Origin of the sequence: Flavobacterium tiangeerense, assembly GCF_007830355.1 — a bacterium.
GTDB lineage: Bacteria > Bacteroidota > Bacteroidia > Flavobacteriales > Flavobacteriaceae > Flavobacterium > Flavobacterium tiangeerense.
Window position 1 is genome coordinate 1 of record NZ_VLKO01000010.1, and the last position, 57,671, is coordinate 57,671.

Here is a 57,671-nt window from a genome sequence, read left to right on the forward strand (position 1 = left end):
GTGAAAGCATACGTATTGGATGCACTATAACCTGTGATTTGGAAACTGCCTGTTGCTGTGGCACATGTTGGCTGTGTAACTGTTCCTGCTGTTGGCGCTGCTGGTGTAGCAGGTTGTGCATTAACAACAATGTTTGATGATGATGGCGAGGTACATCCACCACCTCCTGTAGTAGCAGTAACTGTATAGGACGTATTTGGAGTCAAATTGCTAATTACACCTCCGGCTCCCACAGTAGGGCCGGCAGGTGAAACTGTATATGCAAATGAACTATCGTAATTTGTAATTGTCGCAGTTCCTTGACTAGCACAAGTTGCTGCACCTATTGCAATGGTAGGTGCAGCAGGTGGTGTACATCTTATTGTTATAATTAGATTTGCCGTAGCTATATTACCCGAACCTGGAATATTATCACTAATTGAATACGGAATTGAATCTGTAAGAGTTTGACCAGACGTTAATGCTAAAACAGCTGGATTACTAGAGTTTAAAGTATAAGTATAACTACCGTTAGCATATATGATAAAAGTCCCATATGTTCCCGCAACAGGCACTCCTACATTAGTTGTCAAACCGTTAACTCGTAAGACCCCAGAAGCCTCATCGTCTTGCCAAACCAAATCAGTTAAACCTGCAATTTGACCTCCAGGATCCGGTGCAGTTACATTAGGGCCGTAATTATAATAAAATTCTAACTTGTTAATTGGACTATTAAATGAAATAGTTACATTTCCATGTGCATCATTAGGAGGAACATTTCCTGTCCCATAAAATGTATCTGAACCTGTTTGCACTATTGAACCAGCAACTTGCTTGTTGTAAGTAACAGTTGCCCCTGCCAATGTCCCGACTACGCGCATTTGATCTTGCCAAGTATTACTTTGTGAATAATCAATATCAGTTAAGGTAAAAGAAATATTAGTTACAGGTTTATTAAAATTAATAGTAAATTTATTATCTCCTGCTGGATTAACAGCAGGATCAGAAGCAAAATAAAAATAACCAGCATGACCACCATTTGTTCCAAAATTAACAGTCTGATTTGATGCTGCTCCTACCCCTGCAGGGGTATCTTGAACAAAGGAAAGATTTACACCTCCTAGAGTTCTTGTTGTACCATTCACGGTTGCACCATCTGTATATTGAGATTCCCAAACGAATAAAGATGTATTCCTATCCAACTTATCTGACCCTAAACCCGTATCATCTGATATAACATTACCAGTCGCTACAGTACTGGTCCCTACAGTAACATTATTAGTATTATCAGTTGCCACTGGTGGTTCTGTTACTCCATTTATCGTAACCGTCAAATAACCGAAATCAACATTCCCAGCAATATCTCTAATTTGATATGAAATAATATCAGTAATTGAAACACCTGTCTTTAAACCTTTTACGGTGGTATTATTAACATCAACATTATATGAATATGTACCATTACTTTGTACCGTAATAGTCCCATAAGTAGTAGTATATGCAGCTCCCACACTGGCTGCGTATCCATGTACCTCGGTAATAGTTCTTGTATCACCTGGAGTTGGATCTGTATCATTACTACTTAAATTACCTGCTATTGCTGCTACAGAATTTGCTGCTACAGAATTTACATCATCAACTGCTACAGGTGGACGGGTAAGTCTAATCTCGGTGTACGCAGTCAAAGTGTTATTGGGATCTGTAACTGAGACCACCATATATCTTGAACCCTCTGTAACGGTTACTCCTGAATGCGCATATAAGGTGTTTCTTAATAGCGCCTGCAAATTGGCCACATCAATCGGTAAACCTCCCTGATCAGTTATATCAAACACACCTGTAGAAACATTGTGTGTTATTCTGAAGTTATTTGAACCATAAACCGTATTCGAAACAGTTGCAGAGGTTCCATTGATAAAGTATGTATTTACTGTTGACCCATTACTAGCTAAAAATCGAACAAGATCGTTTGCATTTTGAACACCAGCAGGTACACCTGTTGAGCTAGTAGAAAAAGTTAGCTTTGCGCTTGTTACAGTTCCGGTGGAGCTCGTTATACTAATACCTGTACTTACCGTCGAATATAAAAAACCGACATTAGCTAATACAAGGTGATTCACCCCTGCTGCTGTACCATTTAAGTCTAAAGCAGATACAGTTAAAGCACCACTTGTTTTAAAAAAAGAACCACTAATGGATTTCTTACTGGACTTAGATACAGATTCGCTACTAGTATCAAGAGAACCATTGTCTCGAAACAAAGTAGAAGTATCAAAAATCTTTAAATCGCTTATAGGATCTTGTACTTGTCCATAACCAAAAGGAGCTACAAGAAAGGAAACTAGCAACAAAAAACACAATTTAAATCTTTTGCAATCAAGCAAAACCGAGATTTGGAGGTAATTTTGGAACATAAAATTGGTTTTATATTTTAATACTATATCAATGTAAATAGTTCATTAAATTGAGTTCTATATGAAAGGCTGAAACAAATTTTCATTTTTAAAAAATCTCATTTAAGTCAGAATAAATATACGTTAAAATTATCACAATGGTTTCATAATTAAATTGAAAAAGTAATTCTTTAACATTTACTCTGCATTACCACTTATAAAATAGCTAATCACCTTTATTTTAATAAAAAACAACTTAAGTTCTTTATCCATGATAGAATTAGATTATATTCCTTTATAAAGACGGTAAAAGCGAAATAAAAAAATGACATACAATTTAAAAATTCCGTAAATCGCACACTTTGATCTACTTAAATTTAAAAATTGGTTACGGATTTGCAGGAATAAAATAGACGAATGGAATTAAAGTATCGACGAGTGGGCCTATAAGTGATGTATAGACCTAATTATATACTTCAATAAAAGAGAGTATTTAAAAAGGTTACTACCACATAAAAAAATAAGAATCTACTATAAAAAAACTTGAATTAAGAAATAAAAAAGATTGCATAACATACAACATATAGTAAAATTTAAAAAAAAAGGGTCTAGATTTGACCTTGAGATAAGTATTCAGAAAAAGGTTAATGAAATACAACAAACTGCTTGTAAATCCTCAACCAATTCTTAACTAAGTATAAAAAAAAGGGTTCAACTTAAATTAGAAGTTAAACCCCTATATTATTAAACGTAAATACGTTTTAAGATTGTGACATAAAACGTATTTAATCACAACCTTCAACTCCACAACTGTTGCCTTCATTAGTATTCAGAACAGTAACTTTAGAATCAAATGTACCTTCATCCCAAACTTTTTGAAGTGTTTTTAAAAAGGTTTCCTCGTGCTGTGCTCCAGAAATAGCATACTTTGCATCAAAAACAAAAAAAGGAACTCCTTGAACACCTATGTTTTGGGCCTCCAACATGTCTTTTTGCACTTCATCAGCAAAAGCATTTGTCTGTAGAACGTCATCAATAGATTCTGAATTCAATCCTACTTCAAGCGCCATATTTTTTAAGGCATTAAGATCATTGATATCTTTACCATCTGTCAAATATCCTTTAAACAACAACTCTTTCAAAGCATCGGCACAATTCAACTTTTTGGCTAAATGCAATAACCGATGTGCATGCTGAGAATTAGCCATGATTGCTTTTTCAAAATGAAAATCTAAACCAGAATTTTTGGCATTTTGAGTCATACTATCGAGCATCTCTTGAGCCCAAACTTCATCTTTTCTATATTTCTCAGCTAAATGTTCTACTAAATTATCATTAGGAGAAGCTACAAAATTAGGGTCTAGCTGAAAACTTTTCCACTCAATTTCAACAGCATCTTTATGCTCGAAATTTTGCAAAGCACCTTCTATTCTTCTTTTTCCAATGTAACAATACGGACACATGATATCCGACCAGATTTGTATTTTTAAAGTATTTCCCATAATGTTATATTTAGAAAGCGATAATGTAATTTGTATATACAAATTTATAAAAATATATCCAGAGCCAGCATAGTTATAACGTTAAGGCATTCATAAAAAAAACCATCAAAATTACTCTTGATGGTTCTGTTTTAGAATATGTAAATTTGGCTTAAGCCAATATATCTAATACTAATGATGGAAATAAACCTAAAGCAATATTCAACACAATAGCAATAACTGCCACGGCATAAATAATTACTGGTGTCCCTTTGCGCTCTTCATTGGCATCTTTAGTATACATGGCTAAAATTAATTTGAAGTAATAGCCCACACTTATAATTGAGTTCACAACAGCTACAATGAATAAAGCCAAATATCCCGCTTGGATGGTTTCACTAAACAACACTAATTTTGCAAAAAAACCAGCAAAAATAGGGATTCCTGCCATAGATAATAATGAAGCAGTTAAGATCGCAGCAAGTATTGGATTTGTTTTTCCAAGTCCGTGAAAATTTACAATATCCTCGTTATCTCTATTTTTACAAACATACAGCAATACACTAAAAGCAGCCATTCCGGCAAGAGAATATGCTGAAGCATAATACAATAAGCTACCTGCAGAAGTAGAAAGACTTAACAAGGTCATCAACATAAAACCTGCATGAGATATCCCCGAAAAGGCAAGCATACGCTTTACATTAGTTTGTCTCAATGCCATGATATTACCCACAGTCATAGACGCCATAGATATAACAACTACTATTATTTTAAAAGCTTCGGTCATATCTGCATTCAACACCGAAAGTAATTTATACAACGTAGCCATAGCCACAACCTTTGCTAAGGTACTCATTAAGGCAGTAGTTAATGCTGGTGAACCCTCATACACATCAGGTGCCCAAAAATGAAATGGCACAGCTGCCACTTTAAATAGCATTCCGATAGTTAACAACACAATCCCTATTGGGAACCAAACTGGCAATTCAGCAGAACGGGAAAGCTCAGAAATTTCAATAACATCAAAACTTCCCATGGCACCATAAATTAAACAAATTCCAAAAAGAATAATTCCAGAAGCAAAAGATCCCATCAAGAAATACTTCATTCCAGCTTCATTACTTTTCAAATTCATACGATCACTAGCAGCAAGAATGTAAAGAGCAATTGATAAAACTTCGATCCCTAAAAAGAACATCGCAAGATTTCCAAAGGAAACCATAGCAACTGCTCCAGCTAATAAAAATATTTTTATGGCAATAAAATCGGAAATTTTAGATTGATGATTTTCATAAAAATTATGACCTAGGGCAATCAAAAAAATTGTCAAAACAATAAACAAACATGAAAACGCAGATGAGAATGTACTTACTGCAATCATATTGTTGTAATAACTTTCGGCCGTATTGAACTCAGAAACTGTTAAGCCCAAAACTGCTAACAAACCCAATATAGAAATTGGTACAATTGCTTTTCTAAGGTTAAAAATTTCGAACAAAAGGCATAAAACACCTAATCCTATTATAGCTATTAATGTATTCATTTGTTGATTGTTTGATTTAGGATTTACACAATAGAATGAAAAAACAACTAATGTTAAAATCTATAAACCTAATTAATTTGTATTTCTTTTATTTTGATCTAAAATGTTATGCTTCTTGCGTACTAATACCTTTGCGTTAACAAAAGAATTTGTTCTAATGCTGGTGTTATCAAATCATTAATTGGTTTTGGATACATCCCAAAAAAGAATAAAACGCCAACTATGATTAACAACGATATAGTCTCACTTGCTGTAACATCTGTAAAAACTTTAGAGTTTGTTTCACCCAACATAGCGTGCTGAAACATCTTTAACATGTAGTAAGCCCCTAAAATGATTGTAGTACCACCAACAACTGAAAACCAAATATTCACTGTTGATAAACCATACAACACGGTAAATTCACCTATAAAGTTAAACGTAATAGGCAAAGCAACTGATGCTAAAACTAAAATTAAAAACAAAGAAGTAAATTTTGGCGCTTGTGCACGAATACCACCCATTTCTGAAATTACTCTTGTTTCATATCTTCTAGAAATGATTTCAGCAACAAAAAACAAACCTACCACAACAAACCCGTGAGCAATCATTTGTAAAACTGCACCTCTAAAACCATCAAGGTTCAAAGCATAAGTACCAGAAGCAATCAAGCCAACGTGTGCCAAAGAGGAATACGCTAATAACTTTTTTAAGTCTCTTTGTTTTAATGCTACGATAGAACCGTACACAACTCCCACAAGCCCTATACCAATAAGTAAGTATTTGTAATCATGAGCGGTTACTGGCGCTAAAGGCAATTGCCAACGGATCACACTATACAAACCCATTTTCAACATAATACCTGACAAAAGCATAGTTCCTACGGTTGGCGCTTTTTGGTACACAGTAGCTTGCCAAGTATGGAAAGGTATTAAAGGAATTTTTATAGCATAAGCCATAAAGAACGCAAGAAAAATCCAAAATTGCTCTGAACTTGATAGCTTTAAAGCATAAAGATCTTGGATTAAAAAACTACCAGCTTTTTGGTACAAATACACAAAAGCAACTAACATAAACAAAGATCCTGCTAAGGTATAAATGAAAAACTTTACAACAGCTTTTTTACGATCGTCAGTATTACCGTTACCCCAAATCAGAGCTATAAAATAAATCGGAACTAAGGCCAACTCCCAAAAGATATAATAAAGCAATCCGTCTGAAGCTAAAAAAGTACCCACCATAGCAAAGGACATAAACAAGACCAATGCATAAAAAGATTTCGAGTTTTGATATTGATTTCCAAATGATGAAAAAATAATAATAGGTGTCAAAATAGTAGTTAATAAAAGCATTACTAAAGACAAACCATCTGCCGTTAATGCAAAAGAAACTGCTGGCTTACTAATCCATGGACTTATAAAATTAATATTTACACCAGCATTATATTGATTGAGCAACACAAAAGAAGCTACAGCTGAAACTAACCCAAAAAACAAAGCTACTTTTGAAGCTAACTTATTACCAACTAATAAGGTTGCAAAGGCACCAATCAAAAGTATAATTAAAATTAGAGATACGTTCATTTGAAAATTTTTAATGATTTCAAAAGCCACTCATCATGACTTTTAAAAGATATTTAATATTACTGAAATTTATAATCTAAAACTAAACCAGAAACAAGTAGGAAACAATGGCACACAATCCTAATACAAAAACGAAAAGATATAATCCAATACTTCCACTTTGAATTTTTTTGCCTTGGTAACTGATTTCATTTGTTAATTTTCCAAAACCGAAAACAATTGCTGATAATCCCGTTTCTACAGTATCTCTAAAAAAACGAGACAATACATTAATTGGCTTCACGAATAAGAAATCATATCCTTCATCAACATAATATTTATTGTAAAGTACTTTTGCAAATCCAGTGATACTTTCATCTGAATTAGGAACCGAATTTTGTTTGATATATTTACTGTAAGCGATTCCTATTCCTACCAATCCACCAACAACAGCAATTGCCATTAAAATGTATTCTGTAGTTCCAAGATGGTGTTCTGCAGTAGCTAATTTTGGTAAAATTGGAATCAAATAATGATTCAACCAACTGTTTCCAGGCAAACTAATCACACCTCCAATTGTAGCCAATATTGCTAAAATAACTAATGGTGCAGTAATTAACGCAGGACTTTCGTGAAGATGATGTTTTTGTTCAGCAGTACCTCTAAATTCTTTGTAGAATGTTAAAAACATCAAACGGAACATATAAAAAGCAGTCATTATAGAAGCGATAGAAGCAACAACCCATAACGGAATATTATGATGGAAAGCCACTAATAAAATTTCGTCTTTAGAGAAAAAACCAGAAAATAATGGAACTCCAGATATTGCTAAAGAAGCAATCAACATGGTTGCAAAAGTAATGGGCATTGCTTTTTTCAATCCACCCATGTTGCGCATATCTTGCTCTCCGTGCAATGCATGAATAACTGATCCTGAACCTAAGAACAAACAAGCCTTGAAAAAAGCGTGCGTGATTACGTGAAAAACAGCCACTTCATAAGCTCCTAAACCTAATGCTAAGAACATCAAACCTAACTGCGATACCGTTGAGTAGGCCAATACTTTTTTGATATCATTTTGAACTAAACCAATAGTGGCAGCAACAAGAGCTGTTGTAGCACCTACTATAGCGATAACATGTTGTACTTCTGGCAACAAATCAAATACAAAATTCAATCTCGTAATCATGAATATACCAGCAGTTACCATGGTAGCAGCATGTATTAATGCTGAAACTGGTGTTGGTCCTGCCATTGCATCTGGCAACCACGTATACAATGGAATTTGTGCCGATTTACCACAAGCACCTATAAACAATGCAAAACCTCCTACTGTTAACCAATACAAATCAACATTTGTTGCTCCAGCAATTGCCGTTTTTAAAGTGGTATAATCTAGTGTTGAAAATAAATTACCTACAATGAATATACCTATCAATAATCCCAAATCACCAATACGGTTCATGATGAATGCTTTCTTAGCTGCATCATTGTACTCCTGGTTTTTATACCAAAAACCAATTAATAAATACGAACAAAGCCCTACGCCTTCCCAACCGATGAACATGACTAATAAATTACTTCCTACAACCAGTGTGATCATAAAAAATACAAACAAATTCAAATACGCAAAAAACTTGTGCATATTCTCATCTTCATGCATGTAACTGATAGAATACAAATGAATCAATGATCCAATTCCAGTTACAAACAGTAACCATAAAATAGAAAGTTGATCTAATAAAAATCCAAAATCAACTTTAAAATTACTGATTTGAATCCAATCAAAAAGTGAAATTCGAAAACCACTTGGCTGCGCTGCATTAGCACCAAAGAAAAAACAAGCAGAAATAAAAGAAATGAAAACTGCAAGCGTACCTACAATTCCAGAAACTGTTTTACCTAGGCTTTTGCCAAAGAAAACATTAATTAAAAATCCTAAAAAAGGAGCGAGAACTAAAACTAAAGCTATATTGGTATTCATTTCCATTTATCCTTTTAAGTTTTTTAAATTATCAATTGTAATAGAACCTAAATTTCTAAAAATAGAAACTAGAATGGCCAATCCTACCGCAACTTCTGCAGCAGCAACTGCCATAGAGAAAAACACAAAAACCTGTCCTTGCGCATCTTGATGGTACGTTGAAAAAGCAACAAATAACAAGTTAACGGCATTCAACATAATTTCAATTGACATAAATACAATGATAGCATTTCGTCTGTACAACACTCCAAAAACACCAATACAAAAAAGTATTACGCTCAGGAAAATATAGTTTTCTATACCAATGTGGTTTAAAATATTATTCATTTTATTTTTGCAATTTTTCTTTTTTAGACAATAACACAGTTCCTATCATCGCAACCAATAGTAATATAGAAGCAAATTCAAACGGAACCATATATTCATTCAAGAGTATTTTACCCAATACTTTTATAGATTGATAATCTTCACCCGTAGTCACATACTCCCCTACAATAGGTTTTGAATTGATAAAAATCGCAATCAATACTAAACAAATCAAACAAAAAGAAACTATCGCTCCCAATCGTGTAATTCTCGGTCGGTGGACTTCTTTTTCCTCGTTCAGATTCATCAACATGATCGTAAACAAAAACAAAATCATGATAGCTCCTGAATATACAATGACGTGAACAATGGCCAAGAATTGCGAGTTTAATAACAAATAATGACCTGCAATAGAAAAGAAACAAATCACTAAATAAATAGCGCTATGTATTGGGTTTCTACTAAAGATGGTCAAAAAAGCAGTTGCTAAAGTGATAGCAGCCAATACACAAAAAATTATAAGTATTGTAGACATTAGTTAGCGTTTTTTAGTTGAGCATTTTGAATTGCCATTTCAAGCGGCATCACTAGTTTATCTTTACCAAAGATAAAATCTTCTCTCTCATAACTAGCCGGAACAAGAACTTTAGATGTGGTTAGGTAAATTGCGTCTTTCGGACAAGCCTCTTCGCACAACCCGCAAAAAATGCAACGCAACATATTGATTTCATATATCGAAGCATATTTTTCCTCACGGTATAAGTGTTTTTCATCCGCTTTTCTTTCCTCAGCTTTCATCGTGATGGCTTCAGCAGGACAAGAAAGAGCACACAAACCACATGCTGTACAATTTTCTCTACCTTGCTCATCTCGTTTCAACATGTGCTGTCCACGATACACCGGACTCATTTTTCGTACTTGCTCAGGGTACTGAATGGTAACTTTTCTAGTAAATAAATGCTGGATTGTAATTATCAATCCCTTGATAATCGCTACAAGATACATTCTTTCCCAAAAAGTCATCTCTTTGTTAGAGACTAACTTTTTTCTTCCCGATAAGGATATACTTTCTATTGACATTTTTTATTTTTATTTGAAGCTAATCCTGCTATTCGTTTCAATCTTTTTGTTTTTAAAGAAAAAACAAAAAGGATTTCCACTACTATCAGGGCTAGGGCTTTTCGGTACTAATTAAAATCCTAAATAAGCAGCAATATCTGCTCTCAAAATTACAATTCCGGTAATCATAATATTAATGATTGATAGTGGAATTAATATTCTCCATCCTAAATTCATTAATTGATCGTATCTAAATCTTGGAATAGTCCATCTTACCCACATGTAGAAAAAGATAAAACCACATAGTTTTACAAATAATGCAGCAAAACCTAGTATGTTTCCAATATTTACACCCCAATTCTCCACAACCCAACTCATTCCTGGATAGTTGTACCCTCCAAAAAAAAGGACCGCTAAAATAGTCGAAGAAATGAACATATTAGCATATTCTGCAAATAAATAAAAACCCATTTTCATCGAGGAATATTCCGTATGATACCCACCAATAAGTTCACTTTCGCATTCAGCTAAGTCAAAAGGAGTTCTGTTTGTTTCAGCAAAAGCACAAATCAAAAAAATAACAAATGATAAAGGCTGGTAAAATACATTCCAATTCATCCCTGCTTGTTGCGCAGATATTTCTCTTAAACTTAAAGTACCTGTCATCATTAATAAAGCAATCATCGAAAGTCCCATGGCAACTTCATAAGATACCATTTGTGATGCAGCACGCACAGCTCCCATCAAAGAGAACTTATTGTTAGAGGCCCATCCACCAATCATGATTCCGTAAACACCCACTGATACTACTCCAAAAAAGTACAACAAACCAATATTTAAATCAGTTGCTTGAAGTAAAATATCTCTACCAAATAAATGCAATCTATCTCCCCAAGGAATTACCGCACTAGTCATCAAAGCAGTACTCATAGCAATAGCTGGACCTACAAAAAACAAAAATCGGTTGGGAGTATTAGGTTCAAATTCTTCCTTTGAAAATAATTTTAAACCATCTGCAAGTGGCTGAAAAAGACCAAAAGGCCCTGCTCTATTCGGACCCACACGGTCTTGAAGCCAAGCAGCTACTTTACGCTCTGCCCATGTTGAGTACATGGCCATTAACATTGTTAAAGCAAAAACAACAAGTATAACAACACTTTTTTCTATGATAAATACGCTATCCATTATTACCCAAGCTTTTTTGATTCATAATATCTTCTTGTGTCAATGGAATTTGCGCCATACTAATTTTTTTACGATCCGTTTCTCTACCTTTTAAAATAGTTTCTTCAGTAGCAATTTCAACTTTCTGTAACTTTCTGTTGTATTTATTTTGATTGATTACCGAGTCTTTTTCAAAAGCTCTTGGTCCTTCAATAGTCCAATCTCTTAAGTCTTTATGATCAAAACGACATCCGTTACAAATAAATTCGTCAACTTCATGGTATTCATCTTTTCTTCCTGTAACACGTTGAATTTCGTCACCAAACATCCATACTGTAGTTTTTCCAGAACAGGTAGGACAATCTCTATGTGCATTGTATGGCTTACTAAACCAAACTCTAGATTTGAATCTAAACGTTTTGTCTGTTAAAGCCCCAACTGGACACACATCAATCATGTTACCTGAAAACTCATTATCAACTGCTTTTGAAATACACGTTGAAATATTAGAATGATCTCCTCTATCCATAACTCCATGTACACGGTCGTCTGTCAATTGATCAGCAACCATCACACAACGGTAGCAAAGAATACAACGGTTCATGTGTAATTGAATATTCGGACCAATGTCTTCTGGTTCAAATGTTCTTTTTTCTTCAATGAATCTCGATTCTGATTTTCCGTGTTCAAAACTTAAGTTTTGCAAATCACATTCTCCAGCTTGATCACAAACCGGACAATCTAATGGGTGATTAATCAACAAAAACTCTGTTACTGATTTTCTGGCTTCTTGTACACGTGGAGATGATTTACTATTCACTTCCATTCCGTCCATACAACCCGTTACACATGATGCCATTAATTTAGGCATTGGTCTAGGATCAGCTTCACTTCCTTTTGCAACTTCTACTAAACAACAACGGCATTTTCCACCGCTTCCTTTTAGTTTAGAATAATAACACATCGCTGGCGGAACTACTTCTCCACCTATCATACGTGCTGCCTGCAGGATTGTTGTTCCTGGTTCTACTTCTATGCTTTGACCGTCTATGGTTACTTTCATGTTTAAAGTCTTAACGTCTTAAAGTTTCATGTTTCAAGTTATTCAACCTGAGTCCTGAAACAAATTATACTGTTTGCTTCGCTACTAAATGTTTTACACTTGAAAAAGGCTCCGCTACAAAATGATCTCTATTTTTTATTTTTTCTGGGAAACGAATGTGGTATTCAAACTCATCTCTAAAGTGACGAATTGCCGCTGCTACTGGCCAAGCTGCCGCATCACCTAGTGGACAAATTGTATTTCCTTCTATTTTACTTTGAATACTCAATAGCAATTCGATATCTTCTTCACGACCGTGGCCATTCTCTATTCTATGCAATACCTTTTCCATCCATCCCGTTCCTTCACGACAAGGAGAACATTGCCCACAGCTTTCATGGTGGTAAAAACGAGAGAAATTCCAAGTGTTTCGTACAATACATGCTGTATCATTGTAAACTATAAATCCACCTGAACCTAACATGGAACCCGTTGCAAAACCTCCATCACTAAGTGATTCATAGGTCATTAAACGATCCTCGCCATTGGCAGTTTTATAAATCAAATCAGCAGGTAAAACCGGAACTGAACTTCCTCCTGGTACAAATGCTTTCAAAGGTCTGTCTGAACTCATTCCACCTAAATACTCATCAGAATTCATGAATTCGTAAACACTTAAGCCCAATTCAATCTCATAAACACCAGGATTTTTAATATGTCCCGAAGCAGAAATTAATTTGGTTCCTGTTGATCTTCCTATTCCAATCTTGGCATAGTCTGCACCTGAATTGTTTATTATCCAAGGCACAGCTGCAATAGTTTCTACATTATTTACAACCGTTGGGTTTGCCCAAAGTCCTGAAATTGCAGGAAATGGCGGCTTGATTCGAGGATTTCCTCTTTTACCTTCTAATGATTCAATAAGCGCTGTTTCTTCACCGCAGATGTATGCACCACCACCTATTTGAACATATAAATCTAGATCATACCCTGAACCCAAAATATTTTTTCCTAACCAACCTGCAGCTTTAGCTTCGGCAATGGCTCGCTCTAATATTTTATAAACCCACATGTATTCTCCACGAATGTAGATGTATGAAAGATTAGCTCCCAATGCATAGCTGGACGTAATCATCCCTTCGATCAATAAATGAGGAATGTATTCCATCAAATAACGATCTTTGAACGTTCCTGGTTCAGACTCATCAGCATTACAAACTAAATGTCTTGGCTTTCCTGATTTTTTGTCGATAAAACTCCATTTCATTCCTGCAGGAAACCCAGCTCCACCTCGACCTCGTAGTCCAGATGTTTTCACCTCTTCTACAACTTCATCTGGTGTTAAACTTTTCAAGGCTTTCTCTACTGACGCATATCCTCCATTGGCACGATATACTTCATAGGTCTTAATTCCTGGAATATTTACTTTATCTAATAATATTTTCTGTGACATATTATTTATCGTGTAGCATTATTGTATTGTTCTTGCAATCTTCAATTAACTGATTTACTTTGTCTTTTGTCAAATGTTCTTTGTAAAAATCACCCAATTGCATCATAGGAGCATATCCACAAGCACCTAAACATTCCACTCCTCTAACTTCAAAAAGACCATCTTGAGTAGGTTCCCCTACTTTTACACCAAGTTTGTTGCAAGTATAATCCATCAAGTCTTCTACTCCGTTCAAACAACATGGGGAAGTTTGACAAAACTCAAACATGTATTTCCCTACAGGTCTTCTGTTAAACATGGTATAAAACGACACAACCTCATAAACCTCTACTGGCTTAATCGCTAGTATCTCGGCAACCTTGTCCTGTAATTCAATACTCAACCAATCATTGTGAGCATCTTGTACTTCGTGCAAAACGGGTAACAAAGCTGATTTTTGTTTGCCTTCAGGATAATGACTGATTAATTCATTGATGCGATTCATCAATGCTTCGGTCATATTTATTTCTTGTTTGTACTGTGTTCTTTCCATTTTTATTTCTTTTAACCGCTACGTGCACAAATAAGGCACAAAGTTTACAAAGATTTATTTTTTTAGAAATCAAAAGATTTACTTTTTAATTCCTGATTTTAATTGAATTTATGCGTCTAACTCTCCAGCGATTACATTCAAACTCGACAAAATAACAATCGCATCAGAAAGTAACGAACCTTTAATCATTTCTGGATACGCTTGATAATAAATAAAGCAAGGTCTACGGAAATGCAATCTATAAGGCGTTCTACTTCCATCAGTTACTAAATAGAAACCTAATTCTCCGTTTCCACCTTCAACAGGATGATATATTTCGGCAACTGGAACAGGAACTTCTCCCATTACAATTTTGAAGTGATAAATTAAGGATTCCATATTAGTGTACACATCCTCTTTTGGCGGAAGGTAGTAATCAGGAACATCTGCATGGTATTCATTCCCAGCAGGCATTTTTTCTAAAGCTTGACGAATGATACTTAAACTCTCCCAAACCTCTGCATTACGCACACAAAAACGATCATATGTATCACCTGATTTTCCTACTGGTACAATAAAATCAAAATCTTCGTATGAAGAATAAGGTTGTGCTACACGCACATCATAATCAACTCCTGCAGCACGTAAATTAGGACCTGTAAAGCCATAAGCCATTGCTTGCTCTGCAGTTATAGCTCCTACATTAACCGTTCTATCAATAAAAATTCTATTTCTTTCAAATAAGTTTTCAAACTCTTTCCAAGCCACAGGAAATTCTTCTAAAAAAACATCTAGTTTTCTAAAAGCTTCTTCTGGCCAGTCTCTTTCAAAACCACCAATTCTACCCATGTTAGTTGTCAATCGAGCACCACAAATTTCTTCGTAGATTTCATATACTTTTTCTCTAAATTGAAAAACATATAAGAAACCTGTATAAGCTCCGGTATCAACTCCTAAGATCGAATTACAAATAATATGATCAGTAATCCTAGCCAATTCCATCACAATAACTCTTAAATATTGCGCTCTTTTTGGCACTTCAATATCGAGTAATTTTTCAAGAGTCATCCACCAACCCATGTTATTGATAGGCGAAGAACAGTAGTTCATTCTATCCGTTAATGGAGTAATTTGGTAAAAAGGTCGGTTTTCAGCAATTTTTTCAAATGCTCTGTGAATGTATCCAATTGTTGGCTCAGCTTCAAGAATGCGTTCTCCGTCCATCAACAAGATATTTTGAAAAATACCGTGTGTTGCAGGGTGCGTAGGACCTAAATTTAGAATCGAAAGTTCGCTACCATCTTCATTTAACTGCTCAGCAATTCTTTTGGCATAACGATGCTCTGGTGGTAATAATAGTTCTGACATTTATTTAATGTGAAAAATTATAAAAGTGTGCTTTTTTAATAATTATCGGTTGTTCTTCCAAAGAAACGATCGTCTTTATCTGTTCTTCCGCTATCTTCCATTGGAAATTCTTTTCGCATAGGGAATGAAATCATTTCATCCATATTCAAAATTCGTTTCAACTGTGGATGTCCTATGAAATTGATTCCGTAAAAATCATAAGTTTCTCTTTCCATCCAGTTAGAACTTAAAAAAATGTTTGAAATCGTTTTAATTTCTGGTTTCTCTCCGTTAAGATATGCTTTGATTCTGATTCTTTTATTTTCGTACCAATTGTGCAAATGGTACACAACAGCAAACTGATGATCTTCATCGTTATCAGGATAATGGATTCCGCATAAATCAGTTAAAAAATGAAAACGTAATGTAGGATCGTTTTTTAAAAATAAAATAACGGCTGTTATCGTTTCAGCATTTACTTCAAATGAAAAAATATCTTTTTCTTGTTTGAATTCAAAAACAGCCTCTTGAAAAGTTTCGACTAATTTTTCTTGTATTTGTATCGTTTCTAGCGCCATTATTTATTTGATATTATAGGAAGCTAATAATTCTTGGTATTCAGGAGAACTTCTTCTTCTTACAGATTCTGTTCTTACCAATTCTTGCAATCTCATGACTCCATCAACAATTTGTTCTGGTCTTGGAGGACATCCAGGAACATAAACATCTACAGGAATTACTTTATCAATACCTTGCAAAACAGAATAGGTATCAAAAACCCCACCTGATGATGCACAAGCTCCAACTGCAATAACCCAACGAGGCTCTGACATTTGTTCATAAACTTGACGCAATATAGGAGCCATTTTCTTTGATATTGTTCCCATAACAAGCAACATATCAGCTTGACGTGGAGAAAAACTCACTCGCTCAGATCCAAAACGTGCTAAATCATAATGCGATGCCATTGTTGCCATAAACTCTATACCGCAGCAAGAAGTAGCAAAAGGTAATGGCCAAAGCGAATTTGCTCTAGCTAAGCCTACTACATCATTGAGTTTAGTAGCAAAAAACCCTTCACCAACAACACCTTCTGGAGGGGCAACCATACTTACATTTGAATTACTCATCTTTGTAAAATTATGAATTATGAATTATGAAGTATGAGTTCATAATTTAAATTTTAAAAACATTCTTTTATAATAATTAGAAATTGAAATCTTTACAATTCATTGTTTCCAATTCCTATTAAGATTTACTCCCACTCTAAGGCTTTCTTTTTAATGATATAGAAAAAACCAACTAGAAGCAACATCATGAATACAATCATTTTGACCATTCCTTCCATTCCCAATTCTTTAAAATTGATTGCCCATGGATATAAGAAGATTACCTCTACATCAAACAAAACAAAAAGGATGGCTACAAGAAAATATTTAACTGAAAACGGAATCCTAGCATTACCTACCGATTCTATACCACATTCAAAATTTTTATCTTTAATCTCAGAGGATCTTTTAGGGCCTAATTTTCCAGAAACTATAATAGTTCCTACAACAAAACCTACAGCTAAAAGAAACTGCATCAAGATAGGAATGTAATTCAATTGATCTGATTGCATATTATGATTTTTATGTATAAGAATAAGCAACAAAGATAACTTTCAAATTATTAAATAACAATAATTTTTTTAAAATACATGCGAACTACATCGTTGTAAATTTGCAATTTTTATTAATTATAAATAAGGAGTGTTCATTTATTCTATGTGAAAGCTGAGTAGAAAATTCAAAACTAAAGTCAACACCTTAAATCTTGAAATTTTCATTATTAGTACTTTATCCCATAAAAAAAACGTCCCGATATACTCGGGACGTTTTAAACTTTCGTAGGCAAAAAAAAATATTTTTATGCTTAGATCACTGCTACTTGCGCAGCAACTTTTCCTTTTCTTCCTTCTTCTTCTACATAGCTAACTCTGTCACCTTCGCGCAATTCTTCCGCGTTGATTCCTGAAGCGTGAACGAAAATGTCTTTTCCTGTTTCTTCGTCTGTAATGAATCCGTAACCTTTAGACTCATTGAAAAATTTTACTGTACCTGTACGCATTGTAATTGTAATAATAATTTATAATGTAGCAAATGTAATATTTAATACAATACGAAATGCGTTCTTATGTTTTTATTTTGTAAAAATATTGATATTCAACGTTTTCTAACAATCTTAAGACCGCGTGAAGCTACGCTAATTTTATATGTAATTCTTTTAACTGTGAATCATCAATAACTGATGGTGCATCAATCATGACATCTCTTCCCGAATTATTCTTAGGAAATGCGATGAAATCTCGTATAGTTTCCTGTCCGCCTAATATTGCAACAAGTCTGTCTAACCCAAAAGCCAATCCACCATGAGGAGGTGCCCCAAACTGAAATGCATCCATTAAGAAACCAAATTGCGCCTTAGCTTCTTCCTCGGTAAAACCTAAATACTTAAACATTAATTGTTGCGTAGCTTTATCATGAATACGGATAGATCCACCACCTATTTCGTTCCCATTCAAAACCATATCATATGCATTAGCACGAACTTTTCCAGGATCAGTTTCTAGCAAGTGCATATCCTCTGGTTTTGGTGATGTAAACGGATGGTGCATAGCATGGTAACGACCACTTTCCTCATCAAATTCTAACAAAGGAAAATCAACTACCCAAAGCGGAGCAAATTCATCTGGCTTACGCAATCCAAGACGTGTAGCAAGCTCCATACGCAAGGCTGATAATTGTGTTCTTGTTTTATCTGCTGGACCTGATAATACAAAGATCATATCTCCTGGTTTTGCGTCAGTAATTTTGGCCCACTGTGATAAATCTTCTTGACCATAAAACTTGTCTACTGATGATTTATAAGTTCCGTCATCATTACATTTTACATATACCATCCCACTAGCTCCTACTTGCGGACGTTTTACCCAGTCAATTAATGCATCAATTTCCTTACGGGTATAATTTCCGGCTCCCGGTACAGCTATTCCCACCACCAATTCGGCAGCATTAAAAACCGGAAACTCTTTATGTTGCGCGTATTGATTTAACTCCCCAAACTGCATCCCAAAACGGATGTCTGGTTTGTCATTTCCGTACGTTTTAATAGCATATTCATAGGTAATTCTTGGGAATTTTTCAACCTCAACACCTTTTATTTCTTTTAGCAAATGGCGCGTTAGTCCTTCAAAAACATTCAAAATGTCTTCTTGCTCTACAAATGCCATCTCACAGTCAATTTGTGTAAACTCTGGTTGTCTGTCTGCACGAAGGTCCTCGTCACGGAAACATTTTACAATTTGAAAATATTTATCCATTCCACCCACCATTAACAATTGCTTGAACGTTTGCGGAGATTGTGGCAAAGCATAAAACTGCCCTTCATTCATACGGGAAGGCACTACAAAATCTCTAGCTCCTTCAGGCGTAGACTTGATTAAATAAGGTGTTTCCACCTCACAAAAATCTAAATCCGAAAGATACTTGCGTACTTCCATAGCTACTTTGTGACGAAAAAGCAAGCTGTTTTTTACTGGATTACGTCTGATGTCAAGGTAACGGTATTTCATTCGAATGTCTTCACCACCATCCGTTTCATCTTCAATAGTGAAAGGAGGAGTTAAGGCTGCATTTAGAATTGTTAATTCGGTTACCAGAATTTCAATTTCACCTGTAGGGATATTTTTATTCTTAGCTTCACGTTCAATAACCGTACCTTTAACCTGAATTACAAATTCACGGCCAAGAGTTTTTGCTAGTTCAAAAACAGATTTTTCAGTACGACTTTCGTCAAAAATTAATTGTGTTATTCCATAACGGTCTCTTAAATCAACCCAATTCATAAACCCTTTATCACGTGATTTTTGAACCCAACCCGCAAGAGTTACATTAATACCGGTATGCGAGGCATTTAACTCGCCACAATTATGACTTCTATACATCTTCAAAATTTTAGTTTGTTTTGTCCTTAGACTTGTGTGCAAATTTAGGACTAATTATGAATAATGAATTGTGAAATAAGAATTTTTAGCAATAGGATTTTTAAACCTTTTGAGTCCAAATGTTAAATTTTAGTTCAATGTTACCAAATTGTTAACATAAAGTTTTTTTATTGTAAAATACTTTTTATCTTTGTTAAGCTAATATGAATTTTAAAACCCCCACATCATGAAAAAATATATCATCTTTGCCGTATTACTGTTTACAGGAATCGCATCAGCTCAAGAAAGTAATCCAAAACTAGAAGCCATTGGAGAATTAGTAAAAACAACTTACTACTTTGAAAATGGAAAAGTTCAACAAGAAGGATTTTTCAAAAACGGAAAACTAGAAGGAATTTGGACTTCATTTGACGAAAACGGAAACAAGCTAAGTGTTGCTACTTATGCAAATGGAGAAAAAATTGGAAAATGGCTTTTTTGGAATGGAAACAAACTAAACGAAGTAGAATATTCAAACAGCAGAATTGCATCTGTTAAAACTTGGAAACAAGACGCCCTAGTTAACAATTAATTCGTTTTTATAAAGGTTAAAAAAAAGCTTTCGATTTACTCGAAAGCTTTTTTTTTGACTTAGAATCAGTACCAAATTGGAAGGTAATTTCAAATAAAGTTCATTAGATCTAATTTATTAATCAAAATGAACCTCATCAAGATATGAAAACCTGCTCTGAAAATATACTTTTGAAATTCAGAACAGGATTATCATTTACCAAAAAATAGTGTAAAACGCTGCTATCAGAGATAATACCACCAACATCCCAACAGTAAAACCAGGTGACATTTTAAACATGGTACGGTCTATTTCTAAACCATTTGTTTTAACTCCACGCGCAGTTTCATACATGCTTATGGCATACATACCAACAACGCAAATCAAGAACACAAAGCCCATACGGTCTATGAAAGGAATTTCGTAAATACCATTTGCATTTGGAACTGAAAAACCAGTAGCATTTAAGAATGATAAATCAATAATAGCTGGCATAAATTTGAAAGCAAGCGACAGTAAGAAACCACCAATAGTAGCAAACAAAGCAGCATTCGAAGTAGTTTTTTTCCAGAAGAACCCTAAAATAAACATGGCAAAAACTCCAGGACTCACAAAACCTGTATACTCTTGAATATATTGAAATCCTCCTTTTTTATCAATTCCTAAAAATGGAGCCACAACTACAGCAATCAGCATAGCAACTACAATTGCTTTTTTACCAATGCTAACAAGTTTCTTCTCATCGGCATCAACGTTTAATTTGGTTTTGTAAATGTCTAAAGTAAAAATAGTTGCAATACTATTGGCTTTTCCAGCTAACGAAGCTACAATTGCAGCAGTAAGTGCAGCAAAAGAAAGCCCTTTTAAACCTACTGGCAACAAATTCAACAAAACAGGATAAGCACGATCCGGATTTACGGTCCCATCTTGAAGCATTTCGGTGCCAAAATGGCCATTTTGATATAAAACAAAGGCTGCTATTCCCGGCAATACTACAATTATTGGCATTAATAATTTCAAAAATGCAGCAAATAAAATTCCGTTTCTAGCCGTTTTCAAATCAGCTCCTAATGCACGTTGCGTAATGTATTGGTTACATCCCCAATAATTAAGATTGATGATTAACATTCCTCCAATCAAAACAGATAGACCTGGCAAATCCATATAATTCGGATTTGATTTCTCAAAAATCATGTGAAAATGATCATTAGCCTGCGTGGTCATTAGATTAAAACCATTTATAACTCCAGAAGAACCAAACTCTTCGGCAACTAAATTTAGGGCTAAATAAGTAGTGACTAACCCCCCTAGAATTAAAAAGAAAACTTGAATCACATCTGTATATCCAATCACCTTCATGCCGCCCAATGTGATCATTACTGCAAAAAAGGCTAAGAAAATCATACACAAAGTAATATCAAGACCAGAAATGCTACTAATTGCCAAAGCTCCTAAATACAATATTGAGGTAAGATTTACTAAAACATACAATAGCAACCAAAATACGGCCATAATCATGGCAACATTGCTATTATACCTTTGATTCAAATACTGAGGCATGGTGAAAATTTTGTTTTTCAAATACACTGGAATAAAGAAAACAGCAACAATAATTAAGGTAAAAGCGGACATCCACTCATACGTAGCAATAGCTAGCCCCATCTTGAAACCGCTACCACTCATTCCTATAAATTGCTCAGCGCTAATATTACTAGCTATTAATGATGCACCAATGGCCCACCACGTCAAGGAACCCTCGGCTAAAAAATAATCTTTACTACTCGTTTCTTCTTTCTTTTTCTTTTTATAAATCCACACTCCATACCCTACAATCAGGATGAAATAACACAAAAAGACAATATAATCTTGGGTGGCTAATGTTTGCATTGGTTAAAATTTTTAGTTTTGGATAACAGATTTATAATGAATATTTGATTGACATTTTAATACCTCAGCACTTTTCTCTGGAGTAATATCACGCTGTGACTCCCCCATCATTTCGTAACCTACCATAAATTTCTTTACTGCGGCAGAGCGTAACAAAGGCGGATAAAAATGCATGTGAAAATGCCATGCTGGATGTTCCTCTCCATCTGTCGGTGCTTGATGAATCCCTGAAGAATACGGAAATGAGGTTTCGAAAAGATTATCGTATTTAGTGGTTAATTGTTTTAAAATAACAGCAAAATCTGTAACCTCAGCTGAAGTAAAATCAGTGATTTTGGACACGCTCCGTTTACTCACAATCATGGTTTCGTAAGGCCAAATGGCCCAAAAAGGCACCAAAGCTACAAAATGCTCATTCTCGATCACGATGCGCTCGCGCACCTTCAATTCTTCCTGAACATAATCTTGTAATAAGGTTCGATCATGTTTTTCAAAATACTGATTCAAGCTATTATGCGTTTTTTCGACTTGTGTAGGCAAAGATGATTGCGCCCATATTTGACCGTGCGGATGCGGATTACTGCAGCCCATTGCACTGCCTTTGTTTTCAAAAATTTGAACATGATTAATGTATTCTATAGCGCCCAAAGTCTCATATTCTTTTTGCCAAGTAGTTACAATATTCTCGATATTCTCGACCTCCATTTGAGGTAAAGTCAAATCGTGTCTCGGAGAAAAACAGACCACTCTAGAAATGCCACGTTCTGGTTTTGCCTTAAAAAAAGTGTGTTTTTCATTCTCTTCATAAAAGATTTCTTCTTGCTTTAAGGCGGCAAAATCATTTTCAAAAACATAACAAGAATCGTATGGTGGATTCACTTCACCATTTGCACGCACATTCCCCGGACACAAGTAACATTGGGGATCGTATTCTGGTAATTGAACAACCGAAATGGTTTCTTTTTGGCCCTGCCAAGGTCTTTTCGAACGATGAGGCGAAACCAAAACCCATTCGTTGGTTAAGGGATTAAAACGTCTATGTGGATCTTCGTTGATATCAAAATTTTTCATCTTAGTTTGCATTATATAAGGATGTACCGTTTCCGATTTTAACATCATAAATTTTCAATTCAATGTTCCATTTTTCTTGGTACAATTGGGCGAATTTTTGTTTAACAGCTTCTTCTTTTCCTTTTTTAATAAAGGTGATGGTGCAACCCCCAAAACCACCGCCCATCAATCGGGAACCTATTACGGCTTCATCGGCTAGTGCAAGATCCACTAAATAATCAAGCTCAGGACAGCTCACCTCATATTCTTTTGACAAACCATCATGGTTTTCAAAAAGTAATTTCCCTAAAAGCTCAATGTTTCCAGCATCCAAAGCCTCACAGGCTTTAGACACACGGGCAATTTCTTTTACTACATATAGTACGCGTGTAAAAACAACAATATCCATTTTATCTTTTAAAGTCAACAATTGCGCTTCAGTACAATTTCTAAAACTTTTGATTTCAGGAAAATTAGCTTTGATAATCGCCAAACCTTCCTCGCATTCTTCTCTTCTTTTATTATAAGCCGATGTAAACAGTGAATGCTTCACATTGCTATCCAACAAAACCAGAGCATAGTCTTTAAAATCAGCATTATGGTACTCAAATTCTAATGTATTACAATCCAATTTGATGACCTTATTTTCAAGTCCATGCACACTGGCAAATTGATCCATAATACCACAATTGATTCCCACCCAGTGTTCTGCCTTTTGACCCATTAAAGCAATATCAATAGGCTTAATTTTTAAATCAAAAAGTTCGTTTAAACCAAATAGAAAACCACATTCCAATGCAGCCGAAGACGACAATCCAGAACCTACCGGAATGTTGCTACTAAATACGCAATTAACCCCACTAAATTCAAAACCATTATCTTGTAGTTGTTTCAAAACTCCTAAAATATAATTGTTCCAAACCGTTGAACTGAGTTCAATGTCTTGCAACAAATCGACTTCAAATTCTTGATTCAAATCGATAGCAACGATTTTAGAAGTTGTAGTGTTACTTTTTTCGAAAGCAAAGCAAATGATCTTATCTATGGCAGCAGGCAATACAAAGCCATCGTTGTAATCTACATGTTCTCCAATGATGTTAATTCTTCCTGGAGAAAGCACTATTTTTTCGGGTACATTACCAAATGTTTCCTGAAAAAAAGCGGTTGTTTTTTGTATTAATGAATCATTCATTACTCTTGAAATTTTTAAAGTGTTGGTCTGTTTTTTTATTTACTTCTTTGCTTCCAAAGTCAATTTACCCGTCCTTAATCCAGCTCCGTTTACTTCTAATTGGATGGCTCCAGTGGTAGTTTTCGATTGTAGTAGTACTACCAATTTTCCACTAAACAATTTCATCGTGTCTTTATGAAATAGTTCAAGTGAAGTCGCATCTCCATTACAAGCGGCACGATACGTACCCGCTCCAGACACTTTAAATTTCAACTGGTTCGTTGCTGTTGGACAAGGAACTCCATTTTTATCCACTACGGATACCGTAACAAAAGAAATATCTTCACCATCGGCTGTGATGGTTTTTCGGTCTGCATCCAAAACAATTTGGTACGGTTGACCAGCGGTTCTGATTTCCTTTTCTTCAGCTACTTTGCCATTGTCATCATAAGCTACCACTTTTATCGTTCCTGGTTCATATTTCACATCCATCCACATCAAGCGGTAACGGTTTTGCGGCGTGTTCTTGTTTTTGGTTTGTACGCCCATACTTTTGCCATTGATAAAAAGTTCTGCACTGTTGTAACTGGTATACACAAAAACAGGAGTTGTTTGTCCTTCACGACCTCCCCAATTCCAATGGGGCAAGATGTGTAGCGTAGTTGCCTTGGTGTTCCAACGGCTTCGGTACAAATAATAACGGTCTTTCGGTAAGCCTGCTAAATCGTTAATTCCGAAATAAGAACTACGAGACGGCCAGCTTTCGTCATAAGGTGTCGGTTCGCCCAAATAATCAAATCCTGTCCAAACGAATTCACCAATTACCCAAGGTTTATCATCCTTAAGTACGAAATCTTCATCGGGAACATTGGACCAACTACAGGCTTCCAAATCATACGATGAAGACTGAAAGTCTGGATACTGCTTCATTTTTTCTTGCACCACAGGAAATTTATAAATTCCTCTAGAGCTCACCGTTGAAGCGGTTTCGGAACCCAAAATGAATCCTTGTGGGAATTTTTTGAATGCCTCATCATACAAATGCACGCGATAATTGAGTCCTGGAATATCCAACAAAGCTCCAAAACCAGATTCCATAGTCGCTTTTACTTGATCCATTCCTACGGTTACAGGACGCGTTGGATCTTCTCTATGAAAAATCTCCTGCAACCATTTGGCTCGTTTTACACCCGCTTCTCCCCACTGATCTGGGACTTCATTTCCTGAACTCCACATTACAATAGAAGGATGATTTCGTGTGGCTTGTACCAAATTCACAATGTCTTTTTCGGCATATTCGTCAAAAAAGCGATGGTAGCCGTTATCTACTTTTGGTAAAACCCATTCGTCGAAACTCTCTGCCAAAAACAAAAAGCCCATTTCGTCTGCCAACTCCAATTGCTCGAAAGAAGGCATATTGTGCGAACTGCGAATGGCATTGCATCCCATATCTTTTAAAATGGTCAACTGTCTACGCAAAGCGGCTTTGTTTACCGCAGCACCAAGAGGTCCCAAATCGTGATGCAAACAAACCCCTTTGAATTTGGTCACTTTTCCATTAAGACTAAATCCTTTATTGGCTTCATACTTTATTTCTCGGATTCCAAAACGGGTGGTAAGCTCGTCTTTCAATTCATTGCCAACATACAATTGAGCAACCGCTTTGTACAAATAAGGCGTTTCTGGACTCCACAATTTTGGATTCTCTACTTTTAAATTTTGATCAAACTCTTTTCCGAAGCGTAAGGAAGATTCCTCTGCACTTATTTTGCGTCCTTCGGCATCAAAAATGGTGGTCACCAAACGCGTGTTTTCGCCTGAGGCTTTGGTCTTAATATTCACTTTGGCCACGGCATCACTAATAAAAGGTGTCGTTATAAATTGCCCCCATTGGTCAATGCTTTCATTGTTCTTGATAATAACACTTACTTTTCGATACAAACCAGCTCCGGGATACCAACGGGAGGCAAATTCTTTATTGGATAATTTTACAGCTAATGTATTGTCTCCTTCTTGAATAAATTGAGAAACATCAAAATAAAAATAACTATAGCCATACGCCCATTCTCCCACTTTTTTCCCATTCAAATACACTTGAGGCTCGCTCATAGCGCCTTCAAAAAGCAATAGTATCTTTTTTCCTTTGACATCTTTAGGCAAAGTAAAAGTATTGCGATACCACGCGGTGCCAATATGTGGTAAGGCTCCGGTTCTTCCTGTTTTTTCGGTAGCTACATTTTCTCCATTTTGAACAATGGCTACATTTTGTATATCCACTTTTTTATCAAAAGGACCATAAATTGCCCAATCATGTGGAACAGTAACCAATTCCCATTTCGAGTCGTTGAAGTTGGCATTAAAAGCGTCTTCAAAATTTCCTTTTTGAAATTTCCAATGAGTATCCAATACCTTTACCACTCGGGCTTGAGAAAAAACTATGGCGGTGAAGGCTATAAAAACCAACAAAAAAGAGGGTATTTTTTTCATTTATACAACATATTTTTGAACCATATAAGGCATTTAAGGCCATATAAGGTTTTTATTTTAATCTATAGAGTTTCCTCATTTCTAACATTCAGAAATATGGTTTACTTATTTCGTCTTTATTCTGAATCCAATTCATTATTTTTTAAAAGCATCCAATGCTGGTGAAGGTTTTCCGTCTGGTTGCCAAGCACTCAAGCCATAGCCACTCCAAGATTTAGCTCCTTGCGGCTCCCAATACAAAACGCCCAAGCCTTTATTATCGGGAACAGCTTTTACGGCTTTGATCGTAGCATCTAGAAGTTCTTTGGTGTTTTGTACTTGTTCATCAACGCCGCCAACTTCTACCACCATTACCTCTTTCTGATAACGAGAAGCCATATCATTTAGGTTTTTTTGTAAATCGGCTATGGTTTCTGAATAGTCTTTTTTAATCCAAAATGGATAGTAAGACAAACCAATTACATCATACTTTACTTGATGTTCGGTAGTTTTATCAAAAAACCAACGGAATTTTTCGTTGTTGTTTCCTTCATCTACATGCACAATTACTTTGATTTTGGCGTTCACGGCTTTGGTCGCTTCGTATCCTTTATTCAAAAATTGCGCTAATTGAGTCCAATTGTTCGTACTCCCATCAGGCCAAAGCATTCCACCTGGAATTTCATTCCCCACCTGAACCCATTCAGGCGTAACACCTACTCTTTTTAAAGCGGTCAACACATCAAATGTATGTTCATAGACTTTTTGTTGTAACGCATCGATCGATAAGTTCGCCCAAGCAGCAGGTTTGGCTTGTTTACTGGGATCCGCCCAAGTATCGCTATAATGAAAATCAATCATAATGCGCATTTTGGCTTTTTGAGCGCGCAATGCCATAACCACCGTTTCAGCCGTACTGCAATGACCACTCGCTTTATCTTGACTTGGATTGACAAATACACGCAAACGAATGGTATTCATTCCGCGTTCTTTTAGCAATTGCAAACAATCTTTTTCCTTTCCGTCAGTATCATAAAAACGATACCCAGTAGCCTCCATTTGCGGCAACCAACTCACGTCGGCCCCTTTGGCAAAAGCCGAGTTGTTTTTCTTTTGTGCCAAAGCAATAGTGGTACAACTTACAAAAAAAAGCAGTAGCACTATTCTTTGAAAAATTCTATCTGTTGTAATCATGACTAATTGGTAAAGGCTTGTAAAACGGGCAATGCTTTATTTGAAAAATCATAGAATGCTTGGTTTTCAAAAGTAGAACCATTGGAGGCTTGACTTCCTTTGAAAGAAACCCATTCGCCTCCCCAATACGCAAAACCTTGTCCGTAAGTAGAGGATTTTACCAAATCTTTAATCGCCAAAACAAAACTTTTTTGTCCTTCGGGAGTCGCAGGAAATCCAGATATTAATTGTGATTCTAGACCCATAATATTATTTGTCCAGTCATTCCAACTTAAGGTAAAAGGATAAGCAGTTTCTGCAATGATAACTTTTTTAGAAAAGTTTTTTCCCAAGGCATCAATGGTCGTTTTTACCGCAGCCATATCTTTCCCATGCCAAAGAGGATAATACGACAAACCGATATAATCATAATCGATACTTTTTACTTTATTAAAAAACCAATTAGTATCAGTAGCCGAAACGCCTGCGTAGTGTATCATGATTTTTGTAATTGGCGCTTTGCTTCGAATGGTAGCGCTTGCGGTAGACAATAGCGCCAAACATTGCGCTTCTTGATTGATTAAATGCCCTTGAGGCCAAAGCAATCCGGTATTAATTTCATTACCGATTTGAATAATATCTGGATTAATTTCGGTCAAAATAGTTGTGGTGTAAGTGACTACCGCAGCTTTTAAATCGGTAAAAGATAAGTTTTTCCAAGAAGCTGGAGTGGTTTGAACCGCAGGATCAGCCCAATCGTCAGAAAAGTGAACAGTTAACCAAACTTTTAAGCCCGCTTGTTTTACGCGCTGCGCCAAAGCCTTTACCTCGGTCAATCCAGAATGTCCGTTGGCTGGATCTTTCCACAAACGAATTCTGATGGTATTACAACCAACACTTTTTATTGTGGTTAGCATGTCTTCTGTTTTTCCGTTGTTAGTAAAAACTACTCCCGCAGCTTCTATTTCTGGCAAATACGAAATATCAGCGGCTTTGATAAACTCCTCAGTAACCACAGGTGGTTTTGCAACAGGAGTTTCTGTAGCGCTACTGTCACCAGCATCAGAACAAGAAAAAACAAGTATGACAAGCGAAAGCAATGCCGAGTTTTTAAAGTATTTTTTCATCTCAAAAAGATTTAAATTTATAAATAGTTTTATGGTAATATAGCTCGCCTTTTTTGAGAATCGCACTCGGGAAATGATCATGATTAGGAGCATCAGGAAAATTTTGAGTTTCAAAACAAATCCCACTAGTAGGGTGATATGCCGCGTTATCTTTCCCTTTTATTTGTCCAAAACAATTCCCTCCTACGTATACATGTACAGCAGGTTGATTGGTGTAAACAGACATTCTTAATAATTTATCGCTGCTGTACAAAGAAGCAGCATACTCTTTTTCTTTGTTTAAAACAAAAGTAGTATCTATTGTAGCGGGACAATTTCTGCTATTTGTAAAATCGAAAGGACAATTAGCAACATTCAAAAAACGACCGGTGGGAATTCCTGCACTTGTGGTTTCTAATATTCTTTGTGAATTAACACGCATCTCCTGATCAACAACAGAATTGTGATGTCCATCTAGGTTAAAATAGCTGTGATGTGTCAGGTTTAAAATAGTGTCTTGTGATGCATGTGCCACATACTCTACGATCATTTCATTTTCATCGGTAAGCATATAGGTCACATCAACCACAACGTCTCCAGGGAAAAATTCTTCGTTATGCTTACTGCAATAGGTGAACGTAACAGATGGATTTTTACCTTCTTTTTTACTTTTTAGTTTCCAGTTTCTCTGGCTTAGACCAATACTGCCGCCGTGTAACGAATTCCCATTGTTGTTTTTATTTAACAAGTAAGATTTTCCACCAAGCTTGAATTCGCCATTACTTATCCTACCAGCATATCGCCCTACAATAGCACCAAAATAAGGAGCACTTGGCAAATCATAGGATTTTATATATTCCTCTAGGGTTTCAAAACCCAAAACTACATCTATCAAATTACCATTTTTCAATGGCACCTTTAAAGATGTAAGCGTAGCCCCATAACCCATCACCTTCATTTGCATTCCCTTGCTATTAACAAGTTCACAAATAGAAACCTCATCACCATTAGGCATAGAACTAAATGATTTCAGGACAGAAACCCTATTAAAATGTGATATGTGTTTTATTTTCATGAATAAATTATGAAATGTGAAAAACCAAAAGTAAAATAATTGTTAAGTATTACATACCAGTACCTACCAGTTTTTGTACATTGCAACTTGAAAAACACTTTTTACATGAAACTAATCAGCATTCATAACAATAAAGGCATTCCTAAATACCAGCAAATCATAACCTCTATTGAAGTAGCACTGCAACAAGAATTGCTACAAAAAGGGGACAGACTCCCATCAGTAAATAAAGTGCGTTTAGAATTCTCTCTGTCTAGAGATACCGTTTTACTTGCCTACGATGAGTTAAAGAAAAGAGGGATAATTTATGCCATTACCGGCAAAGGATATTATGTAAAAAGCGTTGAAGTATCCATAAAACAAAAGATATTTTTACTCTTTGATGAATTAAACATTTTCAAAGAAGACTTGTACAATTCCTTTCTCGAAAACATAGGAACTACAGCTCAGGTTGATATTTTTTTTCATCATTTTAACGTTCCCGTTTTTCAAAAACTGATTCATGACAGCAACGGTAATTACACCAAATACATTATCATGCCGACCAATCTTGAAGAAGCCGCATCAATTATAAAAACCCTACCAGTTCATGACGTTTATATTCTTGATCAGACCAATCCAGAATTATTGAACTATCCTGCAGTGTACCAAAACTTTGTAAAAGATATTTACGAAGGCCTATTAAAAGGAAAATCAAAGCTGAACAAATACAAAAAACTAATAATGATTTTTCCTGGATTCCGTGAACCGCTAGGGATGAAAATAGGCTTTGAAAAATTTTGCAACGATCACGCTTTTGAATATGAAATCATAACCGAATTTAAAAACAGAAATATCACAACTGGCGAGGTGTATATTATTCCGAGTGACAGGGATTTAGTTAGTGTAATAGAAAAGGCAAAAATTCAAAATTTACAATTGGGTACTGACTACGGAATTATATCCTATAATGAAACCCCGCTAAAAAAAGTAGTAGAAAACGGAATCACAACCATTTCAACCCATTTTGAAATGATGGGACAACTGTTAGCACAAATGATTTTAAAAGGTAAAAAAGAGCAAATAGAAAACAAAAGTGATTTGATATTGAGGAACTCGTTGTGATATAAAACAAAAAAAACCGCTTCTTTCGAAGCGGTTTTTGTACCCGGAGCCGGAGTCGAACCGGCACGGTTTCCCACAGGTGTTTGAGACCAGCGCGTCTACCAATTCCGCCATCCGGGCTTAGCAGACAGAAACGACAACAGTCGCTTCACGCAATAAAGAGATATTTAGTAGTATCTAACTATCTTTTCCTTTAACACGGTGCAAATGTAAAAAAATTAATTAAATGTTCAACTAAAAATACTTAATTTTTTCCTTTCAGTGTTAAATATATTTTATAAATTTGCACCTCGTTAAAAAACGAAACACACAACTAACTACATCTTAGGTAAATAGATTTATTTTTAGTTTAAGCAACAGCTTAAGTCAAAACTATCTTGCAACCACAGATAAAAACAACACACAATAATGTCACACCTAGAGCCAGAAGCTAAAATTTTTGCTTGTTCACAAAGTGTTTATCTTGCTGAAAAAATTGCAAAAGAATACGGAATACCACTAGGTAAAATCACTACATCAAAATATAGTGACGGGGAATTTCAGCCTTCTTATGAGGAATCTATAAGAGGATTGCGCGTATTCATAGTATGCTCAACATTTCCTACTGCTGATAACTTGATGGAATTACTGTTAATGATTGACGCTGCAAAGCGTGCATCAGCTAGACATATAACAGCTGTGATTCCTTATTTTGGATGGGCCAGACAAGATAGAAAAGACAAGCCAAGAGTTCCGATAGGAGCTAAACTTGTAGCAAACTTACTAGATGCTGCAGGCGCAACAAGAGTAATGACCATGGATTTGCACGCAGATCAAATTCAGGGTTTCTTTGAAAAACCTGTAGATCACCTTTTTGCCTCAACTATCTTTTTACCATACGTAAAAAGCTTAGGACTGGACAATTTAACAATTGCTTCGCCTGATATGGGAGGTTCAAAAAGAGCTTATGCGTATTCTAAATTTTTAGAATCAGATGTGGTTATTTGTTACAAGCAGCGTAAAGTTGCAAACGTAATCGATACCATGGAATTAATTGGTGAGGTTAAAGGTCGTAATGTGATTTTGGTAGATGACATGATTGACACCGGAGGAACATTGGCGAAAGCCGCAGATTTGATGATTGAAAAAGGAGCTTTGAGTGTAAGAGCTATTTGTACGCACGCTATATTATCAGGCGATGCTTATGAGAAAATAGAAAATTCAAAATTAAGTGAGTTGATCGTAACAGATTCAATTCCGTTAAAGAAAACATCAAGCAAAATACGCGTATTGAGTTGTGCACCTCTATTTGCTGAGGTAATGCACATGGTTCACCACAACAACTCAATAAGTGGAAAATTTATAATGTAATGCACTAGGCGCTGAGTCAAATGCCATATATTATAACGAGTGCTGAAAGCCAAAAGCTTGACGCCAAATAAATAATAATATTATTTAATAACTATATTTTTTTTACAATGAAATCGATTACAATTAAAGGATCAGAAAGAGAAAGCGTGGGCAAAGTAGCTACTAAAGCCTTACGTAATGCTGGATTGGTTCCTTGCGTATTATACGGAGGAAATCAAGCAGTTCATTTCTCAGCAGAAGTTATGGCTTTCAAAAACTTGATTTACACTCCAAACGCTCACACAGTTGAGATCGATCTTGGTAACGGAAAATCATACAACGCTGTACTTCAAGACATTCAAGTACACCCAGTATCTGACAAAATTTTACACATTGACTTCTTTCAAATCTTTGAAGACAAAGAAATTACTATTGAAGTTCCAGTAAAAATTGTTGGAAAATCTAAAGGTGTTATGGCAGGTGGTGATTTACGTATGAACAACCGTAAATTAAAAGTAAGAGCGCTTCCTAAAGATCTTCCTGATTTTGTTGAAGCTGACATTACTCCACTTGATATGGGTAACAAATTATATGTTACTAAAGTTCCTACACCTAACTTTAAAATCATGCACCCAGACAACACAGTTATTTGTCAAGTGAAGATTTCTCGTGCGGCTATGAAAGCAGCTCAAGAAGCAGCAAAAGCAGCAAAAGCTCCTGCAAAAGGAAAGAAAAAATAATTTTTTTCAATCAAAATTCAAGAAAGCGTCAGTTACACAACTGGCGCTTTTTTTTGCTTTTAAGTTTTTTTAAATTTTTATGAAGCAGCTATAATACTTCTACACCTATTTTGTCCCGCTTTCCGTTGCAATCTTTTTGCACGCAAAAGAAAGCGCACAAAAAGGATTTTCACTATAATCGGGGCTATTACACACTATTTTTTGCATCTCAGACATGAGCCACATAAACCCTTAAAATATTGGCTACAGCATAGTCATTTTATTGAATTAAGCTTACTTTTGTACCATGATAAAATGGATTTCAAACCTATTCGCAACCACAAAATCAGAGCACAGTAGCACCATCATGAAGAAATTTTTAATAGTCGGACTAGGCAACATCGGGGCTGAGTACGTAAACACAAGACATAACATCGGGTTTAAAATCGTAGATTTTCTAGCCCGCAAAGAAGGAGTTTCTTTCGAAACCGTAAAACTTGGCGCACTAGCTGAATACAAATTTAAAGGAAGAACCTTTTTACTTTTGAAACCCAACACTTATATGAATTTAAGCGGGAAAGCGGTTCAATATTGGATGGAAAAGGAGAATATTCCGCTCGAAAATATTCTAGTCATTACAGATGATTTAAATCTGCCGTTTGGAGCCATTCGCATTAGACAAAAAGGAAGTGACGGTGGACACAATGGACTTAAGAATATTAACTTGGTGCTAAACACACAAAACTACGCACGATTCCGTTTTGGCATAAGCGATGAATTCAAAAAAGGAAAACAAGTTGATTATGTCCTTGGTGACTGGGACGATACTGAAAAAACTGCACTTCCGGAACGATTAGAAATAGGATCAGAGATTATAAAATCTTTTGGTACTGCAGGATTAGAAAACACCATGACTTCCTTTAACGGAAAATAAAAAAAGGGAAACGTTTGTAAAAACGCTTCCCTTTTTTAGTAATTCTATTTTACTTATTCAATTACAATCTTTCTGACTTGTTTTCGCTCTCCGTCAATAACTGTTAACATATAAACTCCTGGATAAAGATTTTTCAATTGGATATTTTCATTAAAATTTGACTTGCTTTTAAAGTCATTTTCAAAAAGCTTTCTTCCTAATAAATCATTAACCATCACCTTTATTTCTGCATCGGATTTGGCGGTGAATTGAATATTAAAATTCCCTTTATTTGGATTAGGAAAAACAACAAAATCATTGAGTTCAAAATCCGGTGTTGCTAAGGTGTATGTTTTTGTGCAAATTGTTATTGATGCTGAATCTATTGTGCCAAAGTCACCTGAATCTAAATCACGAACACGCAACGTCCAATTTCCTTGCGGACTCAGCCCATTAAATTTAGACAATAATTCAAATGGCGCTGCGGTTTGGGCTGTTTTCACTGAGCAATCAAGAGCACCTCCAAGATCATCATAGTTTAATACCAAACTATTGCTTGTAGACCCACAACTTCTTTCAAATAATTTCACAACAGTCCCTTGTGGATTTAGCACTTCTATTTGCACATCACTCAAATAATCATGAGTAAAATTAATAGCTAAATTCACGTCAGATATCACTTCTGTTGCAGCCGGAACAGTTGTAGTTACAGCACGATACGTTGTTGATTCTGGTATAGAAAACGGTGTTGCAAAAGCATACGTATTACATGATGAAACAACAGAATACCCAATTGCAAAAGATGTACTGTTTACTGCATAATAAATATTTGCCGTTGGCTCAATTAAAATTCTGCAATCTCTAGCCGTTATATTTGGAACCGTAATTGTTTGCGAGCCGTCATTCGGAGTATTTGCAGCCAAAACGGTATTGAAATTTAATCCACCATCCGTTGAAAGCTTAATATTCACATTCGCAGAACCGGTTAAAGTATTAGAATTATTTACGTTCCATGTGATTGTTTGCGTCGATCCTTGCAACCAACTTGAATTTTCAGTATTTTGTGATGTCACTTGAAATGGACCTGCTGCCCCACTTACGTTTACCATCATAATATCTGTATTTGTTTGTGCTGTCCCAAGAGCTGCATTATCCCTTCCCGTTAAAGTAAAAGCTAAGGCTCTTTCAATTGTAGAAACGGATTCCCAAGTCGTTGTTAATTCATTAGCCAAAACCGAACTTAAAGCAGGCATGTATCGAACCGGTGAACTACTTGGATAAAAAGATCTAAAGTTTGGCCCAAAGCGTTTTGTAGGTGATGCAAAACTGAAATTACCATCCTCGTTTACCGCAGGGTCTACTGTATTTATAGCCGTATCATTTTGCTCCCAACAATAAGTAATCACATCACCATTCAAATCAGAACCAGAACCTTTTAAGATAAATGCTGTCCCTTTAGGAATAGTGTAATCTATACCTGCATTGATTGTTGGTGGACTATTAGTAAGAAGAGTACTTACAGGACAGGTTTTAGTCGATAGATTATCTTGTATTTGCTTTATGCTTGCATAGGCAAAATAATCATCTGAATTATTTTGGACATTATAACCCGAAGTAATTCCTGCGTATGCCATGATAGTAGAACCGCTTCCTGGCTCCACATTTACGCCAGTATCCTCAATATCGAAAGAAAACGTATGGTTTGCTCCTAATTGATGTCCCATTTCATGAGCTACAAAATCAATGTCAAAAGTATCTCCTTGAGGTATACCATCACTTGGCGAAGTAAAAGCACTTCCTTTTCCCTCAGGAACAACATCATTAGGATTTACACACACACAGCCTATACAACCAGCATTTCCACCACCACCATTTGCCCCAAACAAATGACCTATATCATAACCGGCATTTGTTATTGTAGCGGTTAAATTTTCTTGCAATTCCAAGTTCCATGTACCCGCCGCTCCTTCTGTGGAAGCTGAATACGGATCTGTAGCGGCATCCGTATAAATTATAAGATTGTTATTGGCAATAATACTCAGTTTTATGGCTAAATCTTTATTGAAAATACCATTAACCCTTGTCATGGTAGCATTCATGGCAGCCAAAGCATTTGCAACGGTCCCTCCATGAAATGCGGTATACTCGCCAGTACAAGACAACGCTAATCTAAACGTTTTGAAAACTTTATTATTTGCAGCTATTTTACCTGTCTTGTTTAAAAGTTCTTTATTCAAAGCAACATCTTCTGTTTTACAAGTGAAAGGCAAACTTCCTCGAACTCTACTTTTGGAATCAAAAAGAACATAAACAGTATGATCTTTCGAATAAGGCTCTATAAATTCAGAGCCGCTTTCCCCTCTAAGAATCATAGTCTGAATACCTTTTGGTGACAAACTAAAATACAACGAAGCTTTTCGATCAGTAATCCCAATACCGTTGTAGGCTCTTATATCTGGATTCTGTGCTTGCAATTCGGGTTCAAAATTAGAAGATTCCCAAACCCAAAATTTTTCTAACTCACCTTTCATGTTGGGTATCGTAATTTCAATTCTGCTCTGTTTTGAAGTCTTATTCTGAAGTGTTTCTAAAGATTTTTTTATTGCAACTTCGTTTAAATTAAACAACAACTGCTTTTCAGTAAGAGGTTTATCATTAATTCTATTATAAACTGCAACTTTCTCTTGAACAATTCTTTTCCAAAAAGAGCCATCTTGTGCATGGATTGCAGCACTGGAAAAAATAATTATAAAAAATAGTATAATTCTTTTCATAATATCGTGATTTTAAGTTTCAAAATTAAAGCATTTATAGTAATGGTTGCTTCAAAATATTTAATAATTTAAGTCAAATAGTAGAAAATTAAGTAGTTTACTGTTTTAAATCCCATTTTTTATATTTTAATAAAAATTATATATAATTCAATTAGTCATACCGCTTCTTTTAAATAAGATACCTTAAATTTGCACGATTATAAAACACTTGCTTTGAAGATTTTTCATTCTATAAACGACTTCCTGATTACCAAAAAAACAATTCTAACACTTGGTACGTTTGACGGTGTACACATAGGTCATAAAAAAATCCTGCAAAAGCTCACGCAAAATACGCCTAATGAAGAGTATGAAAGTGTTGTTCTTACTTTTTTTCCCCATCCAAGAATGGTTTTACAAGAAGACTCCAACATTAAACTACTCAATACGATTCAGGAAAAACAAGAATTACTGGAAGAAATTGGGATAGAAAACCTAGTCATTCACCCATTTGACGAAGCATTTTCACAATTAACCGCCGAGGAGTTTGTAAAAACAGTACTGGTAGAAAAATTTCATATTAAAAAAATTATCATTGGGCATGACCATCGTTTTGGGAGAAACAGGACCGCTAATATTGATGATTTAATAGATTTTGGAAAAGAATATGGTTTTGACGTAGCTCAAATATCTGTGCAAGAACTCAATGAAATTTCAGTAAGTTCAACAAAAATTCGCAACGCAATTCTTAATGGGAAGATACAACTTGCCAACGACTATCTTGGCTATTCCTATTTTATTACGGGGACTGTCGTACAAGGAAAACAACTAGGACGCACTATAGGTTTTCCTACCGCTAATATCAAAATAGAGGAGAACTATAAGCTGATACCACAAAACGGAGTATATCTTGTACAAGCAAGTATCAATTCTCAAATTATAAATGGCATGATGAACATAGGCACAAACCCTACTGTAGGCGGCCAAGAACAGTCAATAGAAATTCATTTTTTAGACTTTCAGGCTGATTTATACCATCAAGAATTAAAAATTTCAATTTTACATCGAGTTCGAGACGAAGAAAAGTTTAGTTCCATACAATTACTACAAGAACAATTGCAAAAAGATAAAATAGTTGCAAAAAATTATTTTAAAAAATAATAGGTTAACATATTTATTGACTTTTTTTAATTAAATTTGAGTGTTACACTTTGTTTATCAACATGATATATTAATTTAAAAATTTGCAATATGAAACTTCCAAAAGAATTATTAAACGGATTGATTATTATTTTAGGAATAGGCCTTTATTTTTTAGTGATGGAACTACTAGGATTAGCAGACAACCCTATATTGAGAGTTTTTAATGTCCTTTTTATTTTTTATGGCACCAATAAAACTTTAAAAGAAAATTACGCTGAAGGAAACATAGTTTTGGTTTCTAATGCTGCATCTGCCTTTGGAACTGCATTCACAGGGGTTATTCTTAGCATTGCAGCACTTATTGTTTACAGCTATGCAAAAGGGGGAGAAGCCTATATTGGATCACTATCAAAAACATTTTTATTTGGTGGAGAACCTACCGTTATGACGTATTCCATTTCTCTTTTATTTGAAGGAATCAGCTCAGCTGTCATAGTAACATTTATGCTGTTATTGTACTGGGATACCCGATACTCCAGCGATAAACATGGAGCTAAATCATAAAAAAACATTCTTTATAAGTACAGGAACAGTAATGATTAACTTTTTTAAATCCAGCAAAGTACTGAATTGAGAGGTAAATTAGTATGTTTTTACTTTTATTGTAAACAACTTCAAACAAATTTTGAGTCAACACATTGCTTTTCTCTTTTCGAAAGGTAAGCATTGTTACTTTAGAACAATTTAACTACTTTTGATGCATCAAAAATATGTATCGATGAGCATTAAAAGACACAATTGGACAAAAGACGAAATAATCGCAATATATAACAAACCCTTAATGGATTTGCTTTATGAAGCAGCCACTATTCACAGAGAACATCATGACCCAAATGTAGTTCAAGTATCTACACTATTATCAATAAAAACTGGTGGATGCCCTGAAGATTGTGGTTATTGCCCACAAGCAGCTCGCTACCACACTGAGATTGAAGGCAACGACTTAATGTCTGTAAGCCAAGTAAAAGCACAAGCATTACGTGCAAAATCTAGTGGTTCATCAAGAGTTTGTATGGGAGCTGCTTGGAGAAATGTAAAAGACGGGCCAGAATTTGACCAAGTTCTTGAAATGGTTCGTACCATCAACAAACTAGACATGGAGGTTTGTTGCACCCTTGGTATGATTACTGAAAATCAAGCCCAACGCCTTGCTGAAGCAGGTTTATACGCCTACAATCACAATCTTGACACTAGTGAAGAATATTATAAAGAAGTAATATCTACACGTGGTTTTGAAGACCGCATACAAACCATTGAAAACGTTCGTAAAACTAACGTTACAGTGTGTAGCGGTGGTATTATAGGAATGGGAGAAAGCATTGAAGACAGAGCTGGTATGCTTGTCGCGCTTTCTACATTAAATCCGCAACCGGAATCGGTACCAATAAATGCGCTAGTAGCAGTTGAAGGAACTCCGATGGAGGAAGAAAAACCAGTTGAAATTTGGGAAATGATACGAATGGTAGCCACTACTAGAATCATTATGCCAGAAACTCAAGTACGACTATCAGCAGGTAGAATGAATATGAGCCGTGAAGGTCAAGCCATGTGCTTTTTTGCGGGTGCCAATTCTATTTTTGCGGGTGACAAATTATTAACAACACCTAATCCTGATGTAAATGAGGATATGAAAATGTTTGAAATGTTAGGTTTAAATCCTCAAAAACCATTTACGAAAGTTTCACAACCTCAAACAGTAGAGGCCGAAGACTCTCAATATGCACCTCTTGGAGAAAAACCTAAATGGTCAAGACCAGGACACACTATAGAAAGAAACCTTGAAGCTTCTGGAAAAGAAAAGTAACAAGTTACATATTATTTTTACCCATAAAAAAACTCCATTTCTTAAGAAATGGAGTTTTTTTTATATGAAATATTCAATGTGTATTTTTTTTAGTAGACAATTTTATTAGTGATTACATTTCCGTTTTGTAAAACTGTTTTTACAATCAACACTTGCGGAGCTACAGGCAAACTTGATATAGAAAACGTCAAAGCATCTACTTTTTGTTTTTCATAAATAGCAGTTCCTGATACAGTGTACACATAAATCTTATCAATAGACTCTATTCCCGAATCTACTTTGATTACCTTATTCTTTACTGAAACAAGGACTTGATTTGACTTAACATCAACATCATCAACACCTAGCGTTTTATCAGTGTAACGCAATACAAATCTTTCGTTAAAAACACCTTTAGCGGTTTCAAAAGTGTAAGGCCCTTGATTTAAATTATGTGTTGTGTTTTTAATTTTATCTTCAAGATAAATTTTTCTAGAAGCCAATAACCCATCAACTTGATCTATACTTATTGAAAAAGTCCCCTCAATTGTTGAGCTATACCCTAACGGAATTTCGTCATTTTCCTCAAAAGGCAAAGCTCTTCCTTGTATCGTTAACTTTTTGTTGTCATTAACACTGTAAAAATCTACAAATCTATTCCCATTATAACTTACACCATCATATGTGGTATCATAACTATTTGTAGCACCTGTAATATAACCCACAAGCATTTGCTTGAAAGCACCTTGTGTATTGGTTAGATTCAACCATAAACGGTGTTTTTCAAAACTTGAAGCAGTATTTGACTTCTTTGATGGAATTTTAAAAAACTGACTATTATCTAAGATTGCGTTGAGGGCACCTAAGCGCATCCTATTGTTAAAAACAATTGTCGTACTAGTCATGTTTTCTAGAGTACCAGCAAAAAAGGCCTGTCCTGCGGCAATTTTCCCTGTCGGCCTATAAGGGTTTGTTACTGCTTTGTTCGGATCACTCTTTGCAACAGCAACTCCTCCTGTGGTATTATAAGTAGCGTAATCATCTGCTGAATAAGCATAAAAACCTGTTCCTGGGTTACTTACATTCTCGCCACGAGCAGTATTATGTGTCCAAAAATATAAGGTTCCAAAAAGTGCTTTAGAATTTGCTGCTAAGAACGCATCTGCATCAATCGCTGATGGGTAAGGATTGCCTATCAAATAAGGTTTATTAGGTACAACAGCACTAACTGATATCGGTCCGTTATCAGGAACGCCAATAAAAGATGCTATAAATGAACCAAGTGGTGTAGGAGGCATTGCTGTGCCCTCTGGAGCTCTAATGATGTAACCCACACCCCTTTTCATTTGATTTTGTGGATTTTCAGGAAAATAATTATCCGTAGAAGGATCAAATGAATAGTAACTACCCGGGTCAGTATTAGGTGAAACATCAATTAACTTCTGGCCTAGAACTGGAGATGACCAATACGTATAATCAAATCTTTTTATCGGTGTTGTCTCTCTTATATATGTTATGTTACCAATATTAGCAACATCATTTATTTGTATTAAACTAGCGTTATTTTGAAAGGTTAGTGTACCATTAACGGTAAGTTTGTCCTGAAGTATTACACTAACTCCTGTTGACACAACTGCATTTATACCCGTGTTAACAGTACAGTTACAAAGCTGAACATTAGCCGTTATTGGCGTATTTGAGTTGATAACACCTATCATATCAATTGTAGGTGATACTGACCATGTAGATCCTGTGTATGTAGTAATAGTTACGGGATCAATTACTACATTTCCGGTAGGAGATGAGGTACAACTCCCACTTTTAACAGCAAATTGATAGGTTCCTGGTGCTAAACCGGATATTGTAGTTTCTGAACCTGTACCATTAATTGACAGGCCTGACGAACCAGTTCTTATTAATGTCCAAGAACCCGAAGGTAAACCAGTTAATTGCACACTTCCTGTAGGTGTGATACAATTTGGCTTTGTCATTACTCCAATTAAAGGAGTTGTAACATTATTTGTAGCACCAACAGTAAAAGGAGTTGTTCTTGAACACCCTTGATTAACTGTAATATTTAAATTATATACCCCAGGTTTAAGTCCTGTTAAAGACTTACTTGTTGAAGGAGTAAAACCTGATACACTAGATGTCCAATTGTAAGAACTTTGATCTACCCAAAGAGGCAATGTTACTCCACTAAAAACTCCATTATTAGGAGCGGGTGTTGTACTACTTATTGGAGCAACAGTTGTTCCCGTACCTTCAGTAAAATTATATCCAGCCAACAATCCTACTTGTTTAGAATTATATAGTATAAACCCCGAAGCCAAACCTTTTATTTCATCAATAGAGAGTGCTCTACCCCAAAAACCTACATTTGAAATCTCACCTACAAAACCAACACCACCAACATCTAAAACCCCCCAACCTATTTTTGTTGAATAGGCTGTGTTACTTCCATAATTTGACGTTGTACTATTTACAGATCCAACTTCATTTCCATCAACATAAAGCTTTAAAGATGTACCATTCCCCACAGCTGCAATATGATGCCAAGCGTTATCACTTGGATAATTTGCTAATGGATACCTAACAGTTCCACCTCCAGCAGTATAACACAATAAATTATCACCCTCAAAGCCAAACTCAACAACATCGTTTTGCCCAAATAATGACATTCTGTTTCTATACTTGGTCTTATCAAATTTTATCCAACCTTCTGCTGAAAACCGGCTTCTATTAGATAATAATCTGCCACCCAAATCAACGTGAGGATCTGCTGGAGTTGCAGCTGTTGTTGTCTTCACACCATTAAACACTAAAGATGATGGATAAAATTGATTCGTAATAGCTATACTACCATTAGAATCATCCGTACAAGAGGCATTAGTTATGTTTGCCGTAGGAACGACTGGAACTTTATAAAACAAAACACTTGTATTTGGATTTTGTAAAGTAGCTGGACAACTGTTACTTGCAGTTACCGAAACCAATGTAAATGGTGTTGTTTGAGTAAGTACATCATTGATAATGATATCAGAATTGCTTGTGTAATTAAGAACCGTAGTCTGTACATTTGTTATTTCATTTCTATAAACTACTGTAAAAGGACTTACCCCACCCAATATTGTAACTTTCAATTTAATTGCTCCAGGAGAAATTATATTGCAAGATGAATTTGTACTTGAAATTGAAGCTGTATAGCTAACACATTGTCCAAAAGCTGGAAGTAAAATAAAAAGGAAAAAGATTGTGCTGAGTATTTTTTTATTCATGCGGTATTATTAAGAGAGGTTAATCTTATTTTATATTAGGGGTCAGAATTTAATAAAATCTAAATTTTTGAAATATACAATCACGTTTTAAATTAAAAACAAATTAATCGATATACTACTTGTTTTAACGATGAAGTGCTCTAAATTCAACATTAGTAATGCCTTATCAAAGCCGCCATTTAATTAAGGTTATCTAAATAATAAATTTAAAATTTGATACAAAAAAATACTGCTAGATATCTCTTAAAATGACTTGAAAATTGTTTTAAACTTAATCTTATTTACGAATAATTTTACCAATCGGATTTAGAATGGAATCGCTGCCATTAAAATCTGTTTCTAAACAATTTATAGCTTAATCACATCTTTTTTTATGTAAGGTTATCACATAAAGTTAGTTTTTACAAAAATTGATGCGCTAGGTTATTAGATACTATTGTTGCATTTTTGTTTACAAATTAACCTCAATCATGAAAGAAGTATTCTCTATAAAAGAAGCAATTAAAAAGATAGAGCATTATTGCGCTTATCAGGAACGATGCCATGACGAAGTAGTTCAAAAACTGCGAACAATGAAAATGGATTCTGATGAAATAGAAACCATCATTGTAAAACTTATACAGGATAATTTCTTGAATGAGAGTCGGTTTGCCTGTAGCTTTGCTAGAGGAAAGCATCGCATAAAATTTTGGGGTAAAAACAGAATTGTAAATGAGCTCAAATTCAGAAACATAGGGCAATACAATATCAATCTCGCGCTAAAAGAAATATCAAATGAAGAATATTTAGAAACTTTTGAAAAAATAGCCACACGAAACTGGGACAGCATCAAAGAAACCAATCTTCAAAAAAAGAGAAAGAAATTTTGTGATTATTTACTAAGAAAAGGATTTGAAAGCAACTTGATTTATGAAAAAGTAAAAGAATTAGAGGCTCAATAAAACACTTACCGCATTACCACCAAAACCTACTGCATTCACTAAAACTTTTTGTATCGGTCTTTTTTGTTGTTGCCCTTTCGCAAAAGGAACTCCCACAAACGTATTGTGCTGCATCATTAATATGGCAAACTCCATGCTTAGAATCCCTGATGCACCAAAAGTGTGACCGATTTTCCATTTATTAGTAGTTAATAATGGTAGGCTTTCGCCAAAGACTTTTTGGATCGCTTTATACTCTGTCAAATCCCCTTTTATAGTTCCTGGCGCATGCATGACAATTACATCAACATCTGACAAAATAGTATCTTTTAAAGCCATTGCCATCGATTTTTGAAAGCAAACAGCTTCAGCAGAAATGGAAATATTATGCTCTAAAATTTCAGTGGCATAACCAATTCCTTCAATGTATGCTAATGCGTTTTCTTTTTTACCCATTTCCAGACAACAAACTCCTGCACCTTCGCCTAGAATCATGGTGTTTTGTGTTTTATCTAAATCTAAAGCGCGGTTTGGGTACAACTCATTAGATCTGGAATAAATCTTTAATGCTTTCATTTGGGCAATTGTAAAATCGGTCAATGGAGCTTCACTTCCTCCAACCAAAAATTTATCAACCATTCCTGATCTCAGCCATGCTACACCATTTAAAACAGCATGCAAAGCCGTAGAGCAAGTGATGGAGTGGGAAATTTCAGGTCCTGTACTTTGCAAATCATGTGCTACCCACGAAGAAATATTTCCTAAAGTGGTAGTTGGTGATGCTAGTGTTTGCGCCTTTCCTGTTTCTAAGTATTCTTGATGGTGCTTTTCAAATAAATCAGTTGCACCACGTGATGAACCAATATTGATTCCGAACACATCATTTTCACCCCAGCCCGCTTGCTGTATTGCGGCTCGGGAAGCTTCAATAGCATATAAAACTGAGTTATCAAGGAATTTATATTTTGGATCAGACTGTTTTAATTGTTCCACTTTAGCAGCCGAAACGCTATCTAAAGGCGCTACAAAAGCTGGTGATTTATCAATTACCTTATGTACAAAACAGTGTTGTTCCTTTAGATAATTCTCCCACACCATTTCAAGATTATTCCCTAACGGGGAAACGGATGACAGTGCTGTAATGGATATAATTTGTGACAAGATACTATTGATTTGATTGCAAAGGTCGCAAAGTTTTACACAAAGTTTGCTAAGGTTTAGGCCTAAATAACAATTTCGAAACTTTTTGTGACTTCATTTATAATTAAGAAAAAAATTCTTCAAGAACTTATACTATTTCTAAGACCTCTTCTACTACTTGATAAATTTTTTGCAACTGATCATCAGTGATGATGTATGGAGGCAAAATGTAAACAATATTCCCAACAGGTCTTAAAATCACACCATTTTCAATAAAAAAATCATATAGTTTGTTTCGCAATGATCCATAGTAACTAGCTTCACCCTCTGTTTTGATTTCTAAAGCAAATATAGTTCCCAAGACTCGCGTAGTTGTTACCTTAGAGTGTCTCTTGATTTTACTTTGAAAATCCAAATGATTTTGATTTACCCGAACCAAATTAGCTTGCATCTCGGGAGTATTTAACAACTCTAAACTGGCTAGAGCAGCCGCACAACCCGTAGGATTTGCTGTAAAGGTGTGTCCGTGAAACAATGCCTTATTAATATCATCATCATAAAAAGCTTCGAAGATATCTTGTGTAAAAGTTGTTATTGCCATAGGAATGGTACCTCCAGTCAGCGCCTTAGACAAGCACATGATATCTGGTTTTGTTACCACATAATCCATTGCGAAGTTTTTACCTGTTTTTCCAAAACCAGTCATGACTTCATCAGCAATGGTCAAAACCTGGCTTTCATTACAAATTTGCAACAATACATCTAGTGTTTCCGGTTCATACATCACCATTCCCGCAGCACCTTGCACTAAAGGTTCAAAGATAAAAGCGGCACACTTGTTATTTTTTAGATGCTCGCGTAAAGCTTGGTAACTTTCTTCCTCTTTTCCGGGAATGGGCACAGGAATTCTCACTACATCAATAAACATTCCTTCAAATGCTTGAGTGTAAAATGAAATTCCGCTAGCAGCCATCGCTGCAAAAGTATCACCATGAAACGCATTTTCAAATGCAACGATCGTAGTACGTTGCTCTCCTTTGTTAAAAAAATATTGCAACGCTACTTTGATACCAACTTCAACAGCAGTAGAGCCGTTATCTGAAAAGAATACTTTTTGTTGATTTTTCGGCAAAATCTCAAGTAACTTTTCCCCTAAAATAATGGCGGGTTCATGAGTAAAACCGCCAAAAAGAACATGTTCTAGAGTTGTTAATTGCTTGTAAATAGCATCGGCAATAAATGTATTACTATGTCCATAAGGATTCACCCACCATGAGGCAATAGCATCGATGTATTCTTTGTTATTTTCGTCCCAAAGCAAAGCTCCTTTTCCTCTTTTGATAGCAATAGGAACTGCAGCTGTTTTATGTTGTGTGTAAGGATGCCAAAGATGTTTTTGGTCTCTTTCAGTTAATGTCATTTCAAATAATATATTTCGCAAAGATACATAGAGAAGGCAACGTGTTTTACAAAAATGTTACAAACTCAATAGCTTTTCCCTGAACCTGTCAGCGTATTCTTTAATTACATTTTGATCAAAATAAGGTTCTTGCTCAATTCTCCCAATACAGTTTAAACCTGTTTTAGAAAGGATAATGGTTTCGGTAGCTTTGTTCTCATCACCCGAAAACAGAATTCCCGCCACTTCAATTTTCCTGTTTTGAAGCGCTTCAATCGTTAACAATGTGTGATTGATACTCCCCAAGTAGTGTCTAGAAACTACAATGACTTTATAGTCAGGCTGAATCAAATCTATCACACACTCTGTATCATTTATTGGTACAAATACACCACCTGCACCTTCTACCACAAGGTGATTATCAGTTTTTGGTTCAACTATTTTTTGTAAATCAATTACAACACCATCACAAGCTGCGGCATAATGCGGACTTGCTGGAGTTTTTAAGGCATAAGCATTGGGGTGAAGTCTTGTTTTAGAATTTGACAGAAAGGATTTTACTTTATGACTGTCTGAATGGTCTAAATCTCCGGCTTGAATGGGCTTCCAATAATCAGCCTCAAGCGCCTCTGTAATAATAGCTGCTGCAATAGTTTTACCTACATCGGTTCCTATTCCTGTTATAAATAGTTTCATGATTTATGAATTTGTACAAAAATAGAAAACCCATCATAAAGATGGGCTTATTTCTAATATTCTTTTAAATCTTATAACACTTATCATAGATTGATGGTAAGCATTCAACTCTTATATTAACACAAAAAATTGAAAATCATAATTTTTGTTTTTCTAATCTAAAAATTAGTATTCGATTTAAATTAAATTTTAGTTCAATATCGGTTTAACAGTATATCCTGCTTTTTTTAGCAAGTTGATCACTCCTTTTTCACCTAACAAATGCCCTGCTCCTACTGCAAAGAATGAACTTTTATCTTTCATAATACCTGGCATTTTCTCAACCCAATTAGTATTCCGTTCTTCAAGCAACCATTTTTTTGAGTTTTCATCTAAAAATTTAGGGTCTGTAATTTGTTTGTACAATTCTACTAAGTTTTCATCTTTATAAGATTGGACCATTTTCTGGGTATCTTCAAGTTTTGATTCCTTTAACATAGCAATCATTTGGTCATCATTATAGGCTTTACCCATGAATTGCATTTGCGCCTCACCCGTTTCTAATCCTCCTAATTTTTTATTCCCCGCTTTAGCAATACTTGATAGTTCCATCTCGTAGAATTTCAAATTGGTACACCCAAAAGATTTCATGGTAATCAAACTCATTACAGTAAACAAACTAAAATTATCTACCTGTTGAACAGTCATACCTGTTTTTTCTTTTAAGATAGTATCCAAATTTGCAAGTTGTTGAGCTGTAAGTTTTTTGCTTAAAGGCTCTGAACCCATTGCAGATTTTTGTAAAAAAGCCATTTCATTAGGATCATTCAAATCAATTTCAAGAAACAAATTTTCGGCATTATTTAACGCTTTTTTTGTTTTATCAGTAAGAAAATAATCATCATTGCAAATCATGTGTACCGTACCATAAAGATAAGACGGTTTTGCATTTCCGTTACCTGAAATCTCCCATAATAAAGAGTTTTCATTTTCTGGAATTGCTGCTTTTTTGTTGTTTTGCGCTATGCTTACTTGCGAAATTAAAAGCATTGCAAGTACTGATAATGATGTTCTAATTACGTTTTTCATTTTTTCTATTTGTATATCTAGTTACATGAAGTAAGTATTTATATCTACAAAACGTTTCAAAAAAATGAAACTAAATTATAAAAGTGAGTAGATACACTGCATCAAAGTCGAAATTTCTTGGGTAGAATTATAACTGTGTAAACAAAAACGAAGGCGTTCTTGACCTTCTGGAACTGTAGGTGAAAGAATCGCTTTTACATCAAAACCCTTTTCTTGCAATTGACTTGCAATCGTTTTTACTTTTTCATTCCCAGGAATAATAGCCGATTGAATTGCTGATTTACTGCGAACAAAGAGGGGTTTTAATCCTAAGAGATTTTTTTCTTGATTGAAATGTACAATGTTCTCTTTGAGTTTAACAATAGACTCTGAATCGTTTGTCAAACATTGGTACGCTATAAAAATGGTCGCTACAGCATGTGGAGAAAGTCCTGTAGTGTAAATAAAACTTCGGGCAAAGTTTACTAAATAATCCCGTAAATTTTGTGATCCTAAAATAGCCGCACCGTGACAACCCAAACCTTTCCCGAAAGTCATAATTCGGGCAAAAACATGATCTTGCAAACCAAGCATTTGCACATAACCTTCTCCTTTATCCCCAAAAACACCTAATGCATGTGCTTCATCAATTACTACGTAACAATTGTGTTTGGTTGCAACCAAAATTAATTCTTCAAGATTAGGACAATCCCCATCCATAGAAAAAACTGATTCTGTAACGATATAAATAACTGTATTAGGATTTCGTAGAATTAATTTTTCTAAATCTTCAAAATCATTGTGATTGAATTTATAAGCCTTGGCTCTTGATAATTGAATCCCATCACGTATGGAGGCATGGCACAACTCATCGTATAGAATTAAATCTCCCTTTTGCGGTACCGAACCAAAAAAACCAAGATTAGCATCATATCCTGAATTGAAAAGCAATGCTGTTTCAGCTTGATGAAAAGTAGCAATGAAATCCTCGGTAGTTTGATAAAGCTTGTGATTTCCAGAAATTAATCTTGATCCCGTAGCGCCGTTTTGAATTATTTTGTTGCTAATTAAATACTGATGCGTCTCGTTAAAAATAATTTCTGATTGGGAAAAACCCAAGTAATCATTTGATGAAAAATCAACTTCTCTTTGCAACGTAGGTAATGTGCGCAAGGCATTATGCTCCTTTCTAATTTCAAGTTTTTGAGATAAATGCTCTGGAATTTTTTTCATAGAACACAAAATTAAGCATTTTAAGTGAATTAGTTTATTATAAATAATTTGCTAAATGATGAACTTACTAATTACCAAACGGCTCAAAAAAAGTAATATTTTTTTTCATTACTACATGCTTTAAAATCAAATGGAATACACCAATACTATAAAACTCAATTTACATTTTTGAATTAAAAAAAATAAATTTACACAACTACAGTTTTTGAATACACGACAACAAAGGACGAATAAAATCCTGAGCCCATTTATTTTACTAAACCTCAATTTCTTATTTAGCGATGAAGCAAATAAGTTAAATATCAACTTACACACATTGCTTAATAAATAAGATTACTACTGTAATGAAAACACTATCTTAATGATAATTAACAAACAGCTCAATTAAGGATGTATTTTGTCGAGTATTTTTTTACTTCAACGAGTATTTAACCATACCTATTCTCCAATAGATTTAAACCTATACATTTGCATCGAATTGTAATTTTTTGTTAAAATAAAGTCATATTAAATATTTTGTCTGTCACAATAATTCATTAATTACAAAAACCATATTTTCAAAAAGAAAATTTTAAATCAATACAATTTAAATAAAATTAAACTCAAATAAACAGCAATGAATATTAACAGTATATCTTCTATGAAGAATAAAATACAAACAGCAACTGCCATAGTTGTTTTCATGTTCGTAAACAACATGATTGCTCAATCCAACAAAGATTTGTATGCGGGTATAGAAATTGGTAGTAAAGGAGTGAAAGTTTCTGTTTTAGATGTAGACAACATCAAGAGAGGGAATTATGAAGTAAAAAAGTTTTGGACAGAAAACGTAGGTATTGCAAAAGGCATTTCTATCAATGGAAATCTTGGAGAAGAAGAAATTCTTAAAACAATCAAAGTGGTTAAAGAAAACCTAAAAACAATAGAAACCGAATTCAAAGTACCAAGCGAAAATGTTTTCTTAATAGGTTCCTCTGGAGTTGCAATGGCAAAAAACCATAAGGACTTAATAGGTCGAATAAAAACCGAAACTGGAAAAGACTTGGATTTTATTGATGCAAGCCAAGAAGGAAAAATGCTAATGAAAGGATTAATTCCACCTAATAAATACAAAAACTCATTAGTACTAGATATCGGAGGAGGAAATACAAAAGGAGGTTACGTAGATGTATCTGCCATGGAAGAATTTGTATTTTTCCCTGTAAGCTTAAATTACGGTTCTATCACACTAACTGAAATTGTAAACAAAAAAACAAAATCAGAGGAAATAAGCGACTATAATTCAAAATCTTTTGAATATATGCCTGAGTTACGTGCACAAACAACAGCAATGTTTAATTCTAAGCCAAAAGCTATGGACAAAAGCTCTGTCTATTTTTCTGGTGGTGCTGTTTGGGCTTTCTTTACTCTAAGCATGAACAAAACAGATGAAAATTTTTGCGAGTTTACTATGGACGATGTTATTAGTTACGATGTAGTTATCAAAAACAATTACACCCGATACAAGCAAATGGCAGCTACTGATAAAGAAATAGAGAGAGTACTGAATACATACTCACAAAAACACCTCATTTCTGGAAACAATATTTTAATAACCTTACTAGAAAACATTCCAGATGTAAAAAATAAAAAATTATATTTCAGTAAAGAAGGACAAATAGCTTGGCTTGTTTCCTACATAGCAGATAGATCAAAGAGAGTCAAGAAAATAATGTAATTTTCAAAAGCTCCTACTTAAAATAGAATCGAAATCGTAAACTACTCTTTATGATTTCGATTCTATTTTATTTTAATCATTTGATGCAAATTTAAAATAAACGCCAATAAAAATAAAAGAACCTATAAAAATTTAAAATTCAATACACTAAAAATCAACAATAAAACAAAACATACTTTATTATCTTTAACTTGCATGGGCACTATCTATTAAACCGTAAGACCATGAAAAATATTCAATTCACAAGAGCAACAACTTCAAAAGAATTACAAGAGATCATCGCCCTACAACAGCAAAATATATCCAATAATATATCTCCAGAGGAGAAAAAGAAAGAGGGTTTTGTTACTCTTCAGCATACTTTTGAATTATTGGAACAAATGAATAATGCATGTCCGCACTGCATTGCGAAAGCAAATGATACCGTAATAGGTTATGCACTTGTAATGAAACCAAGTTTTAAAGACACTATCAAAGCCTTAGAGCCACTGTTTGATGAAATTCAAAACCTAGTGCCGCGCTATAAAAACTATATCATAATGGGACAAATATGTATTGCAAAAGAATACCGAGGATTAGGTATCTTTAAAAAACTGTACCATTTTTACAAAGATGAATTGAGTTATCAGTATGACTGTCTTATTACCGAAGTAGCGTCCATAAATGCGAGATCGTTAAACGCACATCAAGCTGTAGGATTTACAACCTTAAAAACATATCAGGAGAAAGACATTACTTGGCATATTATGATTTGGGATTGGGTATAAAAAAACCCCGCATGTAGCGAGGTTTTCTATTTTTTTTGAAATCATTTTAGTCAACTAAAACAATTACTTTATTGTCTTTCATTTCAATGGTACCCGAGTTAATTTCCAAAGTATAGTTTTGAGCATCTACCATAGTAAATTTAGCCGCAACTTCTTTTGCAAATTTAAAATTTGAAGCTGTAATTTTCACAAGTCCTTTTTCTAAAATAGAAACTATTGGAGCGTGATTATTCAATATTTGAAAACTACCATCAACTCCTGGCAACGTTACTGAGGTAACTTCTGCTGAGAACAATTTTGCTTCTGGTGAAACTATTTCTAATAACATATCTTTTAGTTTACAGTCTCAGTTAACAGTCTCAGTACAAAATACTGAAACTGAACACCGAATCTTAATTTATGCTTCCGCTAACATTTTTTCTCCAGCTTCTATAGCTTCTTCAATGGTACCTTTAAGGTTGAATGCTGATTCTGGTAAGTGATCTAATTCACCATCAATAATCATATTAAAACCTTTGATAGTATCTTTGATATCAACTAAAACTCCTTTTAACCCTGTAAATTGCTCAGCAACGTGAAAAGGTTGAGATAAGAAACGTTGTACACGACGCGCTCTCGAAACGGCTAACTTATCTTCTTCAGATAACTCTTCCATACCAAGGATCGCAATGATATCTTGTAATTGTTTGTATTTTTGTAAAATTTCTTTTACTCTTTGTGCGCAGTCATAATGCTCATCACCTAAGATTTGAGGAGTAAGGATTCTTGAAGTTGAATCCAATGGATCAACCGCAGGATAAATACCTAACTCAGCAATTTTACGAGACAATACTGTTGTTGCATCTAAGTGAGCAAAAGTTGTAGCCGGAGCTGGATCTGTTAAATCATCCGCAGGAACGTAAACCGCTTGTACAGATGTAATAGACCCTTTGTTTGTAGATGTGATACGCTCTTGCATCGCTCCCATTTCTGTAGCTAATGTTGGTTGGTATCCTACCGCAGATGGCATACGACCTAAAAGTGCCGACACTTCAGAACCTGCTTGTGTAAAACGAAAGATATTATCCACGAAGAACAATACATCTTTACCTTGATCAGTTCCTGCTCCATCACGGAAATACTCAGCGATAGATAATCCAGAAAGTGCCACACGAGCACGAGCTCCTGGAGGCTCATTCATTTGTCCGAAAACGAAAGTCGCTTTAGACTCCCTCATTCCAGGTAAATCTACTTTTGATAAATCCCATCCTCCATTTTCCATAGAATGCATGAACTCATCACCATATTTTATAATTCCTGACTCTAACATCTCACGAAGCAAGTCATTCCCTTCACGTGTTCTTTCACCTACTCCTGCGAATACTGAAAGTCCACCGTGACCTTTTGCAATATTGTTAATCAACTCCTGAATTAGTACTGTTTTACCAACACCAGCTCCACCAAACAATCCAATTTTACCCCCTTTTGAGTAAGGCTCAATCAAATCAATTACTTTGATACCCGTGAATAAAACTTCAGAAGAAGTTGATAAGTCTTCGAATTTAGGTGCTTGACGGTGAATTGACATTCCGTTTTCACCTGTTTTAGGTAATTCTGGCAAACCGTCAATAGCGTCACCAATTACGTTAAACAAACGTCCATAAACATCTGCTCCAATTGGCATTTGGATAGGATTTCCTGTTCCAACTACTTCATAACCTCTACTCAAACCATCTGTTGAGTCCATCGAAATGGTACGAACCGTGTTTTCACCAATGTGAGATTGTACTTCAAGTACTAATAAAGTACCATCTTTTTTTGTGATTTCTAACGAATCATAAATTTTTGGAAGTTCAACATCCTTACCGTTGAAAACTACGTCAACTACTGGTCCAATGATCTGGGCAACTTTTCCTATTACTTTCGACATTACTTATGTATTTATTAAATAGCTATTTAGGTTTATGAAATAGTTCCAATCGAAACGTATCGATTAAATGCTTTTTTCAGTGTGCAAAGATAATTTTTTAAAATATAAAATCAATTATTTTTTAGAAAAAATGGATATTTTTAGTAGATCCCACAGAAACAACTAAAAAAAAGAAAAATGACAACATTATTCTCAAAAAAAAGAAAGACCACTTACAAAGCGTAAGTGGTCTTTAAAATATCATTTTAAATAAGAATTTATAATGTTGCTGGATATAAAATACGATACAAACTTACGTCCTTGTTTTTAAAATTTGAACCAAATTTTGCATTTATAGCATCTGTAAATAAATTAGCTATAATTGCATATCCTCTTGGACTTGGATGCACACCATCTAACGAGAACATCCCACCTGTTACAAAGGCCGAAGTTACTCGGTAATTATTATAGACTATACCTCCATTTGCCAACTGATCCGTTACTGATTTTAGTTCAACAAATGCCAAACCTTTAGCATCAGCAACAGATTTTATTGTAGCATTATAAGCATCTGTAGCTACTTTCACTTCAGCTACTTCAGCTTTGGTTAATACATGTACATCTTGCATTGGATATGTTACACCAAAAACATTCAATGGCGCAGGAACTCCTGCAGGTGCAGATGCAATTACAGATTGAGCCGTTAATACTACAAGATCTTCTTTTGTAGCCTGTCTAGCTTGACCAAAAACTTGCCCGTAGAACGCAGCAGTCTGAGCTCCTAAAGTAGGAGTAAACGCTAAAGTTAATTGTGCAGAAAGATTTGGCAAACTCTCATCAACTATCAGCAAAGGGTTTGCAGCAGTAGTAGACAATAATTCTATCCTGGATCCAGCACCAAATGCAGTTAAAGCTTGTTTTAATGGCCCGTATAATTGCAGATTCAAACCTTGAATAGTAGCTGTTCCAACAGCAACATTTCCACGACCTAAAACTGATGCAGTCAATGGATTAAAAGGAACTGTTGTAAAATAAGGCAATGCCGTTACATATGGTAAATTTGCCACAACACCTTTCGCTCCCTTTGCCGTCATTGCGTTAACGATATTGTTGTAAGCACTAGCAAAAACAGTTGGATCTGTAATATCATTGCTTAGATAGGTTCTTGGATCTAAATTTCCAGTTCTATTAACCCCACTTCCTCCAGACGTAGCATAACCTAAAACATCATTACCTCCAATCCACAAGGAGAAAAAGGTAGGGTCTTGAGCAACTGCATCAGCGACAACCGTTGTAGAAGTTGAAGATGCGAAACGCAGAAAATATGGGTTTCCAGCTGAGCTACCATATCCCTGAGCCACCAAATGATAACTTTTTGCTCCAGGAATACCCATGTTGTTGAACGAACCACCTAAAGGCGACAAAGTAGTAGTTGAAGCTTTATTAAATGGTGGCGATGCTAAAGAAGCGGGTGCAGATCCGTTGAAATATAATCTTGGAGCGTAGGTAGTACTACCCGCAAACCCACCAATATTATCAGCCATTAAGGGCGTCTTAAATTCTCCACCACCTTTTAACGCAAACTGCTGCGCCATAATGTTAGCATAGGAACCTTTTTGTCCTTCAATAAATAAAGCATTATCACTAAAACCTGCGGCATAAGAATCTCCCAGCGCTACATATTTAGTAACCACTGCAGTACCAGCAGTCAAGGCTTCTCCATTTGAAGAATTAGCGTCTATTACGACTTCATCCTCATTATTACACGCTACAAATGCTAGCGAAGCAAATAATAGCCATTTGAAATTTTTTATCATTGTTCTTTGATTTTACTGTTAATTTAATCCTTACGGGTTGATTGTCCAAGAGGCAAAATACTGTTGTCCAATAAGACCCGCTCCTAGTACCTGACCATATTCTTTACCTCCTATGTTTGAAGCCCCTACTTTTAGGGTAGATTTCAAAGCAGGAAAGTTATAATTCAATTGAGCATCAATTACAGTTGCAGCATCTATGGTTCCATCAGCAAAAGAAGATTGCCATAAATATTCACTGTTCCAACGTCCGCTTACATTAAATCCGAAATTTTTGAATAATTTCTCATTTCCAATAGAAGCCTTAACTCTGTGTTTTGGAGTATTGAACCCTGCTTCAAAACTAGCATCTTTAGACTGATCAAAATCAAACTCAGCATAGTTGTAGTTAGCACCTACTTCAAAATCTTTATATACTTTTCTAGACAATCCTATACCAAAACCTAATGATTTTATTTCTAAAGATGTGTTGGTATACAATTGAAAAACTCTAGTATTTCCGTTTGCAAGCGCATGGATAGCTTGTTGACCTGCTACACTTGTAAGTCCTCCACCATCAATAGCTGTTCCGTACAACGGAGTAACTACATTTAAGTTTCCAATAAAATTATTATATACATTATAATATCCATTTAAATCTATAGAAGTTTTATTGATAAATGAACGGTACCCCAATTCAATTGCTTTAACCTCTTCTGGTTTAACTAAGCCAACAGTAGTTTTTTGCAACAATGCTGGATTTTGTGCAGCCGCAAAAGCTGCTGCAGAAGTAGCGGTAAAGGAATTATTATAAGCGTTAGTACCATTAATTGTAACTGTACTTCCGCCAGCAAATCCCTGTCCTACAGCTCCTGAAATAGGCAATGTCTCTACAAATCGAGTCAAGTTATCAGGCGCTGAACCTAACAAGATTGCACTACCAACATTAAATCCGATGTATTGATCTTGTGTAGAAGGGTTTCTAAAACCTGTTTGAAAAGACCCTCTAAAATTATGATTTTTGTTTTGTCCTGCAGAATACACAACAGAAACTCTAGGAGAATAATTCCCAACAAAATTTTGTGCTTTGTCATAACGTAGTGAAGCCGTTAGTTTCAAACGATCGTCAATCATTTTTTTCATCACTTGCGTGTACGCTCCGTATTCATTATATTTTATAGGGCCATTAGCATCTGTATAAATTCGACCAAATGAATTTAACTGATATTCTCTGTAAGAACCGCCGACCTGAATTTCAGCAAATTTGATTAAATCTTTAAAATTATAATTGGCATCAGAGTGATAAATCTTTGAATTATCAACAAGTTTTGATCCTGTTAAAACACTCGCTTCGTTTGTTACTTGATTGAATGCATTTTTAAATTCAGGACTTCCCGGCAAGAATCTTCCTGTATCTGCTTTTACTCTAGCGGCTCTATGAGCATCTGCAGGCAACATACCACCTAATGTTGATTGTACATATGAATTGGCATAATCACCAAACCATTGTTGATCCGACTTCCACTTACGATTTATGTTAATCCCCGTAAACAACATGTCATAGGACTGACCTCCATCCTCAGTAGTTGTATATCCTCTCAAAAAGAAATTCTTTCCTTTGAATTCTAATTTATGCTGCTGCATGAAAAAGTTATTCAGGTAATAACGGTTAGCACCTTGATAAACAGTATTACCATAACCAAATTTACTTTGAACTATTACT

The 57,671-nt window shown here is 35.1% G+C and carries 47 protein-coding genes and 1 tRNA gene (1 of these 48 running past the window's edge); 11 read left to right on the plus strand and 37 right to left on the minus strand.

The features are described from left to right. From IQ05_RS12165 to aspS, 18 genes are all read right to left on the minus strand, one after another. Window positions 1–2,330: beta strand repeat-containing protein (locus IQ05_RS12165; protein WP_158634592.1), on the minus strand; the 2,330-nt coding region annotated here is incomplete at its 3' end. A gap of 827 nt (window positions 2,331–3,157) precedes the next feature. After that, window positions 3,158–3,874 (minus strand): DsbA family oxidoreductase, encoded by a 717-nt coding sequence (locus tag IQ05_RS12170; RefSeq protein ID WP_144893348.1) that lies wholly within the window; start codon window positions 3,872–3,874, stop codon window positions 3,158–3,160. Between the two features lie 151 nt (window positions 3,875–4,025). Beyond that, the gene (locus IQ05_RS12175) at window positions 4,026–5,396 is read right to left on the minus strand and encodes an NADH-quinone oxidoreductase subunit N (RefSeq protein WP_144893349.1); all 1,371 of its coding nucleotides are present in this window, start codon (window positions 5,394–5,396) and stop codon (window positions 4,026–4,028) included. Between the two features lie 122 nt (window positions 5,397–5,518). After that, on the minus strand, window positions 5,519–6,958 hold the full coding sequence (locus IQ05_RS12180) for a complex I subunit 4 family protein (RefSeq protein WP_144893350.1): 1,440 nt from the start codon (window positions 6,956–6,958) through the stop codon (window positions 5,519–5,521). An 82-nt stretch (window positions 6,959–7,040) separates the two neighbouring features. Beyond that, complete coding sequence (gene nuoL / locus IQ05_RS12185) at window positions 7,041–8,921, minus strand: NADH-quinone oxidoreductase subunit L (RefSeq protein ID WP_144893351.1); 1,881 nt, start codon at window positions 8,919–8,921, stop codon at window positions 7,041–7,043. A gap of 6 nt (window positions 8,922–8,927) precedes the next feature. After that, on the minus strand, window positions 8,928–9,248 hold the full coding sequence (gene nuoK, locus IQ05_RS12190) for an NADH-quinone oxidoreductase subunit NuoK (RefSeq protein WP_066079401.1): 321 nt from the start codon (window positions 9,246–9,248) through the stop codon (window positions 8,928–8,930). A gap of 1 nt (window position 9,249) precedes the next feature. Then, a complete protein-coding gene (locus IQ05_RS12195; protein WP_144893352.1) occupies window positions 9,250–9,762 on the minus strand; it encodes an NADH-quinone oxidoreductase subunit J family protein in 513 nt (170 codons plus the stop codon). Next, on the minus strand, window positions 9,762–10,307 hold the full coding sequence (locus IQ05_RS12200; RefSeq protein ID WP_086453184.1) for a NuoI/complex I 23 kDa subunit family protein: 546 nt from the start codon (window positions 10,305–10,307) through the stop codon (window positions 9,762–9,764). The genes IQ05_RS12195 and IQ05_RS12200 overlap by 1 nt, the downstream gene beginning before the upstream one ends. A 111-nt stretch (window positions 10,308–10,418) precedes the next feature. Then, the gene (gene nuoH / locus IQ05_RS12205; protein ID WP_086453183.1) at window positions 10,419–11,471 is read right to left on the minus strand and encodes an NADH-quinone oxidoreductase subunit NuoH; all 1,053 of its coding nucleotides are present in this window, start codon (window positions 11,469–11,471) and stop codon (window positions 10,419–10,421) included. Next, window positions 11,464–12,513, minus strand: a complete 1,050-nt coding sequence (locus IQ05_RS12210; RefSeq protein WP_144893353.1) for a 2Fe-2S iron-sulfur cluster-binding protein — start codon at window positions 12,511–12,513, stop codon at window positions 11,464–11,466. The genes nuoH and IQ05_RS12210 overlap by 8 nt, the downstream gene beginning before the upstream one ends. Before the next feature lie 64 nt (window positions 12,514–12,577). Continuing rightward, a complete protein-coding gene (nuoF, locus tag IQ05_RS12215; RefSeq protein ID WP_086453181.1) occupies window positions 12,578–13,945 on the minus strand; it encodes an NADH-quinone oxidoreductase subunit NuoF in 1,368 nt (455 codons plus the stop codon). A gap of 1 nt (window position 13,946) precedes the next feature. Further along, on the minus strand, window positions 13,947–14,477 hold the full coding sequence (locus tag IQ05_RS12220; protein WP_144893354.1) for a complex I 24 kDa subunit family protein: 531 nt from the start codon (window positions 14,475–14,477) through the stop codon (window positions 13,947–13,949). Between the two features lie 108 nt (window positions 14,478–14,585). Continuing rightward, window positions 14,586–15,824, minus strand: coding sequence for an NADH-quinone oxidoreductase subunit D (locus IQ05_RS12225; protein WP_144893355.1), 1,239 nt, complete (start codon window positions 15,822–15,824; stop codon window positions 14,586–14,588). 35 nt (window positions 15,825–15,859) lie between these two features. Beyond that, window positions 15,860–16,381, minus strand: a complete 522-nt coding sequence (locus IQ05_RS12230) for an NADH-quinone oxidoreductase subunit C (protein WP_086453178.1) — start codon at window positions 16,379–16,381, stop codon at window positions 15,860–15,862. A 3-nt stretch (window positions 16,382–16,384) separates the two neighbouring features. After that, a complete protein-coding gene (locus tag IQ05_RS12235) occupies window positions 16,385–16,933 on the minus strand; it encodes an NADH-quinone oxidoreductase subunit B (protein ID WP_144893356.1) in 549 nt (182 codons plus the stop codon). Between the two features lie 125 nt (window positions 16,934–17,058). Further along, a complete protein-coding gene (locus tag IQ05_RS12240; protein ID WP_144893357.1) occupies window positions 17,059–17,424 on the minus strand; it encodes an NADH-quinone oxidoreductase subunit A in 366 nt (121 codons plus the stop codon). 293 nt (window positions 17,425–17,717) lie between these two features. Beyond that, entirely contained in the window at window positions 17,718–17,912 is a 195-nt protein-coding gene (locus IQ05_RS12245; RefSeq protein WP_144893358.1) for a cold-shock protein, read from the minus strand. Window positions 17,913–18,042: 130 nt separating this feature from the next. After that, window positions 18,043–19,788 (minus strand): aspartate--tRNA ligase, encoded by a 1,746-nt coding sequence (gene aspS, locus IQ05_RS12250; RefSeq protein ID WP_144893359.1) that lies wholly within the window; start codon window positions 19,786–19,788, stop codon window positions 18,043–18,045. Window positions 19,789–20,014: 226 nt separating this feature from the next. On the opposite strand from aspS, the gene IQ05_RS12255 reads away from it, so the two are divergent. Further along, window positions 20,015–20,359 carry a toxin-antitoxin system YwqK family antitoxin gene (locus tag IQ05_RS12255; RefSeq protein ID WP_086453174.1) on the plus strand — a complete coding sequence of 115 codons (345 nt, stop codon included), beginning with the start codon at window positions 20,015–20,017 and terminating at the stop codon, window positions 20,357–20,359. A 195-nt stretch (window positions 20,360–20,554) separates the two neighbouring features. Here the strand turns inward: IQ05_RS12255 and IQ05_RS12260 are convergent, their stop codons facing one another. The 7 genes from IQ05_RS12260 to IQ05_RS12290 form a co-directional block, all read right to left on the minus strand. Next, on the minus strand, window positions 20,555–22,225 hold the full coding sequence (locus IQ05_RS12260) for a sodium/sugar symporter (protein WP_144893360.1): 1,671 nt from the start codon (window positions 22,223–22,225) through the stop codon (window positions 20,555–20,557). A 12-nt stretch (window positions 22,226–22,237) separates the two neighbouring features. Then, complete coding sequence (locus IQ05_RS12265) at window positions 22,238–23,296, minus strand: UDP-glucose--hexose-1-phosphate uridylyltransferase (protein ID WP_144893362.1); 1,059 nt, start codon at window positions 23,294–23,296, stop codon at window positions 22,238–22,240. A 1-nt stretch (window position 23,297) separates the two neighbouring features. After that, a complete protein-coding gene (galK, locus tag IQ05_RS12270; RefSeq protein WP_144893364.1) occupies window positions 23,298–24,467 on the minus strand; it encodes a galactokinase in 1,170 nt (389 codons plus the stop codon). 39 nt (window positions 24,468–24,506) lie between these two features. Beyond that, on the minus strand, window positions 24,507–26,933 hold the full coding sequence (locus tag IQ05_RS12275; RefSeq protein WP_144893366.1) for a DUF4982 domain-containing protein: 2,427 nt from the start codon (window positions 26,931–26,933) through the stop codon (window positions 24,507–24,509). Between the two features lie 135 nt (window positions 26,934–27,068). Further along, the gene (locus IQ05_RS12280) at window positions 27,069–28,106 is read right to left on the minus strand and encodes a glycoside hydrolase family 53 protein (RefSeq protein WP_144893368.1); all 1,038 of its coding nucleotides are present in this window, start codon (window positions 28,104–28,106) and stop codon (window positions 27,069–27,071) included. Between the two features lie 2 nt (window positions 28,107–28,108). Next, window positions 28,109–29,212: a glycoside hydrolase family 53 protein gene (locus IQ05_RS12285; RefSeq protein ID WP_144893370.1), complete on the minus strand. Its 1,104-nt coding sequence runs from the start codon at window positions 29,210–29,212 to the stop codon at window positions 28,109–28,111. A 1-nt stretch (window position 29,213) separates the two neighbouring features. Beyond that, the gene (locus IQ05_RS12290) at window positions 29,214–30,266 is read right to left on the minus strand and encodes an aldose epimerase family protein (protein ID WP_144893372.1); all 1,053 of its coding nucleotides are present in this window, start codon (window positions 30,264–30,266) and stop codon (window positions 29,214–29,216) included. A 105-nt stretch (window positions 30,267–30,371) separates the two neighbouring features. Here IQ05_RS12290 and IQ05_RS12295 point away from each other — a divergent pair, with 105 nt between their 5' ends. Next, a complete protein-coding gene (locus tag IQ05_RS12295) occupies window positions 30,372–31,370 on the plus strand; it encodes a GntR family transcriptional regulator (RefSeq protein ID WP_144893374.1) in 999 nt (332 codons plus the stop codon). A gap of 40 nt (window positions 31,371–31,410) precedes the next feature. Here IQ05_RS12295 and IQ05_RS12300 read toward each other — a convergent pair. After that, a tRNA-Leu gene (locus IQ05_RS12300) sits at window positions 31,411–31,490 on the minus strand. Window positions 31,491–31,778: 288 nt separating this feature from the next. On the opposite strand from IQ05_RS12300, the gene IQ05_RS12305 reads away from it, so the two are divergent. From IQ05_RS12305 to pth, 3 genes are all read left to right on the plus strand, one after another. Then, the gene (locus tag IQ05_RS12305; protein WP_144893376.1) at window positions 31,779–32,720 is read left to right on the plus strand and encodes a ribose-phosphate pyrophosphokinase; all 942 of its coding nucleotides are present in this window, start codon (window positions 31,779–31,781) and stop codon (window positions 32,718–32,720) included. Between the two features lie 107 nt (window positions 32,721–32,827). Then, window positions 32,828–33,439 carry a 50S ribosomal protein L25/general stress protein Ctc gene (locus tag IQ05_RS12310; RefSeq protein ID WP_144893378.1) on the plus strand — a complete coding sequence of 204 codons (612 nt, stop codon included), beginning with the start codon at window positions 32,828–32,830 and terminating at the stop codon, window positions 33,437–33,439. 286 nt (window positions 33,440–33,725) lie between these two features. Beyond that, on the plus strand, window positions 33,726–34,352 hold the full coding sequence (gene pth / locus IQ05_RS12315; protein ID WP_144893380.1) for an aminoacyl-tRNA hydrolase: 627 nt from the start codon (window positions 33,726–33,728) through the stop codon (window positions 34,350–34,352). Between the two features lie 53 nt (window positions 34,353–34,405). On the opposite strand, the gene IQ05_RS12320 is transcribed toward pth, so the two are convergent. Beyond that, entirely contained in the window at window positions 34,406–37,105 is a 2,700-nt protein-coding gene (locus IQ05_RS12320; RefSeq protein ID WP_144893382.1) for a reprolysin-like metallopeptidase, read from the minus strand. 213 nt (window positions 37,106–37,318) lie between these two features. Here IQ05_RS12320 and IQ05_RS12325 point away from each other — a divergent pair, with 213 nt between their 5' ends. The 3 genes from IQ05_RS12325 (at window position 37,319) to bioB (ending at window position 40,091) form a co-directional block, all read left to right on the plus strand. Beyond that, window positions 37,319–38,245 carry a bifunctional riboflavin kinase/FAD synthetase gene (locus IQ05_RS12325; protein WP_144893578.1) on the plus strand — a complete coding sequence of 309 codons (927 nt, stop codon included), beginning with the start codon at window positions 37,319–37,321 and terminating at the stop codon, window positions 38,243–38,245. Window positions 38,246–38,335: 90 nt separating this feature from the next. After that, complete coding sequence (locus tag IQ05_RS12330) at window positions 38,336–38,791, plus strand: hypothetical protein (protein ID WP_144893384.1); 456 nt, start codon at window positions 38,336–38,338, stop codon at window positions 38,789–38,791. A gap of 214 nt (window positions 38,792–39,005) precedes the next feature. Next, complete coding sequence (gene bioB / locus IQ05_RS12335; RefSeq protein ID WP_144893386.1) at window positions 39,006–40,091, plus strand: biotin synthase BioB; 1,086 nt, start codon at window positions 39,006–39,008, stop codon at window positions 40,089–40,091. An 89-nt stretch (window positions 40,092–40,180) separates the two neighbouring features. Here the strand turns inward: bioB and IQ05_RS12340 are convergent, their stop codons facing one another. Then, on the minus strand, window positions 40,181–43,348 hold the full coding sequence (locus tag IQ05_RS12340; protein WP_144893388.1) for a LamG-like jellyroll fold domain-containing protein: 3,168 nt from the start codon (window positions 43,346–43,348) through the stop codon (window positions 40,181–40,183). 470 nt (window positions 43,349–43,818) lie between these two features. Between IQ05_RS12340 and IQ05_RS12345 the strand changes: the two genes are divergently transcribed. After that, a complete protein-coding gene (locus IQ05_RS12345) occupies window positions 43,819–44,289 on the plus strand; it encodes a regulatory protein RecX (RefSeq protein WP_144893390.1) in 471 nt (156 codons plus the stop codon). Here IQ05_RS12345 and IQ05_RS12350 read toward each other — a convergent pair. The 5 genes from IQ05_RS12350 to IQ05_RS12370 all read right to left on the minus strand — a co-directional run bounded on the left by IQ05_RS12350 (window position 44,275) and on the right by IQ05_RS12370 (window position 49,783). Next, a complete protein-coding gene (locus tag IQ05_RS12350) occupies window positions 44,275–45,429 on the minus strand; it encodes a beta-ketoacyl synthase N-terminal-like domain-containing protein (RefSeq protein WP_144893392.1) in 1,155 nt (384 codons plus the stop codon). The two genes, IQ05_RS12345 and IQ05_RS12350, sit on opposite strands and share 15 nt — an antisense overlap. Window positions 45,430–45,556: 127 nt before the next feature. Next, window positions 45,557–46,828 carry an adenosylmethionine--8-amino-7-oxononanoate transaminase gene (bioA, locus tag IQ05_RS12355; RefSeq protein WP_144893394.1) on the minus strand — a complete coding sequence of 424 codons (1,272 nt, stop codon included), beginning with the start codon at window positions 46,826–46,828 and terminating at the stop codon, window positions 45,557–45,559. 57 nt (window positions 46,829–46,885) lie between these two features. Next, window positions 46,886–47,503 carry a dethiobiotin synthase gene (gene bioD, locus IQ05_RS12360; RefSeq protein WP_144893396.1) on the minus strand — a complete coding sequence of 206 codons (618 nt, stop codon included), beginning with the start codon at window positions 47,501–47,503 and terminating at the stop codon, window positions 46,886–46,888. Between the two features lie 189 nt (window positions 47,504–47,692). Beyond that, on the minus strand, window positions 47,693–48,571 hold the full coding sequence (locus IQ05_RS12365) for a TraB/GumN family protein (RefSeq protein ID WP_144893398.1): 879 nt from the start codon (window positions 48,569–48,571) through the stop codon (window positions 47,693–47,695). 75 nt (window positions 48,572–48,646) lie between these two features. Next, window positions 48,647–49,783, minus strand: a complete 1,137-nt coding sequence (locus IQ05_RS12370; RefSeq protein ID WP_144893400.1) for an aminotransferase class I/II-fold pyridoxal phosphate-dependent enzyme — start codon at window positions 49,781–49,783, stop codon at window positions 48,647–48,649. 616 nt (window positions 49,784–50,399) lie between these two features. Between IQ05_RS12370 and IQ05_RS12375 the strand changes: the two genes are divergently transcribed. Together IQ05_RS12375 and IQ05_RS12380 are read left to right on the plus strand one after the other, a co-directional pair. Continuing rightward, on the plus strand, window positions 50,400–51,500 hold the full coding sequence (locus tag IQ05_RS12375) for a Ppx/GppA phosphatase family protein (protein WP_244289572.1): 1,101 nt from the start codon (window positions 50,400–50,402) through the stop codon (window positions 51,498–51,500). A gap of 224 nt (window positions 51,501–51,724) precedes the next feature. Then, window positions 51,725–52,267, plus strand: coding sequence for a GNAT family N-acetyltransferase (locus IQ05_RS12380; RefSeq protein WP_144893404.1), 543 nt, complete (start codon window positions 51,725–51,727; stop codon window positions 52,265–52,267). Window positions 52,268–52,313: 46 nt separating this feature from the next. Here IQ05_RS12380 and IQ05_RS12385 read toward each other — a convergent pair whose 3' ends face one another. The 4 genes from IQ05_RS12385 to IQ05_RS12400 form a co-directional block, all read right to left on the minus strand. Beyond that, entirely contained in the window at window positions 52,314–52,595 is a 282-nt protein-coding gene (locus tag IQ05_RS12385; protein ID WP_144893406.1) for a F0F1 ATP synthase subunit epsilon, read from the minus strand. A gap of 69 nt (window positions 52,596–52,664) precedes the next feature. Continuing rightward, window positions 52,665–54,176: a F0F1 ATP synthase subunit beta gene (gene atpD / locus IQ05_RS12390; RefSeq protein WP_086454109.1), complete on the minus strand. Its 1,512-nt coding sequence runs from the start codon at window positions 54,174–54,176 to the stop codon at window positions 52,665–52,667. Window positions 54,177–54,433: 257 nt separating this feature from the next. Beyond that, window positions 54,434–55,972: an SGNH/GDSL hydrolase family protein gene (locus IQ05_RS12395; protein WP_144893408.1), complete on the minus strand. Its 1,539-nt coding sequence runs from the start codon at window positions 55,970–55,972 to the stop codon at window positions 54,434–54,436. Window positions 55,973–56,002: 30 nt separating this feature from the next. Then, window positions 56,003–57,671, minus strand: the 3' portion of a protein-coding gene (locus IQ05_RS12400) for a TonB-dependent receptor domain-containing protein (protein ID WP_144893410.1). 1,091 nt of this gene lie beyond the right edge of the window; the window shows 1,669 of its 2,760 coding nt (coding positions 1,092–2,760); its start codon lies beyond the right edge, outside the window; it ends in the stop codon at window positions 56,003–56,005.

What these genes read in the sequence shown, in the direction of transcription:
- nuoF (WP_086453181.1), bottom strand. Translation starts at nt 13,945, where the DNA reads ATGTCACAGAAAATATTATTAGATAAAGTAAATATTCCAGGAATTAAG.
- IQ05_RS12345 (WP_144893390.1), top strand. Translation starts at nt 43,819, where the DNA reads ATGAAAGAAGTATTCTCTATAAAAGAAGCAATTAAAAAGATAGAGCAT.
- IQ05_RS12265 (WP_144893362.1), bottom strand. Translation starts at nt 23,296, where the DNA reads ATGAAAAATTTTGATATCAACGAAGATCCACATAGACGTTTTAATCCC.
- pth (WP_144893380.1), top strand. Translation starts at nt 33,726, where the DNA reads ATGATAAAATGGATTTCAAACCTATTCGCAACCACAAAATCAGAGCAC.
- IQ05_RS12180 (WP_144893350.1), bottom strand. Translation starts at nt 6,958, where the DNA reads ATGAACGTATCTCTAATTTTAATTATACTTTTGATTGGTGCCTTTGCA.
- IQ05_RS12295 (WP_144893374.1), top strand. Translation starts at nt 30,372, where the DNA reads ATGAAACTAATCAGCATTCATAACAATAAAGGCATTCCTAAATACCAG.
- IQ05_RS12330 (WP_144893384.1), top strand. Translation starts at nt 38,336, where the DNA reads ATGAAACTTCCAAAAGAATTATTAAACGGATTGATTATTATTTTAGGA.
- IQ05_RS12225 (WP_144893355.1), bottom strand. Translation starts at nt 15,824, where the DNA reads ATGTCAGAACTATTATTACCACCAGAGCATCGTTATGCCAAAAGAATT.
- IQ05_RS12245 (WP_144893358.1), bottom strand. Translation starts at nt 17,912, where the DNA reads ATGCGTACAGGTACAGTAAAATTTTTCAATGAGTCTAAAGGTTACGGA.
- IQ05_RS12195 (WP_144893352.1), bottom strand. Translation starts at nt 9,762, where the DNA reads ATGTCTACAATACTTATAATTTTTTGTGTATTGGCTGCTATCACTTTA.
- IQ05_RS12380 (WP_144893404.1), top strand. Translation starts at nt 51,725, where the DNA reads ATGAAAAATATTCAATTCACAAGAGCAACAACTTCAAAAGAATTACAA.
- IQ05_RS12305 (WP_144893376.1), top strand. Translation starts at nt 31,779, where the DNA reads ATGTCACACCTAGAGCCAGAAGCTAAAATTTTTGCTTGTTCACAAAGT.
- IQ05_RS12320 (WP_144893382.1), bottom strand. Translation starts at nt 37,105, where the DNA reads ATGAAAAGAATTATACTATTTTTTATAATTATTTTTTCCAGTGCTGCA.
- nuoK (WP_066079401.1), bottom strand. Translation starts at nt 9,248, where the DNA reads ATGAATAATATTTTAAACCACATTGGTATAGAAAACTATATTTTCCTG.
- IQ05_RS12210 (WP_144893353.1), bottom strand. Translation starts at nt 12,513, where the DNA reads ATGAAAGTAACCATAGACGGTCAAAGCATAGAAGTAGAACCAGGAACA.
- IQ05_RS12235 (WP_144893356.1), bottom strand. Translation starts at nt 16,933, where the DNA reads ATGAGTAATTCAAATGTAAGTATGGTTGCCCCTCCAGAAGGTGTTGTT.
- IQ05_RS12255 (WP_086453174.1), top strand. Translation starts at nt 20,015, where the DNA reads ATGAAAAAATATATCATCTTTGCCGTATTACTGTTTACAGGAATCGCA.
- IQ05_RS12340 (WP_144893388.1), bottom strand. Translation starts at nt 43,348, where the DNA reads ATGAATAAAAAAATACTCAGCACAATCTTTTTCCTTTTTATTTTACTT.
- galK (WP_144893364.1), bottom strand. Translation starts at nt 24,467, where the DNA reads ATGAATGATTCATTAATACAAAAAACAACCGCTTTTTTTCAGGAAACA.
- nuoH (WP_086453183.1), bottom strand. Translation starts at nt 11,471, where the DNA reads ATGGATAGCGTATTTATCATAGAAAAAAGTGTTGTTATACTTGTTGTT.
- IQ05_RS12310 (WP_144893378.1), top strand. Translation starts at nt 32,828, where the DNA reads ATGAAATCGATTACAATTAAAGGATCAGAAAGAGAAAGCGTGGGCAAA.
- IQ05_RS12175 (WP_144893349.1), bottom strand. Translation starts at nt 5,396, where the DNA reads ATGAATACATTAATAGCTATAATAGGATTAGGTGTTTTATGCCTTTTG.
- IQ05_RS12220 (WP_144893354.1), bottom strand. Translation starts at nt 14,477, where the DNA reads ATGGAAAGAACACAGTACAAACAAGAAATAAATATGACCGAAGCATTG.
- IQ05_RS12395 (WP_144893408.1), bottom strand. Translation starts at nt 55,972, where the DNA reads ATGATAAAAAATTTCAAATGGCTATTATTTGCTTCGCTAGCATTTGTA.
- IQ05_RS12290 (WP_144893372.1), bottom strand. Translation starts at nt 30,266, where the DNA reads ATGAAAATAAAACACATATCACATTTTAATAGGGTTTCTGTCCTGAAA.
- nuoL (WP_144893351.1), bottom strand. Translation starts at nt 8,921, where the DNA reads ATGAATACCAATATAGCTTTAGTTTTAGTTCTCGCTCCTTTTTTAGGA.
- IQ05_RS12375 (WP_244289572.1), top strand. Translation starts at nt 50,400, where the DNA reads ATGAATATTAACAGTATATCTTCTATGAAGAATAAAATACAAACAGCA.
- IQ05_RS12275 (WP_144893366.1), bottom strand. Translation starts at nt 26,933, where the DNA reads ATGAAAAAAATACCCTCTTTTTTGTTGGTTTTTATAGCCTTCACCGCC.
- bioD (WP_144893396.1), bottom strand. Translation starts at nt 47,503, where the DNA reads ATGAAACTATTTATAACAGGAATAGGAACCGATGTAGGTAAAACTATT.
- IQ05_RS12365 (WP_144893398.1), bottom strand. Translation starts at nt 48,571, where the DNA reads ATGAAAAACGTAATTAGAACATCATTATCAGTACTTGCAATGCTTTTA.
- IQ05_RS12260 (WP_144893360.1), bottom strand. Translation starts at nt 22,225, where the DNA reads ATGCAAACATTAGCCACCCAAGATTATATTGTCTTTTTGTGTTATTTC.
- IQ05_RS12280 (WP_144893368.1), bottom strand. Translation starts at nt 28,106, where the DNA reads ATGATTACAACAGATAGAATTTTTCAAAGAATAGTGCTACTGCTTTTT.
- IQ05_RS12200 (WP_086453184.1), bottom strand. Translation starts at nt 10,307, where the DNA reads ATGTCAATAGAAAGTATATCCTTATCGGGAAGAAAAAAGTTAGTCTCT.
- bioB (WP_144893386.1), top strand. Translation starts at nt 39,006, where the DNA reads ATGAGCATTAAAAGACACAATTGGACAAAAGACGAAATAATCGCAATA.
- IQ05_RS12370 (WP_144893400.1), bottom strand. Translation starts at nt 49,783, where the DNA reads ATGAAAAAAATTCCAGAGCATTTATCTCAAAAACTTGAAATTAGAAAG.
- IQ05_RS12170 (WP_144893348.1), bottom strand. Translation starts at nt 3,874, where the DNA reads ATGGGAAATACTTTAAAAATACAAATCTGGTCGGATATCATGTGTCCG.
- IQ05_RS12285 (WP_144893370.1), bottom strand. Translation starts at nt 29,212, where the DNA reads ATGAAAAAATACTTTAAAAACTCGGCATTGCTTTCGCTTGTCATACTT.
- IQ05_RS12385 (WP_144893406.1), bottom strand. Translation starts at nt 52,595, where the DNA reads ATGTTATTAGAAATAGTTTCACCAGAAGCAAAATTGTTCTCAGCAGAA.
- IQ05_RS12230 (WP_086453178.1), bottom strand. Translation starts at nt 16,381, where the DNA reads ATGGCGCTAGAAACGATACAAATACAAGAAAAATTAGTCGAAACTTTT.
- atpD (WP_086454109.1), bottom strand. Translation starts at nt 54,176, where the DNA reads ATGTCGAAAGTAATAGGAAAAGTTGCCCAGATCATTGGACCAGTAGTT.
- aspS (WP_144893359.1), bottom strand. Translation starts at nt 19,788, where the DNA reads ATGTATAGAAGTCATAATTGTGGCGAGTTAAATGCCTCGCATACCGGT.
- IQ05_RS12240 (WP_144893357.1), bottom strand. Translation starts at nt 17,424, where the DNA reads ATGCAATCAGATCAATTGAATTACATTCCTATCTTGATGCAGTTTCTT.
- bioA (WP_144893394.1), bottom strand. Translation starts at nt 46,828, where the DNA reads ATGACATTAACTGAAAGAGACCAAAAACATCTTTGGCATCCTTACACA.